A 56,893-nucleotide genomic window follows, 5' to 3' on the forward strand; every position below is an offset into this window, starting at 1 on the left:
GTTTCGCCAGCTTGGTCAAGGATGCAGATAGCGTGAGAACGATCTCCAAGATCGATTCCGATCGTATGAGTGGGAATGTGGTATTTCATAGGGTGAGAAGCATAGCAGAAAACGGTTCAATGTACCGTCTTCACCTTCTCATTCTATCTTGTTCTGCAGAGGCAATTTTGAGGAGGTTAGCTTAAGTGTTAAGGGAACTAACAGTAAGAGCAACCATGGAAATTCAAATCCTGAGCGCCCGTCTTCTGTGAATATTCGGAATTTTATAGGAGATAGAGCTTCAGATCTGCGAGAGAGGAAGATACCCAAATCTCCTAATTCAAGAAGTTGGTAATCAAAATCGATAATAAGAACGTCTGATTCGACTGTGTCCTCTGAGCCTTCGATATATTCGTGTCCTCCGTGACATGAAATATGGCAATGTCCGTCTTCCACAGCAATAACTGCCGAACTAGTTCCAATAAATGAGTGCACTAAAATGTTCCATCCAAAGACGTTGGTGAAAAATGGAATAAGCACTAGAGTAGCCGTGATTATAGTTAGAGTGCGGAGATGCTTCATATTTAGCAGAACGTCCGAGCGCTGGCGCCCGCTACCGGGAGCGCCGTGTCGCAACAGGGTTGAATGTTCGAGTTAAGAGGGTCATGTCAACTCACTGCGGGGTAGCGGGTTGTCCAGCCGCGTCTTGTTCGCCTTTGGTTTTTCCCTTCGGCTTTCGTTGGGTGAATTGGTGTGAAATGTCCTCAATCTTCCCTCGATTGCCGGTGGACCTGTCGTGGGGGATGATCATTCGGTAGTCGGCGAGACCGTCTCCATCCTCGTCGGTTACAATCACCTCGTTTCCGTTTTCGATCCACGATCGGCTCACTTCGATGACTCCATCCTTTGACATGATCGTTATCGGAGGGATTCCTGATCCATCACTCGAAAGCTGAGCGATACCGAAATAGTTCTCAGAAATCGAGATCTCAATTTGTGGAACATGACGATCTTTTGACTTCAGGATGTAGCCCTTCCCGTCCTCAAGCTCGATAATCTCTCGTCCTGCCACTGGATCCTTGCGACTCTCTTCCTGCTTGCTGCACGCACCCGCAAAGGATGCAATGAGAAGCACATGTATGAGGAGTTTCATTTTCTGAGGCGAACAGTTTATTCTTCAAACCCCTGAGCGATATCAGATCCTACCTCACCCCTTACTGATTGATCTCTGAAAAACTGCTTCATACTTTATTTTTAAAGGGAATTCAGCCTCTTTGTCGACCTTTAAATCGAGTGTTTTGTTAGTTTTAGATGGCTTAAAATTCAACAATCTCCACACATCTGATATCACCCTTCACGATATCGGATTATCACTCATTGTGCATTATCGTCCCTTGTTAAGCTCACGGAATGATCTTGCTTGAGGTTACCAATGTCATGTGAGCCTGGCACCATGTATCATGTGGCACCATGTATCATGGGGGAGCTTACATAAATGGATCACTTTCCCCTCGACTTATGTGCTTCCCCTTCAGGGAAGGTATATTTAATGAAGAGGCCTAGGGTTGCGGCTCATGCTTCGCCTTACCCTAGGCTGGTATGGGATTCGCCTTCAGCGAATGGGTTATTCCTAAGGGTCTTGCCTAGATAGGGAGGTTACAGCGAATGGGTAATTCCTAAGGGTCTTGCCTAGATAGGGAGGTTAAAAACCACTAAAGTCTAGGTAGAGTAATGAAAAACGACCATAAAAAGTCCAAAAGTCAGACAGACTATGCAGAGTGATGATCATTATGGCTACAATTGGATTTACGAAACTTAGGACGAAACTAACTGTTGATGATGTGGATGGCCGCCCACGGAAATATTCCATGCCGGAGAACCAAATGATGCCAATGATTACGCTTATTAGCATGATTAGAAATTAAGTAAGTTTCGGATTAGCGCTATTAGAAGCAGGATAATAAGCAAGAAGCATATGTTTGGGATGATCTTACGAAGAACGAACCCCAAACCACTGTCATGTTTCATTCTCAATGAGATCCGTTCGGAAGCCGCTCCCATTATAATCAAAGAAATGATGCCGATTAGTTCTTTCATGTGCGCTGATTATTTTAGCATAACAGTTTATTCTTCAAACCCCTGAGCGAATCCTAGTATTGATGTTGGCTACGGTGTGTTTGATGGAGCTATAGAATCTAGGTTTACTTGATGGTCAAGAGCCCTCGTAGATGCCGCGTACGACTTGCTGAAGCCAGTCGAGTGTTGGGATCTCGCCAATTTCTTCGATGGAATTGGTGGCGTGGCGGAATGCGAGCTTACGTAATAGTGTGCGTAGTTGCGCGTTTCCTTGAGATTCAGCGAACAGAGCATTCAGGTCAGTGCTAAAGCTGCGAGAGGAGGAATACTGTTCCAAGGCTTCATCGAGTATCTTGGAGAGTTGCTCAATGTCTTCCATGCTTATTGGGTTTTCTCGAGGATGACTTGAATCGAGCTCTCACTATCGGCTCCGAATTCCTGCTGAAACCCTTCGTGACCGTGGGCGCTGATATTGATGATAAAATCATTGGCATAGCTTACATGAGCATTCAATTGACCGGGCGCCATTACGGAGAAATCATAACTCGGGTGAATCTTATGAAAGCTGTATTTGGGAGTGATCGAGACTGTGTAGCCATCGAGAGGCTTGTTGTCGCTGTCCCTGATGTCGATATGGATGGTGCGCTGAGTGAGGCCGCGAAGTTCATGCTTGAGTTCCCAGAAATTGCTACTTTGAAACAGCAAGATGACACCCAGTATCAATACCATGGCTGAGGTGCTGATCTGTAATGACTTTAGGATTTTATTTAACATGCAGTAGAGCTGGGTTCGATTAATTGTTTAGTAACAACTAACGCCTAACAACTACGGTGTTTTGGTCAATATCAAATGACCACAGCAACTGACTACTTCAGATGATGCGCTAGGTGAGAGGGAGGATGCTGAAGGATAAGGAGAACTTAGTCGTTCTTGAGCACCTTGATGAAAGCATCTTGTGGGATGTTGACCTTGCCGATGGCTTTCATTTTGGCTTTACCCTTCTTCTGCTTTTCGAGGAGTTTGCGCTTGCGCGAGATGTCACCACCGTAACACTTGGCGGTTACATTTTTGCGCATCGCGGAGATGGACTCACGGGCGATGATCTTACCACCGATGGCGGCCTGGATCGCCACGACAAAGAGTTGCTGTGGGATTACGGTTTTGAGTCTCTCACAGAGCTTGCGGCCGTAGGATTCTGCTTTATCGCGGTGGACGATGGTGGAGAAGGCGTCGACTGGTTCGCCTGCGATCATGATGTCCATCTTGACCATCTTGGCGGCGCGGTAGCCATCGTGTTCGTAGTCCATGGAACCGTAGCCACGGGTCATGGATTTGAGTCGATCGTTGAAGTCGACGAGAATTTCTGAGAGTGGCAGTCGGCAAGTGAGCATGACGCGGAGGTCGTCGATGGTTTCGGTGTTCTCCATGTCGCCACGTTTTTCCATGATGAGCTTCATGAGGTCACCGATGTAGTCGCCGGGTGTCATGATGTAGACGCGGACCATGGGCTCACGGATTTCTTGAATCTGTTGAGCTTCGGGAAGCATGCATGGATTGTCGACGATGACTTCTTCGCCATCGGTCTGAGTGATCTCGTAGATGACCGATGGGTAGGTGGAGATGATGTCCATGTTGAACTCACGGCGGAGTCGTTCCTGGATGATCTCCATGTGGAGGAGTCCAAGGAAGCCACAGCGGAACCCAAACCCTAGGGCGGCTGAGGATTCTGACATGTAGGAGAATGCTGCGTCGTTGATTTGGAGCTTGGCGACTGCTACTTTAAGAGCTTCGTAGTCTGAGGTGTCTACTGGGTAGATGCCAGAGAAGACCATTGGCTGGATTTCTTTGAAGCCGGGGAGTGGCTCTGGGCATGGCTTGACTGAGGTGGTCATGGTGTCACCAATTTTCACGTCGTGTGCTGACTTCATGTTGGCAATCACGTAGCCTACGTCGCCAGCGTGAAGCTCGTCGCGCTTGGTCATGGCTGGAGTGAAGACGCCCACTTCTTTGATCTCGTAGGTATTTGGTGTGTGGAAGAATTTGATGCGTGTGCCGCGCTTCATGCTGCCGGAGATCACGCGCACGTAGGATACCACGCCGCGGAAGTTGTCGTAGATTGAATCGAAGACTGAGGCTCTGAGGAATTCATCTTCTGGTTGGACCGGTGGTGGCACGCGCTCGACGATTGCTTCGAGGATGTCTTCGATGCCAATGCCGGCCTTAGCAGATGCAGGGATCGCGTCTTCTGCTGGAATGCAGATGATGTCTTCGAGTTGCTTGTGAACCTTGGGAAGGTCTGCGGACGGGAGGTCAATTTTGTTGATCACTGGCACGATCTTCAGGTCTTGCTCGTTGGCAAGGTGGAGGTTGGCCATCGTTTGTGCTTCGACACCTTGGGCGGCGTCGACGATGAGGATCGCGCCCTCACACGCTGCGAGTGAGCGAGAAACTTCGTAGGAAAAGTCGACGTGACCTGGGGTGTCGAGGAGGTTGAGCTGGTAGCGCTTACCGTCCTTTGCGCTGTAGAACATGCTCACCGGGTGGGATTTGATGGTGATGCCGCGTTCGCGCTCAAGATCCATTGCGTCGAGCAATTGATCTTGTTGGTCGCGTTCTGCGACAGTCTTGGTGAACTCCAAGAGGCGGTCGGAGAGGGTTGTCTTGCCGTGGTCGATGTGGGCAATGATCGAAAAGTTTCTCGTGAGCTCGATGGACATAGCGCTGGGTAAAATCTCAGTGATTGAAATGGTTGCTCCTGCGGCGCGTGGCGACACAAGATGATTGCTGGACGCAAGAGAATCGAAGTTGGCATGATTTTACAGCAAAAAATTCTCTACGACTAAGATATTTCATACTGGTGTATCGAATGCCATCCTACTAACATCGATCATTGTGAACCCATTGATCAGAAATCTTCTATGCGGAGTGGTGGTTGCGGCGCTGGCGAGTTGCACGACAGCGGATAAGTTTTACCAACCGATGACACAGGCTCCGAAGCTTCCATGGCAGGGAGATTCCAGAAAGTGGGGTGGGTATTCGCAGCAAAAATTAGCCGACGGCCACTATCGGGTGAGTTACACTGGCTTCAACAAACCTGAGCGTGACACCTGTGCGTATTTTGCTCTGGTGCGTGCTGCCGAGATTGCGATGCTCGACAAACAAGAGAGCTTTGTGGTGAGCCACGAATCAGCCACGACTGAGCTGGAGGAAAGTAATTTCCCTCCGAGCTCGACGCCCGGTTACTGGGAGGACGTGCCGGTGGTAGAATACGTGAGTGGGCCGAATGGCCAGGTGGTGCCGATCACCACTTTCCGATCGGTCTTTGTGCCACCGCAGCATTTTCCTGCATACACGAAGGTGAACAAGATCCATCACGCCTCTTTGATGATGCGATATCGTGGAGGTGGAAGCAAAAAAATCACTCGCGAGGTCCTCAAGGAGGCGCAGAAGTTTAGCTCAGACATCGGTGCTGTGCACTTGGACGAAAAGGTGCAGAAGGCATTAGCTGCAGGGCAATAGATGGCTTGCTCCATCGTCTTCGATGATCGAGCGCAGGGGGGAGGTTGCGTGCGCCTGTTGATGGGGAGGCGGCGTCTAGTGCCAGCCGTTGCCACTCATGCACTTGGTTGATCGACGTCTCTCGACGATGCTGCCCCAGAATTCTAAGGTCAGTAATCTGCGCAATCAGCTTCGGAATATTGGATAATTTACCGCCGTGCAGTGTTGAGCTAAGTGTGGTTTTTTATGCCTAGATTTAGGGGCTGAGCTGTCCACGGTGTGCTGTGTGTGGCTTGTGGGCTTGTCTCGATATTTGCTTGCTGACACCCTATGAGATGTGATTTGGCGCTTAGTTTTTTGGATTCATCTCGTCACGCTTAGTCTAGTGATTGCGGAGGACGGGATCACTGCGAGGATTGCCGTGCTACAATTTGAGTTGGGAGCTTCTAGCTTTGTCACGCATCCGAAGCAGCAAGCGTTTGAGAGGGCGGAGCCGATGGTGCTGGGCCTTCGCTCTGGACAGGAAGTGATGACTTTATCTGAGCGCAGCGGACAGCGTGGTAGGTGGGTGACCTACAGAGGTTGCGGGGATTTGCCGTTGCTGCATCGAGTGGGGGAGCAATGGCTAGGGTGGCGCACCCTAGATATCCCGCATTCTGGAGATTTTGTGATTCTGGTCTTGAGGCAGGAATCTCAGTCGCGCGCCGTGGTTGTTCCAGTGCATCAAGGGGGCTCAAGGACCATGCTTGGAGTCAATCTGGCTCCTCAGCCAGTAAGGCTGGAGCATGCAGGTGAGTCAGTGACCCTGAGTGTGGGGGAGCTCAGGCCTTTGGGATTTCGGGTTCAACAGAGCACTCTCTATCTGGTGGCTAAGACCTACCAGCATGATGGCTGGAGCGCTCGCTGGGCGCGTGGCTTTTCTGTGAGCCGTAAAGCCAGCCTTTGTTGTGTGCTGTTTCAGAAGAATGGGCAGTTAGAATGCCGGGTGCTGAGCCTATGAAAATTCATGGTTTTGGATTCGATTAAGGGTTGTCTCACCTCGCTGCTAGGCGTATGCAAGAAGCATGCAGAAAATCGACGGGAAGTTAGTAGCAGAGAAGGTTCTATTAGAATGTGCGGACGATATTGCAGCCCTCAAGGCCAAAGGGATACAGCCTGGTCTTGCGGTGGTTCTTATCGGTGAAGATCCGGCCTCTAAAGTCTATGTGGGGTCCAAGGCGCGTAAGTGCGAAGAGCTCGGCATTTATTCTCGCAAGATTGAGCTTGCAGCCGAGTCTACCCAAGAAGAGGTGATGGCGGTAGTGGAGGAGCTCAACAACGACCCAGCCATTCATGGAATTTTAGTGCAATCACCGCCGCCAGCGCACATCGATGAAGAGGCTATCGTGCGCGCGATCAACCCCGCTAAAGATGTTGACGGATTTCACCCTGAGAATGTGGCTAAGCTCGCGCTCGAAGACCCTACAGGGTACGTGCCCTGCACACCAGCTGGGTGCATGCGTTTGTTGAAAGAAGCTGGCATTGAAACATCTGGTGCTGAAGCCGTGGTGATTGGTCGTTCGATGATCGTAGGGAAGCCAATGGCATTGCTCCTCATGGGCAAGGCTGGCAATGCGACAGTGACGGTGGCTCATTCCCGCACCAAAGATCTAGCCGAAGTCTGCCGTCGTGCGGACATTGTCATCGCAGCCATCGGGAAGCCAGAGTTTGTTACCGCTGACATGGTGAAGGATGGTGCCACAGTGATCGATGTGGGTATTAACCGTATCGAAGATGCATCGAAGAAGAGTGGCTTTCGATTGGTCGGCGATGTTGCCTACGATGAGGTGGCACCCAAGTGTCAGGCAATCACTCCAGTTCCAGGAGGTGTCGGACCTATGACAATTGCGATGCTCATGCAGAACACGGTACAGGCTGCGAAGTACGCAAACCAATAGGTTCTTCAGCGAAAGTATTGAGACTGTTCATGACCCTGAGTGCTGGTGCATTCAGGGTTTTTTGCTTTAGAAAAGACACTTGAACGATTTCTTTCTACACAGAAAGGCGTTTTTGGTTTAGGCTGATCGAAGTCTAATAATTAACTATCAATGAAATTTAAGTTTGTTAACCCTTTGATCGCGGTAGCTGCAGTGTCAGCTATCATTCCGCTGAGTTCCTGTAGTGATTTTGCAAACAATGGAGCATCAGCTTTGAACGGGGAGGGAGAAGGAGTGGAGGTTTTGTACGCCTTACCGGTTGGTAAGAGTTACAGTGAGATCGGTATTGTGACTGTGGAGCAAGGTCAGCAAAAGTTTAGCACGCGAGCATTGATCGAGTCACTACGTGATCAAGCTGAAGAAATGGGGGCGGATGCAATCATCATGCACTCAGCGGAACACAACCGCTGGGGAGTCGAGAACACACGCCATGCTGGACTCAAAGACGGTGTGGCTGAGGCCTTGGCAATTCAGTATCTTGATGAGGAAGCTCAAGCTTTGATCGAAGCAGCTGAGAATGGCGAATTCCTTGAGGATGATGTCTTAGTCACAGATGCACCCGAAGATGCTGAAGTGGACACGGGTGAAGAGGCTAGCACTGAAGAAACCATCGCAGAAAATAGCTCTGAAAAGGTGGCTCCATCAGAGTGAGTGGCGACTAGATATCATGGTGCCATGATGAGCTCATGGCATTTTTTGATCACTGGCTAGCTAGATAGCCATGCGCATTCATCGTTCAATTAGTCTTCAATGGACTCAATGATCGGCGTGCCGTAGAGGGTGAAGCCGGTGCATTCGTCGATGCGCACCTTCATGATCTTGCCAACGAGGCGATCAGGATTCCCTTCCATGATTACAATCTTGTTCTGCGGTGTGCGCGAGGTCAGCGTGTTCGGGTTGTTCTTTGATGGGCCGGTACAGAGGACTTCTTGGACAGAGCCAACGAGCGCGTTGTTCTTGCGCTGGGCAATCTCGTTGACCACTGCGAGGAGTCGCTGGTTGCGGTCTTCCTTGGTCTTTTCGCTGTGTTGCTCCAACATGTCCGCTGCTGGCGTGTTGCGACGCTGTGAGTAGCGGAAGACGAAGCAATTGTCGAACTCGAGCTCCTTCACGGTGTTGAGGGTGTCCATGAAGTCTTCCTCAGTCTCCCCAGGAAAGCCGACGATGATGTCGGTGGTGATTGCCATGTCTGGGCGAGCCGCCTTCATCTTCTTGATGATCTCGACAAACTTCTCGTTCTTGTACGGGCGGCGCATTGCCTTGAGGATGCGGTCACTACCGCTCTGCATCGGGAAGTGGATGTGTGAGCAAAGCTTGGGAAGGTAGGTGAAGGCTTCCACGAGGTCGTCACGGTAACCGATCGGGTGCGGCGAAGTGAAGCGGATGCGCTCGAGCCCATCAATCGCATGCACTGCTTCAAGCAACTGCACGAATGGGGACTTGCCGTCGACCTTTGGAAATTCGGTGCGACCGTAGAGGTTCACAATTTGACCGAGCAGGGTGACTTCCTTCACGCCGCGAGCGACGAGGTCCTTGCACTCCTCCACGATGTCGGCAATCGGGCGACCACGCTCGCGACCGCGGGTGTCGGGCACGATGCAGTAGGAACACTTCATGTTGCAGCCCTGCATGATCGATACGAAGGTGGCTGGCTCGATGCTCTCCACCGTGTGGTCCTTGATGGTATTCTGTGAGTCCTTCTCCTCGTCGATGTCGCAGATGTGGTCACCTTTGTAGGTGAGTTTGAGGTCGTCCATACGACGCTCCATGCGAGTCTGGAGGATGCTATCGACGTATTCAAAAACTTTGTGGTACTTCTGAGTGCCGACCACCACATCGAGGTGGGGGATATTATCAAAGAGTTCATTGCCGCGGGATTGGGCCATGCAGCCCATGAAGCCGTAGACGACGTGTGGGCGCTTCTGGCGGTGGCGCACCATGCTTCCCATCTTGCCGAGCGCCTTTTGCTCTGCCTGATCGCGCACGGAACAGGTATTCACAAGAATCGCATCTGCCTCGAATTCGTCCTTGGTTACGGTATAACCACCTTCAGTAAACATCTGAGCAACCTGCTCAGAATCACGTTCGTTCATCTGTCATCCGTAGGTCTTGATAAATACATTAGGCATGATCTTTGTCTCCTTTTGGTGTGAGTGCTTGCTGTGGGCGCGTACGGTAGCATCGATTCGCAATCCGCGCTAGCTGAGGGGGTATAACGCCAATTTCTTAGATTGCAAGTGGATTGAAACTTGTCAGTCCCGAATTCGCTTCCTAGCATTTCGTGGTCCTGTTCAGCTGCAGGCAATCAAGTGGACGCGCCCTGGTAGTTCAATGGATAGAACAAGGCTCTCCTAAAGCTTAGATTCGGGTTCGACTCCCGACCAGGGTACCAGCTGAAATGCCTTCGATGGGTTCTATCCATTGAACTATAGCGAACAAGGCTTTGGCTCCTGCGTCGCCCATGCGGGAAGCTTCGCTTTTCGCTCAGAGGGATGAAGCCGCCCGGCGGCACAGCATTCCTAAAGCTTAGATGGCGGTTCGACTCCCGACCAGGGTACCAGCTGAAATGCCTTCGACGGGTTCTATCCATTGAACTATAGCGAACAAGGCTTTGGCTCCTGCGTCGCCCATGCGGGAAGCTTCGCTTTTCGCTCAGAGGGATGAAGCCGCCCGGCGGCACAGCATTCCTAAAGCTTAGATTCGGGTTCGACTCCGCCCCAGGGTACCAGCTGAAATGCCTTCGATGGGTTCTATCCATTGAACTATAGAGAACAAGGCTTTGGCTCCTGCGTCGCCCATGCGGGAAGCTTCGCTTTTCGCTCAGAGGGGTGAAGCCGCCCGGCGGCACAGCATTCCTAAAGCTTAGATTCGGGGTCGACTCCCGACCAGGGTACCAGCTCAGTCGAGGGGCAATTGCGGGCGTTGTTGCAATTATCCTAAAAATATACTAGCAAGGTAAGAGGATTAAGATCAAACTAGCCTCATGAGCGAGTGCGTAAGTTCTTGCTCGTTGTTTGCAGGGTTCACAGTGGTGAAAGTTACTGAAATCCTTAAGAATATACATTTATCTGCTAGACCTATGAAGAAATTACTAAGCTTTTGTCTCGTCGCCTTGATGCCAGTATCATTGGTGTGTTCTGCCGAAGAACGCTCTAACAATAAGAAGATCCTTTTTATTGCCGGGCCACAATCTCACCAAGTGGGTGAACACGAACACCGAGCTGGTTGTTTACTGCTGATCAAGGCACTGAAGGAAAGTGGGCTGGATGTGGATACTGAGCTCTATGCGATGCAGAAGGGGGATCAGCACCTTTGGCCACAGGATGAGAATCTCTTTGAAGAAGTGGATACCGCAATTGTGTATGCGGATGCGGCTGGTAGAATGGATCAAAAGACCTTGGATCGTGTCCAGCAAGCTGTGGACCGCGGCATGGGGCTGATGTTCATCCACTATGGGGTGCACCCAAGTGTCGAAGTAGGAGAGAAGTACTTCATGCAATGGATCGGTGGCTACTTTAACAACGATGTTTCAGTGAACCCGCATTGGTTTGCCACATTGACACCCAACTCTGAGCATCCAGTGAAGAATGGTATCGATAAAGTGGAAGCGAATGATGAGTGGTACTACAACATGCTTTTCAATGCGGAGCATCAGGTGCTCGCATCCGCGCTCGTGGTTCCTGAGAGAATTACCAAGTACAACAACATATGGCACCAGCCAGGTGATGATCAATTTGGTAAGCAAGTCGCCATCATGTGGGCCAACAAACCAAAAGACGAAAACGCGAGCCGAGGCGTGGGCTTCACTGGTGGCCATTACCACAGCAACTGGGCCGTGGACAATTTCCGCAAGCTAGTGCTTAACGCAATCGTCTGGACGGCTAAGATTGACGTGCCAGAGAATGGTGTGGAGTCCAAGCCACTCACCGTGGAGGACATGAACAGAAATATTGATGGTTTTGCTCCTGATGCAGTCATCGATCAGATCGCAATGCCTAGTCTCACGCTCGACACCATCAAGGTGGACGCCCGCCCTGAAGACCCAGCGAACTACATGGCAAACAAGCGTAAGGCTCGTGAAGCTGCTCAGCGCAAGAAAGAAGCTGAGCGCAAGGCTAAGGAGCAGCAATAAGCGCCCTCGCTCTTGATGGAGCATTACAGCGGGTTCTTGGGGCATTTCCAAGAACCCGCTTTGCATGGAAGAATAGCAGCACAGCGCGATGTTCTAGAAATCGTCTCCCTTCAAGCGCTACATCATCACACCTTTTTTGGAGGGGTGGCTGACGGAGTCTATCAGCGACTGTGCAGCTGGTGACCACGTTTGTTTTTGGCATTCGATCAAGGCTTCTGCCATGTTGTGTTCACTTTTGAAGAGAAGTTTGAAGAGAGCCTTGATCTCAGAGCGGGTCTTCGGGTCGAAGCCTGCGCGGCGAAGCGCGATGGCATTGAGTCCGCCCAACTGGTTTTGGCCATGCACCATGGCATAGGGAGGGATGTCCTTGGAGATCGCTGCGTTGCCCTGCGACATCGCGTAATCTCCAATTTTGATAAATTGGTGGAAGCCGGCACCACCGCCGAGGAAGGCGTGGTTGCCCATGTGGATGTGCCCGGCAATCAAGACGGCATTGGCAAGGATGTTGTGATCGCCCATCTGTACGTCGTGAGCGAGGTGGCTGTTGATCATGAGCATGTTGTGGTTGCCCATCACGGTGGCGCCACCCGCGCTGGTGCTGCGGTTGATGGTGACGTGCTCGCGCAAGGTGTTGTGGTCGCCGATCCTTACAAAGGATTCTGTGGTGGGGTCAAAGGAAAGGTCTTGTGGGTCGCCACCAATGTGGGAACCATACCCGACGAAGTTATCAGAACCTAGGGTGCTTTGGTTGGTGATCCACACGTGAGGGTCGATCTTGCAGTTGTCGCCAATGGTGACATTGGCATCGATGATAGAAAAGGCTCCGATACTGACGTTTTCGCCGATGTTGGCGCTGGGATCAATGATTGCTGATGGGTGGATCATGATGGGTGAGCTTAGATTGCTGGGCTTGGGATTTACTAGTTATTGTTACCGTTAAAATTTTCCGTATTCACGGAATGAGTAATAAGGGCCTCGTTGTGGGTGGTGCGCTCCGATGATGAGATGGTCAATGAAGCGTACTTGAAGCAGCTGAGCTGCCTCATGGATCCGGTGCGTCATGTCCTCATCGGCCCGGCTTGGGCTTGGATCACCGCTGGGGTGGTTGTGCACCAAAATGAAGCCCCACGCTTGGTGGAGAAGGACGTGGTGGAGGATGTCGCGTGGGTGGCACACCGTTTCATTCACCGAGCCGCTAGAGAGCTCAATGGTGCGGCTGTGTTTGAGCCTTGAGTCTACCAAGAGGAGGTAGAGCTTTTCGATGTTCTGGTGCAGCACGAGCGGCTGCATGTGTTGGAAAATTTCTTCAGGTGTTGAGAGTGAAGCTTGGGAAATAGATTCTTTGGCTGCGCGCAAGCCGAGTTCGAAGGCTGCGGCAATTTGCGCTGCCTTGGCGGGGCCTACGCCGTGTTGGCGGGCTAATTCTTTGACATCGGCACGCCCGAGCGACTGTAAGGAACCCTGAGCTTGAAGTAGCTCAGAAGCCACCTCGATGGCGTTCTTGCCTGGAGTGCCGACACGTAAGAATATGGCGAGTAGCTCGGCATTGCTGAGCGAGCTCGGGCCCCACTTGGCGAGTTTTTCTCTGGGCCTCTCGTCTTCAGGCAGGTCATTGATGATATTCCCTGCCATGTGGCTTAGTTGGCTTGGTTGATGATGAGGCAGCAGGTTGCCATGGCGGCGATACCTTCCTTGCGGCCAACGAAGCCCATGGTCTCGTTGGTTGTGGCTTTGATGCCGATGTCAGCGGCCTCAAGCCCAAGGGCGTTGGCGATGTTCGCCTTCATCGCCTCGACATGGGGAAGTATCTTGGGTGCTTCGGCGACGAGTGCTGAGTCTACGTTTTGTAGGTCAGCGCCTTTTTCATCGGCGAGTTGACGGCAGCGGCGTAGGATGTCGAGTGAGCAAATCCCCTCGATGCTCTCGTCATTTGGTGGGAAGTAGTAGCCGATATCTGGTAGTCCCAGCGCACCGAGTACGGCATCGGCAATGGCATGACAGAGAACATCGGCGTCGGAGTGCCCGAGGAGCCCCACAGAATGGGGGATATCAACACCTCCAAGGATGCATTTGCGACCTTCGGCGAATTGGTGGACATCGTAGCCGATGCCAGTACGGATCTTCATAGAGATTGAATGAGTGAAATGGTGCTAGGTTGGGTAGGAGCGATGTATTACAGCGATACGGTCTCGCCGATTGCTGGCAGCAGGAGCTGCTTGCCAGCCTTTGTAAAGTGGTCGCGAGCTTCTGATTGATCAATTTCAATGTATGGGAAGGTATCGAAGTGGGTACCAAGGACTTTGGTAACACCTGACCATTCGGCACAGATGGCAGCATCTTCATAGCCCATGGTGAAATTATCGCCGATACAGAGCGCAGCCCAGTCGAGCTGGTGGAACTCGCCGAGCAACTTCATGTCGTAGGTGAGTGCGGTGTCGCCAGAAATGTAGAAATTGCCTTCTTCGCTTTCCACGACGAAGCCGCCAGGGTTGCCGCCGTAGGAGCCATCTGGGAGAACCGAGGAATGGACTGCATTGACAAATTTCACTTTGCCAAAGGGTAATTGCACACTGCCACCGTGGTTGAGCGGGTGGCCATTTTCGACACCTTTCTCGCCAAACCAGCAGACAATTTCATAATTTGAGATGAGTGTTGCCCCGGTGCGCTTGAGGATCGCTTCGGCATCAGCCACGTGGTCTTCATGACCGTGGGTGATGAGGACATAGTCAGCTTGAATCGTCTCAAGATCGAGAGCTGAGGCCTGTGGGTTTGGTGAAATAAAGGGGTCAAAAAGGATCGAAGTGCCTGCTACTTCAACTAAAAAACAAGAGTGTCCATAAAAGGTGACGTTCATACGCAGACTATGACTTGCTAGAGCATTTTTTGAAGGAAAATTTTGGGTGAAGTATCGCTATCATGTTTCTGACTTGAGGTGCCATCGCGTGGGTAACAAAAAAGCTGCTCGAGTGAGCAGCTTTTGTAAGGTATTTAGTGACTCGATAATCCGAGTGTTGCCGCTGATGGGCATCCTTATGCTAGAGGTCTACTGACCTGGGTGACCCGGAGGGAGTGCGCCTTGTGGAAGCTGGAAGGGGAGTCCCTGAGGCATTTGACGCTTGCGAATCTCGGTGAGTTCGATGTCGAAGATGAGAGCCGAGTTAGGCTCGATCTTTGAGCTTTGGCGTTGTGGGCCGTAGGCGAGCTTTGCTGGAATGAAGACTTTCCATTTTGCGCCGATAGGCATGGTTTTGAGTGCTTCACCAAAGCCGGGGATGACTTGGAGTGTGAGTGGTAGTGCTTGGCCTTCTGGTGACTTGTCGAATTCTGTGCCATCGAGTAGCGTGCCAGTGTAGTTCACGAGAAACTCGGACTGCGTGTCCATGCCATTTTGCATTTCGGCAGGAGCTTCATATTTTTTGTCGCCACCTTTTTCGATGATGGTGTACTGGAGGCCGGATTCGGTGGTGACCACACCATCTTTCTTGCCATTTTCGGTGAAGAACGCGTCACTCTTGGCAAGGTTCGCTTCGCCAAGCTTGGCGTCACGTGCATCGACGATGCCTTTGAGCTGCTGCATGGCAGCGTCGAGTTCTTCTGGTTTAAATTTGAGTTCTTCTCCAGCAAGTCCGGATAGGAAGCCATTGAGCATAGCATCTTTGTCGAAGTCGCTGCCTTTGAGGCCAGCACTGGCGAGAGAAAATGCATTTTGATATCCGATGGCGTAGGATACGCGTGCCTTCACGACTGCTGGGTCGATCGGGGCTGGAGCTTCTGCTGGTGCTTGTGGTGCAGGGTTTTGTGCATAGGCAAGGGCGCTGAGGCCGATGCTGATGGTGCTAATTAGTGTTTTTTTCATATAAGTATTTCAGTGATAGCGATAGCGTCTGAGCTTCTTGTCTTAGGAATGTTGAGCGTTTAGAATTTGTTAGATGCTGTATTTCTTGCTGGGTAATGGAATGATACAGTCGCAGTTCGGAAGTCTTTCAGCGAGTTGTTGCTGGAACCATTCGCTGGCTGGTAGATCGCCATGAACGAGGAAGACTTGCTTTGCTTGTACGCGGAGGATGTAGTCGAGAATGGCATCGCGAGTGGCATGGCCAGAGAAGTCGAAGATTTCGACTGGGCAGTTTAGTACGACTGGGTCTTTATCTTTTGAGAGTCGGATAATGTCTCCATGGCGTGTCTCGCGGATTGCTCCACCGGGGGAATCTGGATCGCAATAGCCCACGAAGAGGAGGCTATTTTTGGGGTTGGATACGAAGGTTTGGGCGAAGATGTTGGAGGTGGTGTTCTCGCTCATCATGCCACTAGAAAGGCAGAAAATCGCGCCTGGACGGTAGGTGATGGGAGCGCCCTTGTGCTTTTTAGAACCAGTATTGATGTCCATGTCTTCCAGGATCTTAAAGTCGGGAAGTTTGCGGCTAGTGGAGTCGGAGAGGTCATCGAAGATGTGTGTCATTTTTGTGCTCAATCCGCCCATGTAGACTGGGGTCTTTTCTGGCAGGCGTCCGTCCGACTTGAACTTATGAATCATGGTAAGTACTTCCTGGGTCTTACCCATTGCAAATACTGGGATCAGGGCTGATCCTCCACGCTCGATCGTATCGAGGATGGCTTGGAGTAGTTTGTCTTCCTCGGACTGGCGGTCGTAACCGGGGGCGCGCGGTGCGGCGCCACGAGTCGTTTCGATGATGAGTGCGTCTATGTTTTCTTCTGGGAAACGTGCGCCGGTGATGAGGGTTTGGTCTTCGAACTGAATGTCACCAGTATAGAAAACGCGCTTTCCTTCGGATTCAATCATGACCCCAGCTGAGCCGAGGATGTGCCCCGCGTCGTAGAAACTAAGCTGGGTGTCGCGATTGATTTTCCAAGGCTTTTCGTAGGGCTTTGGCTCCCAGCGTTTGGCGAGTCGGTCGAGCTCACGGTGTCCATAGAGTGGGTACTCGGTGATGCCTAATTCGAGGCGCTTGTGCTGCATCACGTTCACGGAGTTGTGGAGCAGGGCTTTGGCTAGGTGAGAGGTGGCTTCCGTGAGGTAGAGAGGGGCGTCCTCTTGGTCGCGCATGATCACGGGGATCGTGCCTGTGTGGTCGAGGTGCGCGTGGCTCAGGACGATGGCATCGACGCTATGCGGCGGCAGTTCGTGGTGTGCCGGCAGGGCATCTGGGCCCTCGTGCTTCGGGTGCATCCCGGAATCGAGCACGATCGAGCAATCGCTAGTCTCAAGGTGATAGCAATTGGCTCCGATTTCGTTTTTGCGTGCTAGGTTCTGGAATTGCATAATGCGTGTGATTGGTTAGCAGAATTTTACGGTGTGTTTTTTGGATAAGCGTAGCACATCGCCCACTGCTAGAGTGACAACGGCATTGGGGTCGGTGAGCTTTTCACCATTGAGTTGGATCGCTCCAGGAAGGATGGCTTGCTTCTTGAGTTCGCCATTCGATTTTTTCAGGTTGAAGCCGATCTGGAAGGCTGAGGATGCCATGCTGAGCACGGTGAGTTCAGTCGGGAAGTCGGCAAGTGTCACATCGGTAGCGCCGGCTCCTTGGTCGCCTTTGGAGCGGTCGAGCCACTTCTGCACAGCGTCGGCCGCGGAACTTTCGTCGTGATAGCGAGCGGTGATGCGGCGGGCTAGTTCGAGCTTGGCATCGCGCGGGTGCATGGATGCGTCGCGCTTGGTACCGAGGAGCATGAGGTAGTACTTGTCCATCAACGCGTCGGAGATGGACATGAGTTTATTGACCATCTCGGGAGCTGGCTCGGAGACGCCAACGTAGTTTTTCGAAGACTTGGACATTTTCTTCACGCCGTCGAGTCCTTCGAGGAGTGGCATGAGCATGACGATCTGCTGTGGCATGCCTTCCTCTTTCTGTAGGTCTCGACCTACGAGGATGTTGAAGAGTTGGTCTGTGCCGCCGATTTCGACATCGGACTTTACTACGACGGAGTCCCAGCCTTGCATGATTGGGTATTGGATTTCGTGGAGGCGCACTTCCTTGCCATCAGCGAGTCGGGACTTAAAATCCTCGCGCTGGAGCATCTGCTGCATGGTCACGCGGCCGTTGAGCTTGAGTACCTGATCGTAGGTCATCTTGTTGAACCAATCACCATTGTAGACGACTTCGGTTTTGTCTGGGTCTAGGATCTTGAACGCCTGGGTGGTGTAGGTTTCAGCATTGGAGAGGACTTCCTCGCGGGTGATTGGCGGGCGCGCAGCGGAGCGGCCAGTGGGGTCGCCCACGGTGGCGGTGAAGTCGCCAATGATGAGTACGGCTGTGTGGCCGAGTTCTTGGAATTGGCGTAATTTTTCAATTGCCACGGTGTGTCCGAGGTGGATGTCAGGAGCGGTCGGATCGACGCCGAGCTTGACCCGCAGCGGGCGTCCGAGTTCCAGCTTTTCAGCGAGTTCTTTTTCAGAGAGGACCTTGGCGGTGCCGCCTACAAGTTGTTCTAGTGCGTTTGACATTGTCAAAAAGTGATAAATTAGAAATGTGAAGTGTGGAGTGCCAGCATGCTGAAACTCTAGATTCCAGAGATTGAACCCTATTGGTTGAGGAAGTTCTTTAGTAGCTGGAGGCCTGCGTGTTGTGATTTTTCAGGGTGAAATTGGGTCGCCATGAGTTTGCCCCGTGTGACTGCACCGTGGAAGGTTTGGTTGCCGTAGGTCGTGGTACAGGCCACAGCTTCTGCTTCTTCGGCCCTGGGGAAGTAGGAGTGCACGTAGTAGAAATACGGCTCATCACTCATGCCCTGCCACATGGTGTGTTGGCTGTCGTGAGGAGTCACGCCGTTCCAGCCCATGTGGGGGACTTTGAGTCCGTCTTCTGCAGCGAACTTGACGTTCATACCTTTAAAGACTCCAAGTCCAGGAGTGTCGGGTGATTCTTCACTGCCCTCGAAGAGCAATTGGTAGCCGACACAAATGCCCATGAATGGGCGATCAGCCGCAATCCAATCGAGGAGCGGTTGGGTCATGCCCGAGGCTGCGAGTTTGCGCGAGCAATCGCCAAATTCGCCCTGACCCGGGAGGACTAGATGGGTGAGCCCCACGAGTTCTTCCGGTGCGGTGATTAGCTGGGCTTGAGCACCCACAGCCTTGAAGGCGTTGAGGACACTCTGCAAGTTGCCCGCGCCGTAGTCGATAATTCCTACGTTCATATCGAGATGTTTTAGGTCTTAGCGATGGTATTTACGTTAGAGGACTTCCTTGGTGCTGGGAATGCCAGTCACGCGAGGGTCGTTCTCCATGGCCATACGTAGTGCACGGGCTAAACCTTTGAAGAGAGATTCCGCAATGTGGTGACCATCGCGACCATAAAGCACTTCAGCGTGGATGTTTGCTCGGAGGTTTGAGGCGATCGCGCGGAAGAATTCCTCCACCAAGGTGAAGGGGAAGTTCTGCGCATCTGGAGTGCCTTCTGGAAATTTGAATTCGAGGTGCGGGCGGTTCGATAGATCTACCACGACGCGTGAGAGCGTCTCATCCATTGGGAGGTATGCATGGCCATAGCGTGTGATGCCTTTCTTATCTCCAAGAGCTTCTTTGAGACACTCACCGATCACGATTGCTGTGTCCTCAACAGTGTGGTGGTAGTCGACTTCAATGTCGCCATCCACGGTCACCTCAAGATCAATCAGGCCGTGGCGGGAAAATGCGGTGAGCATGTGATCGTAAAACGGAATTCCGGTCTCGATCTTTCCAGTACCTGAGCCATCAATATTGAGGCTGAGCTGAATTTTGGTTTCGGCAGTATCGCGCTGTTGTGATGCAGATCTCATAAAATGTATGTCACAGTGTGCGGAAGCTGACGTGAAGATCAAGAGCGAATGTGTCTGCGTTAGGATTCATCGAGTGGCAGTCAGAAAATGCTGTGCCAGCGCGGATGCCCGCGGATTGTTCGCCATGGTTCATCTTGCGATGATTGTGTTCTGACTCAGCATCTTGCAGCCACGGGGTGCTTGTGTCGGCTGGGTGTTTTGAAGCGGAATCTTATACCAGGTCGTATTCGTTGAAAAAGGAGGAGGATTTGGCCTTCGGGTCATCGGTGCCCCATTGGATGGGTTTGGCGACTTTTTGGAGTTGGGGGATGTGCTTGGAGCAATGGATGTAGGCTTCCTCGATATTGATGACGACCCAGCGTTCGATAACCCGTGATTGTTCCTCGGGGGTGAGTTTGAGGGTGCTTGAGATCTGGGGGGGGAGCTCCTCGGGGCTGCAGCTTTGTGCTTCGCCATTGATGTGGAGTCCTACCGTGCTATCGAAGAAATCGACGAAGACCATGCCGATATGAGGATTTTCTAGGATGTTGCCCAGACTGGCATAAACGCCATTGCCGCGGAATTCTGGGTAGGCGAGAGTGCGTGAGTCTACCATGTGGACAAAGCCAGGCGGTCCAAATCGGGGCGAGCAATCGCAGTTTCCTTGGGCATCTGATGTGGCGATGAAGACCATTTCTTGGCGCTGAATCATCTCGCTCATTCGCTCTGTGAGTTGGTCATGGAGGTGGTGCTTGTAGAAATTCTGGGCGCGTTCCGAGGTGCCCATTTGTTCTTGGAGTTGGCGTTCTCCAGATGGGTGTTCAGCGTTCATGTGTCTAAATATCGGAGGCGATCGCTCGTCCAGCGTGGTGGCCGCTCGTCCAGGCATTTTGAAAGTTAAAGCCACCAGTGATGCCGTCGATATTGAGGACTTCACCGGCAAAGTAGAGGCCTTGGTGCAGCTTGCTTTGCATGGTTTTGAGGGCGACTTCTTTGAGGACGACTCCGCCAGCGGTGACGAATTCATCTTTGTTGATGCTCTTGCCTAGAACTTGGAAGGTGCAGCGATTGAGTAGCGTGCAGAGCTCTTGGCTGTGGTGTTTGCTGAGTTGGGCCCATGTTTGGTTCTCTGGGATGCCAGCGCAGCTGAGGAAGCGTGTCCAGAGACGTTTGGATATCGCGGGGAAGGGGGAGCGTGTGCTTAGCTGGCGTTTGCCCCATTCATTACGCAGGCGCTTGACCTGAGCGGCTGCGTCGAGCCCTGGTAGCCAGTTGACTTGGATGTCAAATTGGTAATCGCGCTCGGCGAGTTCGCGTGCTCCCCAGGCAGAGACGCGGAGGATGCCTGGACCGCTGAGGCCCCAGTGGGTGATGAGCAAAGGGCCGGAGGCCTGCAGCTTGGATTGATGGATGCTGACCTCGCCATTGGGGACCGAGATGCCTTGAAGCTCGTCGAGCAGTGCATGCTTGATATTGAATGTGAAGAGAGAGGGGACAGCTGGCTCGAGCTGGTGACCGAGCTGTGCGGGAAGTTTGGCGCTGGATCCAAGGCGGATGCCCCCGCTAGCGATGAGGACTGATCGCGTGCGTAAGCTGCCTTGTTTTTGGGTGTGCACGAGAAAGCGCGCTCCATCATCTTGCTCGGCGTCAAGTGGCTCTACCGCATCGACGCCATTTGAACATTGGATTTCAATACGCAGGCGCTGGGCTTCTCGCATCAAGCAATCGATGATGGTCTGTGAGTTGTCAGTGATAGGGAACATGCGTCCATCCGACTCCGTCTTGAGTTCGACTCCGCGCTCGGTAAACCAATCGACGGTGTCTTGGGCGCCCCACCGAGAGAGTGGGCCAATGAGTGATTTTTCGCCCCGTGGGTAGTACTTGCTGAGCTCCCGTGCCTCAAAGCAATGATGGGTCACATTGCAGCGGCCTCCGCCTGAGATCTTTACCTTCCCAAGTAGCTTGGCTGACTTTTCGAGAATGAGGACGCGGTCGCAGCCGTGTTCCGCTGCTGAGATTGAACCAAAAAATCCTGCTGCACCGCCACCGATGGTGATGAGTTCGTAGCTTGGGCTGTTGGTTTCGCTGTTCATATAATGTTGGGTTGGTGGTGGCTCAGTGCGTGTTCAGTTACTGAACGCGGTAGCCATGTCCAGCCCAATGTGCTGCTGTGTGTGCCCTTTTACAGCGGGTAGGGGCCATCTTGGTCTTGTCCTAGCCAGCCGAGCTTGCGGAATGCGCTAAGGCAATCCTGAAGCACTTCGGACTCACTTTCGGAGGACTCAATTGTGGCGCGAGTGGTGAGGCCGTTCATCGATTCGATAGCGATGACGGTTTCTTGGCCTTCTAGGTTGATCCAATCCCCCCATGATTGTTTGTCGTGCTTCGCTTTGAGCTTTTGCTTTTTCAGAGCAGCGACGACTTCGAGGATGGTCATCGGAAATTCTCCTTCGGGTAGCGTTACTTGTGTTTCCATAAAGAGAATTAGATAAATGGGTTGTTGGAGACTTCATTGCCTATCGAAGAGCAATCACCGTGGCCCGGGCAGAGCACGGTCTCAGAGGGTAAGGTGTAGAGCTTCTCACGAATGCCGTCGACGAGCTGCTGGTGTGAACCGCCAGGTAGATCGGTGCGGCCTATCGATTCTTGCATCAAGGTGTCGCCTGAGAAGACTGCTTTGAGCTCTGGAATGAAAAATGTTATAGAATCTGGTGAGTGCCCTGGGACGTGGCTGATTTTGATTTGAAGACCGTCAATTTCAATTTCACTAACATCTTCTAGCAGCTTATCAGCTTCGAATGGCTTGATGTTCACAGGAATGCCCCAGTTCTCACGTGCTTCTTTCTGGCGGATCAATACTTCTTGGTAGTTAGAATGCATGTAAACCTTGCAGCCCAGCTTCTGAAGAGCCTCAACATCTTCGGTGTGATCGAAGTGCTGGTGGGTGAGTAGAAGGTGGGTCGGCTTGAGTCCGCGTTGGCTGATCACTTCATTGATGCGCGCTGGCGCGTCGATGACGATGCAGCTGTCGCCGCGTTCGATCACGTAGCCATTGGTGAAGACGTGGCCACCCGTGTAGCTGTGGATTTGCATATCTTTGTACATAGAGATTCAGGCGCTGACTGCAACCATTAATGACGTAGAGCGCAGGATCTGGGTGACTTGGCAAAAATCGTAGAGTGCTTGATGATGTGGCGCTTAATGAAGGAAGTTAGCAAAATGATATGAATGTGATAAATGTGTTTGACGCAGAATCTTCTTTTTTTTTATGGTAAAAGGTTGCCAATTTATTTCTGAGTGGGCAAGGTGACTTCATGCATTCTGATGTAGCACCACTCGTTGAGGCAGGGAAGATTTCACAGGAAATTGGAGAGCGTTTATCACAATTGGCACCTGGGCAGTACTGCCTTCATAAAAGTTGGGGTGCTGGTAAGGTGCTTAGCTGGGATATTCGTGGTGGTAAAATCGAGATCAATTTCGAGAAAAATGAGGCTCAAGTGATGGGGTTGCAATTGGCAATTTCCAAAACTGAGCCACTAGCAGAAGATCATTTCCGCGCTCAAAAGGTGGATGCAATCGACGAACTCCGCGAGCTCGCGACAAAAGATCCAGTAGAGCTCGTGCGACGCACACTCAGCAGTAGTGGCGGCAGCTTGAAAATTGATCAGTTAGAGCGCGAGCTCATTGGTTCTATCGTTCCCGAAGCCAATTATAAGAAGTGGTGGGATAATGCGAAGAAGCAACTGCGCGAGAGTCGTGCAGCGATCGTGCCGACCAAGCGCACCGAGCCTCTCGTTCTTCGCGATGAGAGCATCACACCTGCCGAGTCCTTAATTCAGGACTTTGACAACGCACGCGATTTTAAGGCCAAGGCCAAGGCGCTTGAGGCGATCAATAAGGACTTCAAGTATTTCAAGGACAACGCGGAAGCTCAACAGGCAATCAATGCTAGCATCGATGAATTTGTGCGTAAGGGGATGAAGCTCCACCTCGGACAAGCGCTCGATTTGTTAGTCGGACGTGATGAGCTTATCAGCGCCTCTGAAGTGATGGAGTTAGATGCATCAGCCCTTCGTCTATCAGATGTTATTGCGAATGAAGGCGAGCGTATCGGCCAGGAGCTGAGCTCCCTAGCAGCAGCACGCCAGCGTCTTGTTTTTGAAGCGTATCCGGCAGCCTTTGGAGATGCCTGGGTTGATGAACTTCTTGCTATTTTTGATGTGGTTGGACCACGTGGTTTGGCTGAGATTGCAAAGCTACTCATCGAGAATGAGAAGAGCACGGAGCTCTTTTCATTCCTACGTTCCCACATCCTTGGCAGAACCCTCGGTGCGGATGCATTGCTCTGGGTTTGCCGTGAGCGCAGTAAGTTAGCCTCAGAGGTGTTTGATGTTGAGGTGGGAAATGCCGTGCTCAGTTTGCTTGAGCGTGACATGATGGATGACGGCCCGCGCAAGAGCAGTCGCCTTCAGTCCTATGTGATGGAGGATCGTGAGCTCATCGTCGATCTTCTCGAAGAAGCTGAAGACAATGAAGTGCGTAACTTCGCACGCAAGCTTCACCAGAGCCAGATTTTCGCAGAACTCGATCGTAAGTCTTTGATGGCCCGTGTGATCAAGATCTCCCCAATGACCCAAGAATTGGTAAATGGCGACGCTGCAGAGAAGGAAGATGACGGAGTGATTTCCTCATGGGATAGTATTGCGCGTCGTAAGTCTGATCTTGAAGACCTCACTTCCAACCAGATTCCTCAGAACCGCGAAGATATCAAGATTGCTCGTTCATACGGAGACCTTCGCGAGAATGCTGAGTACCACATGGCGAAAGACCAGCAGAAGGTGTTGATGCGACGCAAGAGCGAGATGGAAGCATCACTCTCGAGCGTGCAAGGCACAGATTTTTCAAACGTAGACACCTCCATTGTGAACATTGGTACGCGCGTGAGCTTCAAGGGATCTGAGGGTGAAGAGATTGTCTACACTGTTCTGGGTGCATGGGATTCCGACACAGACAACAACGTGATCTCCTATCTCTCTGAGCTTGGCGAAAGCATGCTCGGATTGAAGATCGGTGATTCGGTAGACATCCAGCGTAAGTCAGCCACGGTCACCGCGATCGAGGCATACAACGCATAGAAGAAAATAATTTAGAGGGAAGGCATAGAGTGTCTAACTCGAACACATACTGCTGCTAGAGGCGGCGGTCAGCATCTGCTAGAGCCTCCAAGGCTCGGCAAAACTACAAACTTAAGAATACATTATATATGGAATTCACAGCAATTGAAGACATCCGCGGACGCGAAATTATCGACTCCCGCGGCAATCCTACTGTAGAAGTAGACGTAACCTTGGCAGACGGTTCGTTTGGTCGTGCAGCAGTACCAAGTGGAGCTTCCACTGGTGAGCACGAAGCATGCGAACTACGTGATGGCGATAAGTCCCGTTACCTCGGTAAGGGCGTTGCCAACGCAGTCGCAAACGTGAACGAGAAGATCGCTCCTGAGTTGATCGGTCTCGACGCAACAGACCAAGCACTCATTGACCGTGCGATGCTTGAGCTCGACGGTACAAAGAACAAGACAAACCTCGGTGCGAACGCAATTCTTGGTGTGTCACTTGCCGTAGCTCACGCAGCTGCAGCTTCTTGTGATCTACCACTTTTCAAGTACCTCGGTGGTCCTAACGCCAAGGTGCTTCCGGTGCCGATGATGAACATCGTTAACGGTGGTTCTCATTCCGACGCTCCTATTGCATTCCAGGAGTTCATGGTTCGCCCTGTGGGCGCTCCTAGCTTCAAGGAAGCTATCCGCATGGGTGCTGAAATCTTCCACGCGCTCAAGAAGGTGCTTCACGATCGCGGTCTCTCCACAGCTGTGGGTGATGAGGGTGGTTTTGCTCCAACATTTGATGGAACTTACGACGCTCTGGACACTGTTTCTAAGGCTGTTGAGAACGCAGGCTATAAGCTTGGTGAAGAAGTCACATTCGCTCTCGACTGTGCTGCATCTGAGTTTTTTGAAAATGGCGTGTATGACTACTCCAAGTTCGAAGGTGATGGCGGTCAGAAGCTTTCATCTGAAGAGCAAGCAGCATTCCTAGCTGAGCTTTGTGAGAAGTACCCAATCGACTCCATCGAAGATGGCTGTGACGAAAATGACTGGGATGGCTGGAAGGCTCTTACTGACAAAGTGGGAGACAAGGTTCAGCTTGTGGGTGATGATCTTTTTGTCACCAACGTAGAGTTCCTTCAGAAGGGGATCGACCTCGGCGTTGCAAATTCGATTCTCATCAAGGTGAATCAAATCGGCACACTCACTGAGACATTCGACGCGATCGAGCTCGGTAAAGTGAATGGATACAACTCCGTGATCTCACACCGCTCTGGCGAAACAGAAGATAACACCATTGCGGACATCGCAGTGGCTACCAATGCAGGTCAGATTAAGACTGGTTCAATGAGCCGCTCTGACAGAATTGCAAAGTACAACCAACTCCTTCGTATCGAAGAAAAGTTAGGTGTTAATGCAATCTATGCTGGTACTCTCTAATTTCTTCTGCTAGGAGAGTTTAGAACATTTGTATCCCTCATGGCCAAATGTTTGGTCATGAGGGATTTATGTTTTAGGTGTTAGACCTGAATATCTAACCCAATCCCCGAACGATTCATGGCGAAGAAAGACGCACAGTGCATTGACGCTAAACGACTGGCAGCAGACAGTCGCATGCGTTCGCGTACTCGATTTCTTCGCAATTGTAATGTCTTGGCGATTTACGCTGTGTCATTATTGATCGCTGGTGTGGTGTTGGCCAAGTGCCTTCCAGAGTACAACAAGTTGCTCGACCAAAAAGACCAGCTTTCGGGTATCCAGTCACATGAGCAATTGGTACAGGAGCAAGCAGATCAGCAATTGCGTGAGTACCGAGCACTGGAGCAGGACTCAAGCTTCTTAGAGATCTACGGACGCGATCGACTCGACTACTACAAAGAAGGCGAGCGTGTGTTCCGCTTCTCCCGCGAGGAAAGCCTCTAAGCGAGGATGAGGATGTTTGAGAATTGGACTATGGGCTTGCCGTCATGATACCCAGCTCATGATTGTAGGGTGTGACGGCTCAGCTTAGAGCACATGAAGCATGCCATTCACAGGTTCATTGCATTGGCATGTCGCGGAATGATTGGATGAATTTGCTGAAGTAATCGTGACCAGCTTCTAGGTCGGCGATCTTGATGAATTCATCTTTGGTATGGGCTTGATTGATTGAGCCCGGGCCTAAGCAGATTGAGGGGATGCCAGCATTGGCGAGATGGGCGGCATCGGAGAACCAAGGAGCTCCGACGAGTTGGGTCGCTGGATTAGCTTGAATGAGTTGCTGGATGAACGGGTCTTGTGTGCGCGTTTCCATTGGAGGGTTTTGGTGCGCTTGGGTGACTTCAAGCGGGAGTTGGCGCTCAGCGATGAACTGTTGAAGGATCTTTGCTGCGCCACCTGCTTCGTGAAGTGAGGGAGTCAGGCGGATGTCGATTTCAGCCTCGGCGTGGTCAGGCACGATATTGGGGCGAGTGCCACCTTGGATGGTACCGATGTTGATCGATGAGGGGCCTAACACTGGGTGATCGTAGCCGGCAAGTTCTTTGCGGAGGTCTGTGTGTAGGGTTTGCAGAGCAGCTGCTAGGGTCATGATGGCGTTTGAACCGCGTTCTGGTTGTGAGGCATGGGCAGCTTGGCCTTTGGCTGCCACGGTGGCCCAGAGGCAGCCTTTGGTGGTGTAGACGATATCCAATGAGGTGGGTTCGCCTGCGATGCCGAAGACATATTCGTGAGCATGCCATTCAGCAAAGTGTTTGGAGCCATGTTGTGCTGATTCTTCTGCCATGAAGGCAACGAAGTCGATAGCGACTGGGAGCTCAGCAAGTAGCTCTTTATGTTCGATCAGTGCGGTGAGCATCGCGGCCATAGGGCCTTTGGTGTCGGAGGCACCGCGTCCAATAATTGTGTCGCAGCGCAGGTCACCGCAGAAGGGATCGAAATCCATTCCCGTGACACCTACGGTGTCGAGATGTGGTCCTAGAAAGATTCGAGGGCGATCATCGGAACCTGGGCAGCGAGCGATGAGGTTCGGGCGCTCTGGCATCACTTCCTCTTGTTGGACTGTGAAGCCGTGAGTGTTGAGGAGGTCTTCGAGGAAATCAGCGATTGCTTGTTCTCCTACTTGATCGGTACCGGGGTCGTTGTCGGGGTTGACGCTGGGGATGCGGATCAATTGTTGGAGGAGCTCTACCGTGTTCATACAACGCAGTCATAAACAGAAATTCTACTTGAGGGAAGGATTAGTTAGAAGTGAGTAACCCTAACGTAATGTCTTCATTTGATCAGAAGAAAATTCACGCTTTTAAGGTTTACCTAACGATCCGCTATGGCAGTCTCGTAAGAATGAAATCTGGCAACATGATGGATGAGGCTAACAAGTCACAGAAGCAGGGGTTCCCCTACATGCGTGCTTCTTTCTTTGTGATCGTTGTATTCGCTGCGGTGGTGTCGTTTACCACGGTACCAGAGCGCTTGAAAGATTGTGTTAAGGAAATCATCCTGGCCAAGCGTGAGGCTGAGCGTATGGCTTCTGTAGAGCCTGAACTTGAGATTGAAGTGATCGAAGTGGTGGAAGAGGAGACGCGTGAGCCAGAAGTTGAAGAAGTGGTCGAAGCGGCTCCAGTTCATGCGGTGGAGGAAAACCCAGCCCCTGTAGCTGAAGCGCCAAACCCTGAACAATCTGAGGAGTATGAGCCGGGCTTTGAGCCCAAGGTCTTCACTCCGAAGCCTGAAGTTGACGAGACGCGTGGTGACATGGTGCGCTTGTCCAAGGGATTTCATTTCAAGTACGAACTAGAGACTGAAGCTGGTGGTTTGGCTTCAGAGATTCGTAATCATAAGGATAGTTACGTTGCGGAGTACAAGATGAAGATGCAGCTGCCCAAGGCGTCGACGACGCTCGATGATCTTGAGTCGGTGAACCCGGAGCTGGGGAGCATGTTGCCTGGGCTTGAGGCGAGCCTGGAAGGTGCCGAAATCTCGAAGTTTTTTGAACAGATCTATGAGAATAAATTAAAGCGTGTGGAGCGCGATGTGCTGAAGCTCAATGTTCTGATCACTAAGCATAACTTTTTTGACTGTGAGACGATCCTCAACCTAAAGCACCCTGAGAGTGGTCGTAAATTTCTTTTAGTGCAGGGGGATATGGATGTGGTGTCTGATGGGTCTGATGGCGACCGCCTAGCCTTGATGCCTCGCAAGATTGTCGAGTCCACACATTACCAGCCTTTCACAAGCTACGGTTGGAAAAAGCAAAGTAAGACACCCAATCCGATGGTCAAGGGCTGGGAGAAGCGCATCGGCAATGCCAAACGCGAATTGGCCGATCCAAAGACTACGGACTACCGCAAGCAATGGCTGAAGGATCGTATGAAGATGCTTCGGCGCGGGATCGACGACATGAAAGCACGCAGCTTCCTCATCGCTGAGTACGACCCTTTCATCGTGATGCCGGTCAATGTCATCACTGATCGCAGCGACCCCTACGCAGCACGGGTGGGAGATTATGCTGTGGTGATTGTGGGCGACACAATATACCCTGCGATTGTAGGTGATGGTGGGCCGACCTACAAAGTGGGGGAAGCCTCATTACGCATGGCCAAAGAGATTAATGAAAAGGCGAATCCGTACCGTCGTCCGGTTTCGGACCTCACTGTGAGCTACATCGTTTTCAGTCATTCAAGAGAGAAGGTGCCGGCTCCGCCAAACTATGCGAAATGGCGTGAGAAATGTGCACAACTTCTGGGAGAGATCGGCGGCCTTGGTGATGGCTACACCTTGCACGAATGGAAGGACCTCTTGAAGAAGGAAGAGCCGAAGCCGGTACCTGCTCCGACGGCACCCGCAGAGGCAAATCCTGAGACTCCCACTCCTGCTGAAGAGAACCCTGAGGCGCCAGCGGCTGAGTCCTCACCATCTTCAAGTATTCCCACTGAGCCCTCAGCTACTCCAAGCACGCCGCAGCCTAACGCGGCTGAGTAGAGTTGGATCTTCGAGTGGCCACGCACTCTGAGAATTGACTCTCAGCCATTTCGCGCTATGTCCTGAGCAGCGCCATGTCAGACATTTCTATCCATAGCCGCTTCGACGGACCTTCGCAGCACGGATCCTTTCGCCACCATTTGTGGCAGCGCCACCGTGGCTGGGTCATCGCGCGTTCATTGATGTGTGTGACTGCTGTCGGCGTGGGCGCTTTTTTGATCGAACCGGGCACCGAGGGTGGCGTGATTGGTAGCGTGCTGGTGGTGGCTGGTACGCTGGGCTTCATGCGACCGATGATCTGGCAAATGTGGCAGGAACGTATGCTACGAAAGCACCCGGCCTTTGACACCAGCATAGACTACACCTTCACCGCTCAGGGGATGCAAATGCGCGGAGAGGCTGGGGATGTCGATGTCTCATGGGCTGACCTCCATTCTGTGGTGCCCACAAAGAAGGGGCTACTCATCTACCAAGATGCAAAGCAATACATGTGGATTCCGGTGGCAGACATTACGCCTGAACAAATGGAGCAGGTTGCAGCGATGAAGAAGCGCTGAGCGAGCTTGCTGGTGTGCGTTGGTGCTTCGGCTATTTGTCCCCGTTGGCAGAGGTGGTTTCCTCTTCTTCAGGGATGGTGATACCCATCGACTTGGCGCGCTGAGCCCAGAGGTTCCGTGCGAGAACTTGCATGTCCTCGTTGCTATCGGCTTCATCTACGATCTCCATGCCTAATAAGGTTTCTACAACGTCTTCCATGGTGATCACGCCTTCCATTCCACCGAACTCATCGACTGCGAGCATGAGGTGCTGTTTTTCACGCGTCATGAGTTTGAGGACATTGTAGAGCGACTCTTTGTTGGTGGTCGCTTTGATTGGCCGAGCAAAGTCGAGGAGTGTCTTCCCTTCGTCTTCACCCTTAAGTTGGGCTGACATGAGGTCGCTTTTCAGGACGAAACCGGTGATGTGGTCTCGGTCTTTACCGAAGATGGGAATACGTGAGAACGGACGCTTCATGCACTCTGGGAGGAATTCGCCAAGTGGTGTGGTTTCACGCGCTGCGTAGACTACGGTACGCGGTGTCATGATGTCGCGCACCTGGGTGGACTTGAAGAGAAGAAGGTTCTTGAGGATGGTGCTTTCATCATTTTCTAGGCCACCAGATTGGCTAGCAACATCGGCCATTGCCGCTAGTTCGTCGCGGCTCACGGCGTCACCACCACTGTGTCCGCCAATCAAGCGGGTGATGAATTTGAGCGCAGGGAGTGGCCACGGTGGAAGGTAGGTGAGGACCCAGATCATGAAGCGCAGAGTGGAGGTGGTAGGTCCTGAGAGGGCGCGCCAGAATTTGGCACCCAAGGTCTTGGGGATGATCTCAGAGAGAACCAATACCAGCAAGGTCAGTACGGAGGCAAAGATCGCTTCTCCGGTGTCATTATAGAGGACCTTCCACTGCGCACCGGCTCCAGCGGCACCCATGGTGTGAGCGATGGTGTTGAGCGTGAGGATGGCGGAAAGCGGGGCGTCCACATTCTCTTTCATGTGGGCGAGATGTACGGCGTACTTTTTGCCTAAGTTGAGTTCGGATTGAATGAATCCTGGAGTCACTGAGAGCAATACCGCCTCAAGCACCGAGCAGAGAAAGGACACGCCAAGTGCCAGAACAACATAAAAAATGAGTAGTTCCATAGTGACTTAGATCAGTAAATCTCGACTGCGGCGGTGTGAGGAAAGCGGGAAAGGGGCTGTCTGAGATCGGTATGAGAGGCGGGGCTCTGGCTAGTGGCGGTGTCTATTGGCACGATGGTTTGAATAAGTTCTTCTAATCTAGCACGCCTATTAGCTCAGGCAAGTAGGAAGTTTGCCCCTATTTGAGGTCTTCCGAGCACCGAATCACTGGTATCACATAGCAATGGTGGGGCTAGATTGTTGGCTAGCATTATCTTTTGTGCATTGAGTTTGCGCTGCAGTGAGTCCGCTACTACATTTTGAATCTCAGACATCTCGCCATTGGTGGCTAAACTCATGAATAAGATAGAGAAATTAGAAAAGGTCCGGGTGATTGGCTTCGATGCTGATGACACGCTATGGGTCAATGAGACTTACTTTCGTGAGGCGGAAGAGAAGTTTGCCAGCTTGCTCTCAGACTATGAGGTGCACGAGCGTGTGGGCCGCGAGTTGTTTCGCGTGGAAATCGACAACCTCGGCCGCTACGGCTACGGGGTGAAAGGCTTTGTCTTGTCGATGATCGAGTGTGCATTGGATCTTTCTAACCACCAAGTACCACAGAAGGTGATCAGCGAGATCATGGACATGGGTAAGGAGATGCTAGAGCATCCGATCGAGCTGCTGCCGCATGTCGAGGAGGTGATGGCGAAGCTGCAGCAGCGCTACCGCCTCATCGTCGTGACTAAGGGCGACCTGCTCGATCAAGAGCGTAAGCTCCAGCGCTCAGGCATTGCCCATTATTTCCACCACGTGGAGATTCTGCACGACAAGCAGGAAGAGAATTACCGGAAGCTGCTACACCAACAAGATATTGCCCCTCAGGAGTTTCTGATGGTGGGGAATTCGCTCAAATCGGATGTCCTGCCCGTTGTCGGGATTGGAGCCCAAGCTGTGCACATTCCCTACCACACTACCTGGGCGCACGAAGAACCAGATCCGCATGCGCATGATAGCACGAGTTACCTGAGCTTGGCTTCGATTGCAGAGCTGCCGGGGCATGTGTTGAGGCCCAATTGATGGGGAGGGAATGAGAGCTGATAGCACGCGCTATTTCTGGCCACTCTGCGAGGGTGGCGAGGAAGCTTAGCTGCTAGTCTGGTGTCTTATTCTCCTGATGGAATTCGCAGACTGCTTCGGCGAATTGGACGCCGGATTCTTCTTTCAGGCTCCAGGCTTTTCGAACGCCCTCGGCTTCGAGGAGTTCAGCTTGTTCGGGGTAGTCGGTGACGGCATAGCGTGTGAGTCCAAGGTGGTTGCTCTGGCGGATGACGCAGAGGTTGGTTTCGATGTCGTGAATGGCGATGAGGATGACGCGTACGTGAGCGAGCGAGATACGAATCCAGAATTCCTCATTGGTGGCGTCGGCAAGGATGACGTTACGGTTGTTGGCGCAGTGCTCTTCGACGACTTCGGGGCTGGCATCGACTCCGATCACTGCTTTGCCGAAGCGGTGTTCGAGTGTTTCATAGGCGCTTTTCCCGATACTAGCCATTCCGACGATCATGATCTGAGCGTCACCCGTATTGATTTTGGCATCTTCTGGCAGTGGGTCCTCAGACTGGAACCGGTGGAGTTTCTCTTTGTATTTGGCGTAGTAGCTGCGTGAGCGTTTGCTCAGGGGGACGGCAATGATGAAAGTGAGGGTGAGCGCGAGTGCGATGATGATCAGCCAATCTGCGTGGAGCCAGCCTTTACGGTAGGCGATGGCACCGACGATGAGCCCAAATTCACTGTAGTTGGCCAGTGAGAGCGAGGTCATCAATGAGGTGCGAGCGCGTAACCTAAATTTGCTGAGAAAGAAGAAGTAGAGGAAGACTTTGATGCTGAGTAGCATGGTGAGAGCAAGAGCCACGCCGACACTGTGTAGGGTGATGGCACCAGTCATGCCAATGCTGAGGAAGAATCCAACAAGCAGGAGGTCTTTGAAGCTAGAAAGTTTTTTGTAAATGCTGTGTGCGTGAGGGTGGGAGGCAACGAGGGCTCCGGCGATCAGGGCGCCGAGGTCTCCTTTGAGGTCGAGAAATTTGAAAAGGGCTGCGAAGCCAAAGGCGAGGGTGAGGCCGAGCATGGTCATAAGCTCCCCCTTGCCGGTGCTGCTAATCAGGCGCATTAGGAAAGGGCGTAACGGTATCAGGAGTAGTAAGGCGAGTGACCAAGGTGATGGTGTTAGTCCGGAGCTAAATGCGAGGAAAATGATGGCGAAAATATCTTGGATGATGAGGATGCCAATCGAGACAACGCCATGGCGAGCGTGGAGCTCACCTTGTTCTTCAAGGTGTTTGACCGCGAATACTGTACTGGAGAAACTCAGGGCAAAGCCGATCATTAAGGCGGTGCTAGGAGCTAGATCAAAGAGCTGCATCTGGGTAAGACTGAAGATCAGTACCAAGACGGAAAAGAAGACGGTTGTACTCAGCATGTGGAGAGACGCGGTCCCCCAGATCGAAGGCTTCAATAAGGCTCGGATGTTGAGCTTAAGTCCGATCGTGAAGAGCAGGAGTGTGACTCCTAAATCGCCAATCATCGCCAACTGGCTGCTATTGCCATGGCCGAGTGCGTGGATTAAAAAGCCACCAGTGAGGTAGCCAATCATCGGAGGTAAACCAACCCGAACCGCAATGAGGCCAAAGATGAGTGCTGGGCCAATCCAGATGAAATCGTTCATGAGTGTGGGTGAGGAATTGGTGGCGCGGAGAGAAAGGAAAGATTCCTAGTCGCCAGTGAGGACGGTATTCTAACGGCATGACTCGGTTCTGTACAGAGCGGAGAGATGCGGGTATGCAGGGTGGGTCTATGGATCCCCTCGAAGAACAAGCTCAAGCCGTGGTGATTGGCTCGAGTGTGGCTGGCCTTTTGGCTGCAGCCGCTCTCGCTGATCGCTATGAGCAGGTATTTGTGGTAGAGCCGATGATTGCACAGCCGCTGCCTCAGGCGCATCACGTGCATGGTTTATTGAGTTCTGGCTGGGAGGCAATGCAGCAATTGCTTCCAGGCCTCAAGCACCGTCTGATCAATGAGCGCGTGTGTTGGGTCCACTATGGGAAGGAATTTAGATGGAAACATTTTGGGCGTGATAAAGTTGGCTTTGAGGATGAGATGGTAGGGCCTTTCTGTAGCCGCCAGATTCTCCAACATGCGATTCGAACGGAGGTGCTGAGTCTTCCCAATGTCGTGGTCATTAGTGGTCGAGTGGATGCTTTGCTTGGTTCTAGCAGAAAGCTTACAGGTGTGCAGCTAAGTGATGGGGCTGAGATTACTGGCGAATTGGTGGTGGATGCCTCAGGTCGGCAGGCGATTGGCGCTCTGTGCCTGAAGAATCAGGGATTTGCAGACATTCCTGAGACGCACTACCCCGTAAATTTGAAGTACAGTTCATTGCGTGTGCAAGCTGGTCCACAGATCCACCATGCGGCTTGGAAGTCCTTATTTGTGATTCCAGAAGCGCCGAAAACCGAATCCGGTGCCATTTTCCCACTGGAAGATGGCTCATTTCTGATCACTCTATCAGGTCGCGGAGATGACCGCATGCCGAAGACGGTTGAGGAATGGTACAGCTTTGCAGATCGTGTCGGTGATGCTGAATTTAGCGCCTGTGTGGCGGAGTGTCAGCCTCTTGATGAGATGAATCACTATCGCTTTACCGAGGCGCTATGGCGTCAGTATCACAAGGGCAAGGTGCCGAAAAACTTTTATGCAATCGGCGATGCCTTGTGTAGTTTGAACCCTCTATTTGGACAGGGAATGACGCTCTGTGCGCTTGGAGCCTTGGCTCTGCGTGACACGGTGCAGCGTAGTGGCGATGGCGCATCACGCGGCTATTTTGAGCTGGTTTCGCGTGCCGTTGGGCAGGCGTGGAATATGACCAAGCTTGAGGACATGCGCTATCCTCAATGGGAGGAGCAATGCAGCCCCTTAAGTAAAAAACTACAGAACTACACTCGCGATGTTTACGCAGTATCGAGTCAATGCCCCAGAACGAATTTTCGTCTCTACCAAGTGATTCATTTACAAAAGTCGGTGAGTGCTCTTTTTGCTCCATGGCTGATTCGCAAGGTGCTTCAATACAGAAACTTGCCCTCGAGTACAGCATGAGGTGCTAATCTGTTAAGTAGGTTTGAGTGTTGCATTGCCAAGTCACTGATTTGGTGTATGAAATTATGGCGTTAGGTTAGAACTAACTGCATTTATTATGAGCACAACATCATCAAAAAAAATCCTACCGGCTTTCATTCTTTGTTTTCTATTTGGCGTCTTTGGCGTGCATCGTTTTTATGTCGGTAAAGTGGGTACTGGGGTGATCCAGATTCTTACAGCTGGCGGTTTTGGTATTTGGACAGTGATTGACTTGATTCTGATCGTGATTGGCAAATTCACCGACAAGGAAGGTAATGCTATTACGGAATGGACATAGTCCTGAATGCCTCTCTCACAACAGCGATATTGTTGGTGTGATGTGAGCACAAAAAAGCCTAGAGTTAGATTCTAACTCTAGGCTTTTTGTTTGATAAGTATGCTCGATTATTGAGCGGAATTTTCGAGGATGCCGAAGAAGCTATCAGCTTCTAGAGCAGCACCGCCGACGAGTGCTCCATCGATGTCTTGCTGGCCAAGTAGTTCACCAGCATTGCCTGGCTTTACGGAGCCGCCGTACTGGATCTGCACTGCGTCCGCGGTTTCTTGGTTGTAGAGCTCAGCGATGACGGAGCGGACAAACTGCTGTGTGTCCTGTGCTTGTTCAGCTGTGGCGGTCACACCAGTACCGATTGCCCATACTGGCTCGTAGGCGATGACGATGTTTTCAAGTGAATCAATGTCCTTGAGGCCATCAGTGATCTGAGTGCGGAGAACGGACTCGAGCTTGCCGCCTTCGCGTTCTTCGAGAGTTTCACCAATACAGAAGATTGGCTTGAGGCCTTGGGCCAGGATGGCTTTGTTCTTGGCGTTGATGGTGGCATCAGACTCGCCGTAGATGGAACGGCGTTCGGAGTGGCCAGTGATGATGTACTGAGCGCCTACTTCCTTAAGCATGGCTGCGCTGACCTCGCCAGTGAAGGCACCGGATTCTTGCTCAGAACAGTTTTGTGCAGCAACTGCAATGCGGCTATTGCCTGCGAGCTGAGCGACTACTGATGGGATGGTGACGAATGGAGCCGCGATAACGATTTCTGCGGAACCTGCGAATGCTTCTACCTTGGGTACGAAGGCGTCGAGGAATGCTGTTGCGTCTGCTGGGCCTTTGTTGAGCTTCCAGTTTGCGGCTACGATAAGATTGCGTGACATAGTGTTTGGTTGTTAGTTAATAGTTGTTGGGGTAAATGATGATGCTGGTATCGATTCGATGATCGTGCGTGTGGACTACTGATCTGATAGTGCCGCCACACCTGGGAGAGTCTTCCCTTCGAGTAGTTCGAGTGAGGCTCCTCCTCCGGTTGAGAGGAAGTCAAAGTCGGATGGGTTGGCAAACTTGTTTGCTGCTGTTACGGAGTCACCGCCACCGACGATGGTGAGTGCGTCTGACTTGGCCACGGCAGCTGTCAGAGCTTTGGTGCCTATGGCGAAGTTGTCCATTTCGAACACTCCCATTGGGCCGTTCCAGAGAATGGTGCCTGCGCGAGCGACAACAGCTTCAAATTCAGGAATCGCAGCGTCTCCGATGTCGATGCCTTCCCAGCCGTCATCGATGCCACCGCCTTCAGCGTAGGGTTGGGTGACTTTAGTTTGAGCGCTTGGGCTAAATTCTTGAGTGATGCGTGTGTCGGTAGGAAGGTGGAATTTGATACCTTTTGTTTCGGCATCTTTGAGGATTTCTTTTGCAAGTTCTACAAAGTCTGGCTCAACGAGCGAGTCACCTACTTGATAGCCTTGAGCGAGACGGAAGGTGTATGCCATGGCACCGCCGATGATGAACTCATCTGCCTTGTCCATCATGGCTTTAATTACCTGAATCTTATCGGATACTTTCGCTCCGCCCATGATCGCAAGGAATGGTTTGGCCGGGCTCTCTAGCTTGCCCTCAAGGAACTCGAGTTCTTTTTCGATCAGGAAGCCCATCGCGGATTGCTCGACGAACTTTGAGACACCCTCGGTGGATGCATGTGCGCGGTGTGCTGTACCAAAGGCGTCATTTACGAAAATGCTAGCTTCACCTGCTAGTTGCTTTGAGAGCTCTGGGCTGTTTTTGGTTTCTCCTTCTTCGAAGCGTGTGTTCTCAAGGAGTACAACCTTTCCAGCGGAAAGTGCGGCACGCTTGGCTGTGGCGTCTTCGCCTACTGTGTCGCAGGCGAATGCGACTTCTTGGCCGAGTAGCTCAGCGAGGCGCTTGGCGACTGGTTCGAGGCTTTCTCTCTTCTTGGCTGGGCGTCCTTTGTGCGAGCAAAGCACGAGCTTGGCACCGCCTTCTAGGAGATACTGGATTGTTGGCAGGGCACCTACGATGCGCGTGTCGTCAGTGATGTTGTTGTCGTCGTCGTATGGCACATTGAAGTCTGCACGCATGAGGACTTCTTTGTCCTGCACATCGATGTCGCGAATGGTAAGTTTAGGCATAGTAGATGGAATTGTGTTAGGAATTGGTATGGTATAAGCGGGAGAGGGTGGCCGCTGCCGCGACCATGTTGGGAGAAAACAAAACAGGGGAGGCTTCTTGGAGCCTCCCCTGTGTGATAGTTAGAGCATCTTGTTTAAGATGAAAATTGTTGGGCTCTGGTAGGAGCAATTGCTAGAGGTGTGAACCTCAGAAAGGCTTAGAGGCCTTGTGCAAGCATTGCGAGACCTTCAGCAGCACGGTTGGAGTAACCCCATTCGTTGTCGTACCATGAAGCAACCTTCACCATGTTGCCTTCAACAATCATGGTGCAGCCAGCATCAAAGATTGAGCTGTGTGGGTTAGAAACGATGTCCTGAAGAACGAGTGGGTCTTCGGAGTATTCGAGAACACCCACCATGGCACCTTCAGCAGCTTCTTTGAATGCTGCGTTTACTTCTTCTACTGTTACTTCCTGCTTGAGTTCGGCGACGAAGTCAGTGAGTGAGCCAGTCGGTGTCGGAACGCGGTAGGAGTTACCAGTAAGCTTACCTTGAAGCTCAGGAATCACGAGACCGATTGCCTTGGCAGCGCCAGTGGATGATGGAATGATGTTTACGGCAGCTGCACGCGCACGACGGAGATCCTTGTGCGGAAGGTCAAGGATGCTCTGATCGTTTGTGTAGGAGTGAATGGTAGCCATCACACCGCGTACCACGCCCCACTTGTCGTTGAGCACCTTAACGAGTGGTGCAAGACAGTTGGTGGTGCATGATGCGTTAGAAACGATGTGGTGCTTGGATGCATCGTATTCGCCATCGTTGATGCCGATACACATGGTGAGGTCTGGACCAGCTGCTGGAGCTGAGATGAGAACCTTTTTAGCGCCAGCTGTGAGGTGCTTTTGTCCGCCTTCTTGTGAGGCAAAGAAACCTGTGGATTCAAGAACGACGTCTACGCCGAGCTCTTTCCATGGAAGTAGTTCTGGGTCACGCTGTGCAGTCGCCTTGATCTTATGACCATCGACAATGAGGTGCTCATCGTCGTAGGAGATCTCTTGACTGAGCTTGCCTTGTGATGAATCGTATTTGAGAAGGTGAGCGAGTGTCTTGTTGTCGGTGAGGTCGTTGATCGCAACGACCTTTTCGAGTTCACCCTTCTCGATGAGAGCGCGAAGTACGTTACGTCCGATGCGGCCGAAGCCGTTGATTGCGTAATTTGCCATAATAGTTTTGAAGTAGATGTCTGGTAGCAGCTCCATTTGCAGTACTGATTACCAGCCGCATTGAGTGCGGATCGGGACTATAGTAGGCATCAAAACTTCGTCAATACCGAGTTTGTGTAATCTTAGTAGCCAGTGCTTATTGGCGATATTTACATAATCTCATAAAGGTGAGACTACTCATTGTGATCATGAATTGAATTGATCTGGAACTGTCATTGCTGAATAAATTTCACTTTTGTTTCTGAAAATCCGTGCTTAGATTCCGCGCATGAGCTGTGCAGGACCAAAAATGAAGATGGACCCAACACTCCACGTGGATAAAAAGCCATCGTGGATCAAGGTGCGTTTGCCTAACAACCCTGTTTTTTGGGACACCAAGTCGATGGTGAACGATCTCAATTTGGTGACTGTGTGTGAGGAAGCTCAATGTCCTAATCGCTGGGAATGTTGGGGGCAAGGCACTGCCACTTTCATGATTGCTGGTGAGAAGTGCACGCGCGCTTGCGGCTTCTGTGCTGTGAAGACAGCACGTCCGGATGCCCTGGAAGCGGACGAACCACAGCGTGTTGCTGAAGCGACTCGCCGGATGAAGCTCAAACACGTAGTGATTACGGCGGTGGCTCGTGACGACCTTAAGGACGGTGGTGCAGAACACTTTAAGCACGTGATCAATGAGATACGAGCGGTGAACCCTGGCATCATTATTGAGGTGCTGGTCCCTGATTTCAATGATCGTGATTGGGCTCTTGAGATGGTGATGGAAGCCCGTCCACACATTTTCAATCACAACCTTGAGACGGTTGAGCGTCTCACTCCCTTGGTGCGTTCCCGTGCTAAGTATTGGCGTTCACTTGCTGTGCTTAAGAAAGCTGGTGATATGGTCGGCGGTAAAGTTGCTGTAAAGTCCGGCATCATGCTTGGGCTTGGAGAAACTCAGGAGGAAGTGGAAAAAGCAATGGACGACCTCCTCGATCATAATGTCACCGTATTGACGCTCGGGCAGTACCTCAGACCAACACCTCGTCACCTTCCCGTTGTGGAGTACATCAAGCCAGAAAAGTTTGATGAGCTTAAAGAAATTGCATTGCAGAAGGGTTTTCGTCATGTGGCTTCAGGCCCATTGGTGCGTTCGTCCTATCACGCCGCGGACTTCCGTCCGGAACTAGATGTGGTTGACGATATTGAGGCCGCTCTACGTGGTACTACTGAGCTCGAAGTGAAGCCAAGCGACCTTCCGATTCCTCAAGCGCGTGCTGATGTCTTTCAAGAGACGCTGGGTAACGACGCGTAATCTTGAGTTGAGGCGGTGTTAGAATTTGAGCTGCTCAGGGAATGGGCAGCTATGGCAGTCGCTGTTGTCTTCTAGACAGAAGTCTTGGTAGATTTGTAGCAGGGCTTGATGGTGCCATGCTTTGCGGAGAAATTGTTCCTGAACTGGATTCTCCGCGAAGAGTCTGTAGGCAACTCGTTTGATATTCTGGCTTTTGCTAGGAGCTGCTAGTTGGTGATAGAGTGCTTGAGCGTCATCTTGTCCTTGGCTGATAGCGAATGGCAGTAAGTGATTGATTAAGAAGTCATGAGCACGTTGTTTTCCGATAAGCGCTAATTTTTTTTGATTCATTTTGGATTGCAAGGTGTGGTGGTGGTTCCAGAATGGATCTTCTAGGTGGTTGAGGTATTGAGCGAGTGCGCGCGGCGAGCTACTCAACGAAAGGATTTTTGGCCAGTGAGAGGCGATCGCGGCGAGGGCTGCGACTCGTCGGTGGGGGTGGTTTACTGGGCGGTTTCCTGAGTAGTTCCACTGCATTGCTCGGTCCTTACTCAGTTCATATTTGGTTCTTAGCTTCCACCAGCTGGACCACAAGGTATCTAGCCATGATTGAGTATCTTCTGGAGCTGCGCTGTGACTTTTGCTGGTGAGGAAACCGGCGACTCCGAAGAGTAGCGATGGGATGAATTCTTGTTGGGTACTTAGCTGATGGATTGGTAGGCGCTGGGCTAACAAAGTCATTGGGTCACGGTTGTTGCTATAGCCGAGGGTGCTGGCGAGTGCCACCCACAAGGCTTGGCTGAAGCTATGCGCCTGGACGGTGGCGGCGAAGCGTTTCGCCTTGAGTTGACAACGATGGTGGGCGGCTTGCTGGAGTAGCTCATGAACTTGCGACTCTGTGGCGCGTTTTAGAGGGTAATGGCACCTGCCAATACTGGAGCTAGCGCGTGCGAAGCGTGGGTGTTGCATCGCTGCTTCAAGCTTCGCAGGAGGAACGAGAATTCGCGGGATTGCTTGGTGGTTTTCACTGCGTGTGAAGTAGGTGGTGGCGAGGTCAGCGAACACGACGTGAAGGACGACCGAGTTATAGACTGGGTTGCTGTGATGCTGATGGTTTTCCCAGTCTTTGGTGTGGCTATCGAGTTCGATGGCACCACTTAGTCTATTGCCATCGAGTCGGATTGCCGCGTGGAGAAAATCGGGGCCAGAGGCATGATTCCAAAAGCCGAATTGGACGATTTCAACCTTTCGCCCTTCGGTGTCAGTGAAGTGTTTGCCGAACTGGCCATTGAACCAAAGCGATTGGAGGCTGAGCTCATCGGGGAGCTCTACTGGTGCTGGCTCCGAAAGATAGGGGGCGGAGCATGCCTTGAGGAGTTGTTGGTAGGATGGCATGTGGGAGGAGGGAGTGGCTGCCATCCAGCGCTAGGAATCTTCGCGAGGGGTGGCGGGAGGAGGTGGTGGGGGATCTAAGATATCTATCATAGATTTTAGAGGAATACCACTAGTGTGTTTCTCTCGGCCAATCAGGGCATCGCGCAGTACAATGAGTGCAGCCTTTTTGTTCTTTTGCTTTCGGAAGAGGTTGGCATTGTGGAGAGCGATGCGTACCTTGTCGGAGTTGAAGCTATATTTTTTGTCGGCAAATTGGTAGTAGCTCAGCGCCTCGTTGTTGAGTCCGAGGTACTGGCTCCAGAGCCCGAGCGTTTCGTAATATCGGGCGTCATTGCTCTTGATCGCGGCAGTGGTTAGCTTTTGTTTGATTTTTTCGTCATCACCTTGCCATGCTCTGAATGCTAGATTGATTGCTCGAAATGCTTTGTCTTCATCCTTCACTACTCCTGAGGCATCGATGCGCAAGAATGGGCGATAGAGTGGGTCGCCGACACTCATGTTTTGCCATGAAAGAATCGGTAGCGCCATTGCACATGCTTCAGCGAAACAATGCCCATCGAGCAGGGCTTGTTGGAGGATGTCGAAGTGGTGCGTCGTGGCCAAATATGGCTCAAAGACATTGCCCACGGTGGCAGCAGCACCACGTGCCAAGAGAGGGCCAACCCAGTGGGTGTTCGGATCTCTGAATTTGGCTGCGGAGAATGAATGCAAATGAATGGCTACAGCCCCGCGTTTGAATTGGAATTCGGGATCCTTGAAGGGGCCATTCACATGGGTCGTGTACCAGCCATAGTAGAGGGCCACATCGCGCATCGGGTAGTGGTTCAGGTAAGTTTGGCGGTTGGCATCGGTGATGCTTGGAATGCCTCGTTCCCAATTTGCTTTTTCGATGTGATCCAGCCAGTTGTCACCTTGCTTGTAAGCGCCAGACTTGAGTGACTTGTCGAGGTAGCAGAAGCCCCAGAGCCCTTGCTTTTCTGTCGCGATGGCGTCGTCTATCAGGCGCTTTGCAGTTTTGTAGTTAGGTCCATCTATACGTCCCACGAGGAAAAACGGAGTGCTCTCTGGGTGGTTTTTAAAGGAAGTGTTTGCCTTGTGATAGGGGTTGCGCGTTGGCCCATCGATGGGGAGTTCGTGGATTGCGGCACATGCGAGTTCGGAGTCGACTGCTGCATGGTTGACCATGCCAGGCTGGACTTTTGGGCGTTCCTCGCCGGCTGGGGCTGGTGGGTTTTTTTGGGAGATGCGATACGGCATCCCGAAGGTCGTGACGATTAAGCGTATTTTGTTGCGTGTGGGCGCACGCATTTTCCCCCCTACAGCTCGGAGGGTCCAAAGGCGATTGTCTCTCAGGTGATGGCGTAAAGGATCGCGGATGTCGGCATCGTAAGTGTCACGAGAGATAGTTTCTTTGTTAGGAACGTCTAACTCTAAAATATTTTCTGAGGGGATGGCTCGTTGTACTGCATAGTACTTGGCCAATTTGATAGATTCTGGGACGTTTTTATTAGCGAGAATAAGCACTTCGTGAGGCTGGGGGATTTCAGCCTTCGTGTTTAGAATCGAGAGAGCCCAGACAAAGAGGATGGCGGCCTTGGTGAGCGAGGTGAAGGGTTTAGCTGATGGTGAGACCGTCATATGCAAAGGTGATATTAGGAGGAAGCTTCGCTTGTTCGAGCTTATAATCTGTCTCGTGAGAGATATGTGTGAGCCAGGTTTGCTTTGGGTTTAGAGCTAGAGCAATTTCAACTGACTCAGGAATAGAGAGGTGTGTGTTGTGCGGGGTGGGGCGCAGAGCGTCTATGATTAAGTGGTCGAGTCCGTGGAGTAGGTCTAGGTTCGAGTTTGGAATGACTTTGGCATCAGGGATGTAAGCAATTTTTGAGCCAGCCTCTTCATCGAATCGATATCCAAGGGTCTCCACTGAACCATGTTCCACGGGGATGGGAGTGATCGTGGTCTTGCCGAGGGCAAAGGGTTTGGTGATTGGGCGAGGGTCCGGCTTGATGTAGCCTTTGTAGATATTTTTAGGAGAAAATGCCCAGGCAAACATATGTGCTAATTGATCCAAACAAGCTTGACTGGAATACATGGGAAGCGGTTCGTCACGTCTCCAGCAAAAGGCGCGTAGCTCATCAAAGCCAGTGATGTGATCTAGGTGGCTATGGGTGTAGAGTACCGCATCGACTTGCTTCAAATTGTGTTTGAGTGCTTGTTGGCGTAGGTCGGGGCCCGAGTCTACGAGGATCGAATGGCTCTCAGTCTGAAGGTACACTGATGACCGCATGCGTTGGTCTTTTGGATCATGTGAGATGCAGCTTGGGCAGTCACAGCCGATTACGGGAATTCCGACAGAGGTAGAGGTTCCTAAGAATGTGAGAGTGGTTTTCACTAGGCAAATGATAGATATGAAATCCACCACTTGAAAAGGTTGATTTCGTATGGATGTGAAGTTGCATTTTATCGATCTAGCACATCATACTCCTGCAACATCAATTTGTATTATGCTCACTCATCTATCTATCAAGAATCTGGCATTAGTGGACCAACTTACTTGGCAGCTTGGTGCCGGATTAATTGGCGTGACTGGGGAGACGGGCGCAGGGAAATCCGTGATTGTCGGGGCCTTAAAGTTGGTGCTGGGAGAGCGCGCGTCTAAGGGATTGATCCGTACTGGAGAGAGTTCATGCACGGTGGAGGCGGTGTTTGAGCTGAGGGATGAGGTAGCGATCAATCGCTCACTGGAGGATGTTGGTATTGATCCTTGCGATGGCAAGCAATTGATTATTAGGCGGGTGATGGGGCAGACCTCAAACAAACAGTTCGTGAATAACTGTCCTGCGACGCTCTCGGTTTTGAAACATTTAGGTGAGCAGTTGGTCGACCTCCACGGTCCGCACGACCACCAGTCCTTGTTGTCTGTAGAGCGTCAACTCTCGATGTTAGATGCTTACGCTGGAGCGCATCATGAGCGGAATCATTATATCGGAGCCTATCAGCAATGGCGTGAGAAGAAGCTGGAGTTAGAAAGCTTGCAACAGAGTGAGCAAGCGAATGAACAAGAAATGGATTTGTTGCGTTTTCAGGTCGAGGAAATTGCTGCTGCCGATCTGCGTCCCGACGAGGAGAACGACATTGAGGAAAGGTACCGACGTGCCAGTAATAGTGCACGTTTGGTCGAGAATGCTGCTCAGATTGCAGGTGTTCTAGGGGCAGAGGTGAATGAGCGCTTAGGCGAAGTGCAGCGACTTGCGCGTGAGTTGGAGAGCCTGGATCCAAGTTCTGTTGAGCTACTTGGTGGACTTGACTCCGCGATTGTCGAGCTACAGGAGCTGGAGCGAGGTATGGCTGACTATAGTGCGAGCATGGAAATCGATCCGGCTGAGGCTGCTGCGCTGGAGGATCGAATCAACACTTTTGAGACATTGAAGCGTAAGTATGGAGCTAGCCTCGAGGCTGTGCTGGAGCATCATGCCCAAGCGAGCGAACGATTGGATCGTATCGAGAATCGCGGCGACAGAATTGAAGCATTGCGCAGCGAGGTTGCTGCTGCTGAGGTGAAGTTGGTGCAATGTGGAAATAAACTTGGGGCGAAGCGAAAGAAATTTGCGCCAAAGCTTGCGAAAGAGATTTCTAAGCACCTGGTGGAGCTAGGGTTCAAGCAGGCGTCTTTTGAGTTGGATGTGGTTCCACATTCTCAGCCGCAGAGTGCTGGCCTTGAGGGGGTGGATTTTCAATTTGGGCCCAACCCAGGTGAGCCACTCAAGCCGCTGCGAGAGGTGGCTTCCAGCGGGGAAATTTCACGTGTGATGTTGGCTGTGAAAAGTGCTCTAGCAGATCAAGATGCCACCCCACTCATGGTCTTCGATGAGATCGATGCCAACGTTGGTGGTGAAATCGCGCGCGCAGTCGGTGAGAAAATGGCGATGCTTGGCGATAGACACCAAGTAATTTCAATCACGCACTTCCCGCAGGTCGCGGCAGTAGCCTCAGAGCACTTTGTGGTGGAGAAGACTGTGGAGGAGGGGCGCACGCGCTCGCAATTGCGACTTGTCGATGGAGAAATGCGCATCGAAGAATTGGTGCGCATGCTCGGTGGTGGAGATGGTGGCCTGGCGCGTGCTATGGCTCAGAGCCTCTTATCTTAGGCTCTGAGCGAGAGTGCTCACTGAAATACTTCGAGAGGCTGTGGCTCTGGATAGGTGAATTTTTTGTTCTCGTAGTTGCGCAGTGTGACGTGGTTGTCAGTGTGTTCGACGATGTAGTTGGGGTTGAGTGGGATTTTTCCACCACCTCCTGGGCCATCGATTACGTACTGCGGGATCGCGTAGCCAGTCGTGTGGCCGCGAAGGCCTTCAATAATATCAAGCCCTTTTTGGACGCTGGTTCGCAGGTGTGAAGAACCTTTGATGAGGTCACACTGGTAGAGGTAGTAGGGTTTGACGCGGCACATCAGGAGCTTGTGCACGAGTGCGCGCTGGGTTTCCACGTCGTCGTTGACTCCCTTGAGTAGTACTGATTGGTTGCCCATCGGGATGCCAGCTTCTGCGAGCCTAATGAGTCCTTCTTGTACTTCGCTGGTGAGTTCTTTTGGGTGATTGGTGTGTACCGATATGAAGAGCGGATGATGCTTTTTAAGCATGTTGCATAGCTCTGGGGTGATGCGTTGTGGTAGGAAAATCGGGATGCGTGAGCCAATGCGTACGAATTGGATGTGCGGGATCTGGCGTAGTCGCGTGAGGATGCGGTCGAGCTTGGCGTCGGTGAACAAGAGGGGATCACCGCCTGAGAGTAGGACATCGCGCACGCTAGGGGTTCTCTCTAGGTATTCGAAGGCTGCTTCGTACTGTGTTTCTAGCTGCTGTTCACCCACGCCAGAGACAACGCGAGAGCGTGTGCAGTAGCGGCAGTATGAGGCGCAGCGGTCCGTCACGAGGAAGAGCACGCGATCTGGGTAGCGGTGTACTAGACCGGGAACGGGCATGTGGCTATCTTCACCACATGGGTCGGTGAGTTCCATGGGGTCATCAAGTGTTTCTTCGACACGTGGGATGATTTGGCGGCGAATCGGGCAGTTGGGATCGGTTCGGTCTACCAAATTCATAAAGTGCGGTGTGATCGACATCGCGAGCTTGTTGCCTGATAGAAGGATGCCGGAGCGTTCTTCGCGGCTGAGTTCGATGTGTTTTTCGAGCTCAACCAAGGAATTGATACGGTTACGAAGCTGCCATTTGTGGTCATTCCATTTTTCTGGGGTGACGTTTGGCCAATAGCCTGGGGCGTGAGATTGGATCTGAATGGAGCTGTCGTACTGTGCTGAATTCATAAAGTTTCGGGATAATACGTAGATTCGTCAGGATGTCAAAACTGTGAATTTACGAGGTGGTGATAAAATGTGCTGGAAAATTAGTAAAGTTAGGTAATCTATTGCCGCCATGTTTAATGACGCCTATCGAGATCTGACCCGCCCGAATGTTCTTCGCATCATTGAATGCCTGAAGAAGTCTCAGGGGATGACCGTGACCGCTCTTTCGAAGGAATTGGAAATGAGTTATATGGGTGTGAAACAGCAATGTGAGAAATTAGAAACGGCTGGATATTTATCGACTTGGCGGGTGCCGCGTAAGGCGGCTGGCCGGCCGGAGAAGTTGTACCTTTTGACGCAGAAGTGTGATGCTTTATTCCCACAAGCGGGTGTTGAATTGTCAATTAATGTGATGGAGGGGGTGAAGCGTTTTTTTGGTGAGTCTGCGCCTGAGAAGATCCTATTCCACCACTTTGAGCAGCAACGCGCAAGCTGGGCTGGCCAAGTGGGGCGAGGGAAGTCTCTGGTGGAGAAAGCCACGCGATTGGTCGAGCTTCGTGAGAAGGCTGGGGTGTTTTGCCGCTGCCATTACTCACGCGAAGATGGGTTTCGTATCGAAGAGTTTCACCATCCGATGCAGGAACTCTTTGTCATTTACCCCTCTGCGATCCGCCAAGAAATTCGCATGATGGAGCAATTGTTGGGGACGAAGGTGGAGCGCACTCTTGTGCAGCAAGAGAAGGGTGGAGAACTCGTTGTTTATCGCATTGGGGTTCTAGGGTAGAGACTGAGGGGGTAGCCAGAAACTTTAGGCGAAGAGATTCTGAGGTAGATTGCTTGGCGGGCTACAGCTTTCACCTTCACAAAGGTAGGCAGTGGGGCTGTCATTTTGTGATTTCAGTCCAGATTCAAATGATGCTACTGGGCCTTGATTCCCCATCACAGTGAGGTGCGGGCGGTAGCCATTGTGGATGGCTGCTGAAAAATGTTCGATGCCATTGGATCCATTTGTCACGACGAGGCGTTGCTTTTTGCTATGATAGAAGTCGAGCGCAGCGAGCATTCCAGTGAGTGAGCTTGGGGTCTGGCTGAGGCTCTCAGCGTGTGCCTTGAAGGTCATGTTTGCGACTTCTGCAAAATCATTGCGTCCGGTGATTTCAGCGAGCTTGAGAAACTCCATCACTGCAATCGAGCTGGCGGTGGGCATCGCACCATCATAGTCGCCTTTGAGGCGTACAATGACGTCGTCTGAGACAGCACTTTCAAAGAAGCCTCCATGATCGGGATCGTAGAATTCTTTTATGCTAGATTCTGCTAGGTGTACAGCGAGCTCGAGCAGCTTGGGATCGAGTGTGAGTTCATAGCGGCGGCGTGTGGCCTGGAGGAAGAGTAAGTAGGACTCAGCCTGAGCGGAGTGATCGATGCCAGAGTGGTGCCAGCGGTGGGCGAGTTTCTTGCCATCCCAGAGCGTCTCGACGATGAATTGGTGGGCACGCTCTGCAGCTTTAGCATATTCTTGTTTGCCTAGGACCACGGCGGCACGCTCCATGGCACCGATCATCATGCCATTCCAGGAGGCCAGGACCTTTTCATCGCTCGCAGGGCGCACACGTTGACCACGCGCTTGCTTCATCTTGGTGATGGATGATTCGACGTGCGCTGTGCGCTCCGGCGATGCATTTAGCCATTGCTCATCTTTGACAACGGAGAGCACATTTTGGTTCTCCAGTGCTTCTGGGTCACTGTGGTCGTAGAAGTTGCCTTTGTCAGTGAGGCCAAAGTAGCTGCTAGCAGTAGCGAATTCTTCTGCGCTGAGCAGCTCACGTAGTTCTTGTGTGGTCCAACAGAAGAACTTGCCTTCCTTGCCTTCGCTTTGCGCATCTTCAGCACAGTGGAAGGCTCCTTGACTTGTCTGCATCTGTGCGATGGTAAAGTCGCAAATCTCCTGAGCTATCTGAGCGTGACAGGCTTTGCGAGTGACCTGATAGAGGTCAAGATAGACGTCGAGCAGCTGCGCTTGATCATAGAGCATGATCTCGAAATGAGGGACGAGCCACTTGCCGTCGACTGCGTAGCGGTGGAAGGCGCCGCTGAGCTGGTCGCGGATGCCGCCATTTGCCATTTTCTCGGCGGTCATCTCTACAAAGTTTAAGAGGCGTTCATCCTCTGAGCATTGCCAGGCACGGAGCAAGAAGCTCAGGTGCGAAGGCATTGGGAACTTTGGTCCTGCGCCCCAGCCGCCTTCTAGCGTGTCAGCATTTTCCATGAGCATGATCGCCGCGCGGTCAAGCGTGATGGACTCAGGGATTTCACTGCCCGCTGAATTACCAGCACTCTGTTCCAAGATGTGCTGCTTGAGCGCTGCTGCGGAATCTACCACCTTACCATGTTTCTCAGTCCAAGCTTCGTGAAGTTGCTCGAGCACGCTGTCGAAACCCACGCGGCCACCGCGGTTCTCTGGTGGGAAGTAGGTTCCGCCGTAAAAAGGCTCTAGCTTAGGTGTTAGAAACACATTCAGCGGCCAGCCACCATTCTCACCAGTCATCATTTGGTAGGCTGTCATGTAGACTTTATCGATGTCAGGGCGCTCCTCGCGGTCGAGCTTGATGGCCACAAAATGCTCATTGAGAATCTCGGCAATCGCATCGCTCTCAAAGCTTTCGCGTTCCATGACATGGCACCAATGGCAGGTGGAATAGCCGATGCTCAGTAGGATCGGCTTGTTTTCGCGGTGCGCCTTGTCGAAAGCTTCATTGCCCCATGGGAACCAATTCACTGGGTTCTTGGCGTGTTGTCGAAGGTACGGTGAGGCTTCTTTGGCGAGGCGATTTTCTTTCACGGTCGGGTGCGTTGTGGGTGCTGATAATGAGTCGGGTGTCGCCGCTAGAGTGCCGGAACTATGTATCAATGTGCTCCTGACCAACAAGCGGCTAGGCAATGATACAATCATAGGAGCCGAAAATATCAGAATCTAACAATTGCTAACTTATGAGCAGCATGTGAGTACGGCGGATTGGGGGATTGCCAATTAGAATTGGGAGCTGATGAGGTAGACGAGCTTCTTCCATCTTGGGATGGTGTAGCGTGTATCGAATACTTTGAAGCCATCGAGGTCGGCGCGGCTGAGGATCGCGGAGTAGATCTTGCGCATTCCTTCAGCTGGGCGTAGGGCGGCAGCGTCTTCCTCGGGAAGCACTTGGATTGCCTTTTGGTAGTATTGCTGGGCACGCTGGGCAATTTCTTGGCACATGGCAGAGAAGGCAGCATTGTACTCACGATTTTGCAGGGCTTCCTCAGTGTAGCCATGCTTCTGCATTAGCTCGATAGGGAGGTAGATCCGTCCTTGGTCGTCGAGGTCTTCACCAATGTCGCGCAGGATATTGGTGAATTGGAGTGCGTGGCCGAGGGCGATCGCATAGTCGTCTGATTTTGGATGTTTGCAGCCGAAGATTGAGAGCGAAATGAGTCCAACACAGCATGCGACTTGGTAGGTGTATTGTTCGAGTTCTTCCCAATTTTGGAAGCGTCGGCTCGGGTGGAGGTCTGATTCGCAGCCGGCGATGAGCTCGAGAAACAAGTTGTTGTCGATACGGTAGCGATCGCGCAGATTGAGTGTGTCTTGTTGCAGCGGGAGCTCTGGCTTAGCGTCGCCTTTGAAGCAAGCGATCCAGCTGTCGAGGCCGGCGCGGCGTTCTTCTAGTGGGATACTTGCTTCATCCGCGAGATCGTCGATCACCCTGCAGAATGCATAGAAGGTGACCATATCATTGCGCCTTTCTTTGGGCATGAACAAGAATGCGAATGCGAGGTTAGATTTCGCGTTCTGAGTAATCGATAGTGCTTCCGACATGAGATCTTTAGGATTTCTGAGTCGTGAATTATTTGATCAATCCCCAGTGGCCGGAACCAAATGGCCACAGAACGAAGGCTGCTGGGCCGACGAGGTTGAATTCTTTCACGGTGCCCCACATGCGGGAGTCGGAGGAGTTGTAGGAATTGTCGCCTTGAGCCCAAAATTCGGACTTGCCGGTGGATGGGCGGTCGGCCAGGAGTACTGAGCGGCCGGGTGCGAGGCGTGCAGTGGCTTGGTAGCCGCCGTAGCCATTCAGCCCTGATTCCACAGCGAGCACTCCAGGGTGCTGCATTTTTGCCCCGTCGATGAAGACTTGAGCTTGGTCGGCTACCTGCATCACTTTGATGCCGCTATTGGTGCGGTAGGAGAGGTCGCGTTTCTCGCCACCTTGGAGTTCGACGCGTTGGCCAGGAGTGGCAATGAGACGCTTGATGTAGTGAGACCCTGGGTTTTCACCTTCTTGGATTTGCTTGATTTTGCGGGTGTCGAAGACGAATACCTCACCTGCGTTCGGTTGGCGGAAATGGTAGGAGAATTTGTCTACGAGCACGAGGTCGCCTGTCTCGATATAACCTTCAGCGACCTTGAAGTCTTTGGGTAACTGGATTTGAGCAAGTTGGTGGACGAGTTCGCTTGGGTTGCGGCTCAGGCGTTGTCCGACGAGTTGTTCCAATCCGTCGCGGTTGATGGTCTCAAGAAAGGCAGTGACCGAGCCAGAGACACTCTGGGTGTCACCACTTGCGAAGCTAACAACGGTACGGGTGAAAAAGTGGAATGTTTGTTTTTGCCTGATATCGACGATGCGATCGCCGGCTTTCTGGTTGATCACGGAGTCATAGCTTCGTCCGTGGGTAAATTGTTGGACCGCCCTGACGGGGAAGCTTGGCCATTGGTCTTTATCTTCGACGTGGCCAATGATGCCGTTGAGGGTGGGGCGCATTGAACCTGTCGGAATGCGGAAGGGCTGGAGGTAGTAGGCGCGCAGGCCAAGGGCGATGGCGATGGCAACGAAAAGGACTTCGACATTTTCAGCGAGAGCACTGGGGCTATGGTAGTGGCGCAGTGATTTTTCGCAGGTGTCTTGGAGCATTTTGCTGGCTTCAATGGCGGCTTCGCGATCACCGGCTTTCCAAGCTTTCTTGAGGTCGGCGCGACGTGATTCAATTTCATGCACGCGGTCCTCATCGATGAGATCACGCTTGTAGTGAATGAATTTTTTAGCACTTTTGTAGAGAAGCTGTGCTTCCTTTTTCCATTTTGGAGTGAACATCATGCAGGGGAGAGATTGGCAGTCTTACCGCGGATGAAAAGCAAAAATATGGATTTGTTCTGAGTCGTCGAGTCTGTGGAATGGATCGACATGGCGGCCTTGGAGGCGAAGACCTAGGGAAATGCACAATGCTGCAAGCAATTTGCTTAATTGCTTGTGGGTTCCTGAGTGAAGAAGTCACCTCCTAGTGCGAGGTGGAGTTCAATTCTGTTTTGGAGACGGCGGTTTTGTAGCGCAATGAGTTGGGCGCGCGAGTTGTTGGCGCGGCGCTGAGACTCAAGGATTTCGAGAATTCCTGTACTATCGAGTCCTTCGGAATAGTCTTGCTCAGCGGATTGTACGGCGAGGGTGGCCTGGCGCACTTCGACGAGTAGGTATTTTTCTTGTTCAACTAGCGAGCGGTCGTCTGCTAGAGCATTTTCCACTTCTTTGAATGCGGCGATGGCGCGGTCAGAGAAATTGTAGATGGCTACTTTGTTGCGTTCGAGCTCCGCCTGAGCGTTGGCTTTGAGCCTGCCACCATTGTAAACGGTCTGAGTGAGAGAAGCGGCGATGTTAGAGGCTATGAAATTGGGGTTGAAGACATTGCTGAGGTCACCTTCGTTGTTGCGCAGGTTGCCAGTGAGGCGGATGGCTGGGAGTAGGTTCTTTTGTGCGGCATCGGCAGTCTTGGCTGATTGATAGATAGCTAGCTGTGCAGCTGCAAGGTCGGGGCGTCTCACTAGCAATTGAGCGGGGACGCTTGCTGGGGGGGATTTAGTGAGTTTTGGCAGATTGGGCACGGCGGTGATGCTGGCGGACGGGTAGCGTCCTAACAATTCTTCGAGATTTCGTGCGGCTTCCTTCCGTGATTGGGTGCGGCTGAAGAGCGAGCGTTGAGCGGAGGCTACGTTGTTGCGGCTGAGCTGGACGTCGATGGCGCGGGTGCCTGGGACTCCTGCTTTGTAGTTTCGCTCTACGATGGCGACGTTTTTGTTGAAGCTTTTGAGGATGTCTTCAGCGAGAGCGAGCTGCATGTCCGCGGCGATGAGGTTGCACCATGCGCGTGCGGTGTTGGCTGCGAGTGAGAGTCGGGCGCCACGGTATTCTTCGATGCTTGCTTGGTATGAGAAATCGGCGGCGCGCGTGAGGTCGGAGAGTCGTCCCCATAGATCGACTTCCCAGGAGGCGGATAAGCCTAGGTTGTAATTGCTAGAGTAGATTCCGGGGTTGTCACCATTTCCCAGGTAGGCGCGTGAGCCTCCAGCATTGAGACCAAACTCGGGGAGTTGATTGGAGCGGGCGTTGACTGTGCTAGCGTAGCTTGCGCGGAGTCTTGCTGCTGAGGCTTGGAGGCTAGGGTTCTGCGTGAGTGCTTCGCGCACCAAGCGGTTCATCTGGGGGGAATCAAATTCCTCGAGCCAACCGGTGGATATTTTATTGTGTTGTCCCTGACTTGCTTCTCCCCAGCTGCTAGGAGCTTTGATGGAGTGTTCGGTTTCGCTTTTGGTTTTGACGAGCTGTGAGCAGCTGGTGCTGGCCGTGCTGAGGACGGCGCCAAGTAGGGCGATGGATGGGACAAAACGCGGCATAGATGCTCTATGGTACGATCGTCTTGTTGAGGATCCTTTCAACAATGAGGTCCGTACTGATATCTTCGGCTTCTGCTTCGTAGCTAGGTAGGATGCGGTGGCGCAGCACATCAGTGGCGAGATCTTTCACATCTTGAGGGGTGACGAATGCACGTCCTTGGCTGAAGGCGTGAGCCTTGGAGGCGAGCGCGAGGTTGATGGTGGCACGCGGTGAAGCGCCGCTGCGGATGAGTGGCACGAGCTCTGGGTCGACATTGCCCGGGTTACGGGTGTTGTGTACCAATTCCACGATGTATTCACGGATTGAGGGGTCGATGTAAATGTCATTCACCAAGGCGCGCGAGGCGATGACTTTATCGATGTCGACGACCTGTTTGGTTCCCGCGATTTCGGCCGAGGTTGCCATGCGTTCAAGGATGGTGAGTTCCTCTTGTTTGTTGGGGTAGTCGATGTTGACTTTGACGAGGAATCGATCGAGCTGGGCTTCTGGGAGGGTGTAGGTTCCCTCTTGGTCAATCGGGTTTTGTGTCGCTAGCACAAGGAATGGATCTGGGAGTGGGTAGCTTTTGCTACCGATGGTGACTTGGCGTTCTTGCATCGCTTCCAGCAATGCAGATTGCACCTTAGCTGGGGCTCGATTGATTTCGTCGGCGAGCACGAGGTTGGAGAAAATTGGGCCAAGTTTGGCGGAGAAATCGCCGCTCTCTTGGTTGTATACCATGGTGCCTAGGAGGTCGGCAGGTAGAAGGTCGGGGGTGAATTGCAGGCGAGCAAAGTCTGAGTTTAGGCAGCCCGCTAGCGATTTGATTGCGAGTGTTTTGGCGAGTCCAGGGACTCCTTCTAGGAGGATGTGGCCATTGGTGAGCAGGCCAATGATGAGGCGTTCCACGAGGGAACTTTGGCCTACTAGGACGCGTCCCATTTCTTGTTTGATGCCATCTACCCATTGGTAGGATTTAGTGATTTTTGCTGCGAGTGCTTCGTGATCCATCGTTGCTGTGTTGGTGAAGTAATGAGCAGTTCGAGGTACGCTGCTCAGAGATGTTTTATCTACCTATAGCGATACAAAATGGGGAAATTATTTGGCAACATGTAATTCGGCCAATTTTTCCATGACCGGCTCGGGCACGTATTGGCTTACGATATCACGCCAGCCGTCGGGGCCAATGAGTCCTTTGATCATGCTGGATGATAGCTCTGAGATGTTGCGTGGTGGCATGAGGAAGGTCGTAGAAATCTCGCTGGCCATGTCGCCATTGATCTGGCGCATGACACGTTCGTATTCATAGTCAGAGGAGGATCGGATGCCGCGGAGGATGTAATGGGCATCGACCATGCGCGCAAAGTCGACGAGGAATTTGTTGTCGAACTTGGTGATAATGAGGTTGTTTTTTTGTGGGAGTGCGGCACGCAACATTTCGATGCGAGTGGTGACATCAAAGGTGTATTTTTTGGAGGGATTGGAACCGATCGCGACGTAGAGGGTATCGAAGAGTTCGAGTCCTCGTTCGATCATCCAGAGGTGGCCGTTGGTTGGTGGGTCGAATGACCCAGCGTAGACTGCGGTGCGCATGGCTTGCTTTTGCGTTATTTCCAGTGAGTTGTCAGTAGAAAAGTGGAGTGGTCAGTGGCTGGGGTGTCGTGAGCTAGGTGGTGAGGCTTAGGCGAAGTGGTCCCACCCGCCGGAGGGGAGTTGCTGGGTGTTTGCGTCGATGGCGTGGAGGGTGCCAATGTGAGTGAGTGGGGCGAGATCTTTGGGCCAGCGTTTCATGAGATCGTCTGCGTCTGCTGCGGCGATGGAAAAAAGTAGCTCGTAGTCTTCTCCGTCGTTGAGAGCTTCCTCTACTGAGCACTGCGCTCGGCAGGGGAGGGATGCTCTATCGAGGGTGTAGCCAAGCTGGCTGAGTTTGCACAAACGCGGTAGGTCTTTGGCGAGACCGTCAGAGAGGTCCATCATCGCATTGGGTTTGTGTTGCTGCACGAGGTGCTGTGCTTCAGCAAGCCTCGGGATGAAGTCGAGATGGTGCCCGGAAAGCGAGCCTCCAAGCTCTCCGGTGACAAAGAGCTGATCACCCTCCTGAGCGGTGCTGCGCAAGACAAATTGGTCGGTGCGGACGCGGCCAGTCCCGGCGATACTGATGGCGTTCATCGAGCCAGGTGCTAGGGAGGATGTTTCTCCACCTACAATTGTGGTGTGGAAGTGTGACGCACAGGCTTCGAGCCCTTGATAGAGTGATTCGAGCCAGAGCATGTTGGTGTCTTTGCGCAGCATGACTGTGACGAGGAGGTGCTCTGGAGTGCCCCCCATGGCGGCGATGTCGCTGATCACGCGGGCAGCGGCCTTCCACCCCACACGCTTGGGGTCTTCTTGGGGAAGGAAATGCACCGATTCTATGACGCAGTCAGTCTTGAGAAGGCTGTGGTGTTGCGCATTGCGGCGAACGACAGCGCAGTCGTCGCCAGGGCCGACAATGACCTGATCTGAGCTGCTAAGTCTGCTGCAGATGGTTTCAATGATTGCGTCTTCGTTACTTTGCGAAAGCTTCATATCTTGTCGCCCATGGTGAGCATGAAGAAGACATTGATTGAATTGAATAGCGCGTGACAGAGGATGCAGGCCCAGATGCTGCCACTTTTTTCGTAGAGTACGGCGAGAAGGATGCCGAAGATCGAGAGTGGGATCACGGCCCAGATTTGTCCGTGGATGGCACCGAAGAGCACACCTGTGAGAATGGCTGCAATGGCTGGCTCGGTGAAGCGTTTGAGCACCGGGTAGAGGTAGCCTCGGAAGATGATTTCTTCTGCTAGAGGGGCAATGACGCAGGCACCGAGGATCAAGACCAGGCGTTTGTTGGTATTCTGCGCATTCAGTAGTTCATTGACCACGTCTTGGTTTTGTTTTTCGCCGAGGCGTTCTGAGAGCCAGTCTTCCATTCCGGACATGCCTAAGGCGATAAGGATGACAAAGAAGGCGATGTAGGTGCCAATGGACCACGCAACGGTATGTGTTGGGTTTTCGGGGCGGATGCCGAGGGCGTCTTCGAGGACTCCGCGTTGTTGGTAGAGAGCCACCACGATACCGGCCATCATGAGTAGGATGGAGAAGTTGATGATGACGGCGAAGGTGGTGATTTGCGTTTCTGAGTTATCCTGAAACGGAGTCATCAAGGTGAGCGTGAAGGGGAGAATCACCAATAGGCAGCCGAGAACATCGATAGGCTGGACAAAATACGTGGGGACTTTGCCCGCATTGTGCCATTGCAACGAAGGT

Annotated in this window: 54 protein-coding genes and 1 tRNA gene (1 of these 55 cut by a window edge); 18 read left to right on the plus strand and 37 right to left on the minus strand. The window is 52.2% G+C overall.

Features of this window, described 5'->3' with window-relative positions; genetic code table 11:
* Positions 1–185: hypothetical protein (locus F454_RS16560; protein WP_205618979.1), on the plus strand; the 185-nt coding region annotated here is incomplete at its 5' end.
* 467 nt (positions 186–652) lie between these two features.
* Here the strand turns inward: F454_RS16560 and F454_RS0102680 are convergent.
* The 4 genes from F454_RS0102680 to lepA all read right to left on the minus strand — a co-directional run bounded on the left by F454_RS0102680 (position 653) and on the right by lepA (position 4,772).
* Entirely contained in the window at positions 653–1,132 is a 480-nt protein-coding gene (locus F454_RS0102680) for a hypothetical protein (protein WP_018969076.1), read from the minus strand.
* Positions 1,133–2,191: 1,059 nt separating this feature from the next.
* Entirely contained in the window at positions 2,192–2,434 is a 243-nt protein-coding gene (locus F454_RS0102690; RefSeq protein ID WP_018969078.1) for a hypothetical protein, read from the minus strand.
* A gap of 2 nt (positions 2,435–2,436) precedes the next feature.
* Entirely contained in the window at positions 2,437–2,829 is a 393-nt protein-coding gene (locus tag F454_RS0102695; RefSeq protein ID WP_018969079.1) for a hypothetical protein, read from the minus strand.
* A gap of 146 nt (positions 2,830–2,975) precedes the next feature.
* Positions 2,976–4,772, minus strand: coding sequence for a translation elongation factor 4 (gene lepA, locus F454_RS0102700; RefSeq protein ID WP_018969080.1), 1,797 nt, complete (start codon positions 4,770–4,772; stop codon positions 2,976–2,978).
* A 175-nt stretch (positions 4,773–4,947) separates the two neighbouring features.
* Here lepA and F454_RS0102705 point away from each other — a divergent pair, with 175 nt between their 5' ends.
* The 4 genes from F454_RS0102705 to F454_RS0102720 all read left to right on the plus strand — a co-directional run bounded on the left by F454_RS0102705 (position 4,948) and on the right by F454_RS0102720 (position 8,180).
* On the plus strand, positions 4,948–5,574 hold the full coding sequence (locus tag F454_RS0102705; RefSeq protein WP_156817104.1) for a CC0125/CC1285 family lipoprotein: 627 nt from the start codon (positions 4,948–4,950) through the stop codon (positions 5,572–5,574).
* 316 nt (positions 5,575–5,890) lie between these two features.
* A complete protein-coding gene (locus F454_RS0102710; protein ID WP_018969082.1) occupies positions 5,891–6,553 on the plus strand; it encodes a hypothetical protein in 663 nt (220 codons plus the stop codon).
* A 64-nt stretch (positions 6,554–6,617) separates the two neighbouring features.
* On the plus strand, positions 6,618–7,490 hold the full coding sequence (folD, locus tag F454_RS0102715) for a bifunctional methylenetetrahydrofolate dehydrogenase/methenyltetrahydrofolate cyclohydrolase FolD (protein WP_018969083.1): 873 nt from the start codon (positions 6,618–6,620) through the stop codon (positions 7,488–7,490).
* 150 nt (positions 7,491–7,640) lie between these two features.
* Positions 7,641–8,180 (plus strand): hypothetical protein, encoded by a 540-nt coding sequence (locus tag F454_RS0102720; RefSeq protein ID WP_018969084.1) that lies wholly within the window; start codon positions 7,641–7,643, stop codon positions 8,178–8,180.
* Positions 8,181–8,269: 89 nt separating this feature from the next.
* Here the strand turns inward: F454_RS0102720 and miaB are convergent, their stop codons facing one another.
* A complete protein-coding gene (miaB, locus tag F454_RS0102725) occupies positions 8,270–9,622 on the minus strand; it encodes a tRNA (N6-isopentenyl adenosine(37)-C2)-methylthiotransferase MiaB (RefSeq protein WP_018969085.1) in 1,353 nt (450 codons plus the stop codon).
* Positions 9,623–9,846: 224 nt separating this feature from the next.
* Between miaB and F454_RS0102730 the strand changes: the two genes are divergently transcribed.
* A tRNA-Arg gene (locus tag F454_RS0102730) sits at positions 9,847–9,921 on the plus strand.
* Between the two features lie 687 nt (positions 9,922–10,608).
* Positions 10,609–11,661, plus strand: a complete 1,053-nt coding sequence (locus tag F454_RS13930) for a ThuA domain-containing protein (RefSeq protein ID WP_018969086.1) — start codon at positions 10,609–10,611, stop codon at positions 11,659–11,661.
* A gap of 117 nt (positions 11,662–11,778) precedes the next feature.
* Here F454_RS13930 and lpxA read toward each other — a convergent pair whose 3' ends face one another.
* From lpxA to F454_RS0102805, 14 genes are all read right to left on the minus strand, one after another.
* Positions 11,779–12,546, minus strand: a complete 768-nt coding sequence (lpxA, locus tag F454_RS0102740) for an acyl-ACP--UDP-N-acetylglucosamine O-acyltransferase (protein ID WP_018969087.1) — start codon at positions 12,544–12,546, stop codon at positions 11,779–11,781.
* A gap of 51 nt (positions 12,547–12,597) precedes the next feature.
* Positions 12,598–13,293 carry a RadC family protein gene (gene radC / locus F454_RS0102745; RefSeq protein WP_018969088.1) on the minus strand — a complete coding sequence of 232 codons (696 nt, stop codon included), beginning with the start codon at positions 13,291–13,293 and terminating at the stop codon, positions 12,598–12,600.
* A gap of 5 nt (positions 13,294–13,298) precedes the next feature.
* The gene (gene ispF, locus F454_RS0102750) at positions 13,299–13,787 is read right to left on the minus strand and encodes a 2-C-methyl-D-erythritol 2,4-cyclodiphosphate synthase (RefSeq protein ID WP_018969089.1); all 489 of its coding nucleotides are present in this window, start codon (positions 13,785–13,787) and stop codon (positions 13,299–13,301) included.
* A 47-nt stretch (positions 13,788–13,834) separates the two neighbouring features.
* The gene (locus tag F454_RS0102755) at positions 13,835–14,515 is read right to left on the minus strand and encodes a metal-dependent hydrolase (protein ID WP_018969090.1); all 681 of its coding nucleotides are present in this window, start codon (positions 14,513–14,515) and stop codon (positions 13,835–13,837) included.
* Between the two features lie 189 nt (positions 14,516–14,704).
* Positions 14,705–15,517 carry an FKBP-type peptidyl-prolyl cis-trans isomerase N-terminal domain-containing protein gene (locus F454_RS13935; protein WP_018969091.1) on the minus strand — a complete coding sequence of 271 codons (813 nt, stop codon included), beginning with the start codon at positions 15,515–15,517 and terminating at the stop codon, positions 14,705–14,707.
* A 69-nt stretch (positions 15,518–15,586) separates the two neighbouring features.
* The gene (locus F454_RS0102765) at positions 15,587–16,942 is read right to left on the minus strand and encodes an MBL fold metallo-hydrolase (protein WP_018969092.1); all 1,356 of its coding nucleotides are present in this window, start codon (positions 16,940–16,942) and stop codon (positions 15,587–15,589) included.
* A 15-nt stretch (positions 16,943–16,957) separates the two neighbouring features.
* Positions 16,958–18,127 (minus strand): tyrosine--tRNA ligase, encoded by a 1,170-nt coding sequence (gene tyrS / locus F454_RS0102770; RefSeq protein ID WP_018969093.1) that lies wholly within the window; start codon positions 18,125–18,127, stop codon positions 16,958–16,960.
* 77 nt (positions 18,128–18,204) lie between these two features.
* A complete protein-coding gene (gene hisH / locus F454_RS0102775; protein ID WP_018969094.1) occupies positions 18,205–18,819 on the minus strand; it encodes an imidazole glycerol phosphate synthase subunit HisH in 615 nt (204 codons plus the stop codon).
* A gap of 36 nt (positions 18,820–18,855) precedes the next feature.
* Positions 18,856–19,440, minus strand: coding sequence for an imidazoleglycerol-phosphate dehydratase HisB (hisB, locus tag F454_RS0102780; protein WP_018969095.1), 585 nt, complete (start codon positions 19,438–19,440; stop codon positions 18,856–18,858).
* 10 nt (positions 19,441–19,450) lie between these two features.
* Positions 19,451–19,573, minus strand: coding sequence for a hypothetical protein (locus F454_RS16690; protein WP_018969096.1), 123 nt, complete (start codon positions 19,571–19,573; stop codon positions 19,451–19,453).
* 78 nt (positions 19,574–19,651) lie between these two features.
* Positions 19,652–20,251, minus strand: coding sequence for a pyridoxamine 5'-phosphate oxidase family protein (locus tag F454_RS0102790; protein ID WP_018969097.1), 600 nt, complete (start codon positions 20,249–20,251; stop codon positions 19,652–19,654).
* Between the two features lie 4 nt (positions 20,252–20,255).
* Entirely contained in the window at positions 20,256–21,512 is a 1,257-nt protein-coding gene (locus tag F454_RS0102795; RefSeq protein ID WP_018969098.1) for a BaiN/RdsA family NAD(P)/FAD-dependent oxidoreductase, read from the minus strand.
* Between the two features lie 89 nt (positions 21,513–21,601).
* The gene (locus F454_RS0102800; RefSeq protein ID WP_018969099.1) at positions 21,602–21,895 is read right to left on the minus strand and encodes a hypothetical protein; all 294 of its coding nucleotides are present in this window, start codon (positions 21,893–21,895) and stop codon (positions 21,602–21,604) included.
* An 8-nt stretch (positions 21,896–21,903) separates the two neighbouring features.
* A complete protein-coding gene (locus F454_RS0102805; protein WP_026292660.1) occupies positions 21,904–22,512 on the minus strand; it encodes an MBL fold metallo-hydrolase in 609 nt (202 codons plus the stop codon).
* A gap of 221 nt (positions 22,513–22,733) precedes the next feature.
* On the opposite strand from F454_RS0102805, the gene F454_RS0102810 reads away from it, so the two are divergent.
* The 3 genes from F454_RS0102810 (at position 22,734) to F454_RS0102820 (ending at position 26,449) form a co-directional block, all read left to right on the plus strand.
* Entirely contained in the window at positions 22,734–24,554 is a 1,821-nt protein-coding gene (locus F454_RS0102810) for a GreA/GreB family elongation factor (RefSeq protein ID WP_018969101.1), read from the plus strand.
* A gap of 128 nt (positions 24,555–24,682) precedes the next feature.
* Positions 24,683–25,966, plus strand: coding sequence for a phosphopyruvate hydratase (gene eno, locus F454_RS0102815; RefSeq protein ID WP_018969102.1), 1,284 nt, complete (start codon positions 24,683–24,685; stop codon positions 25,964–25,966).
* Positions 25,967–26,083: 117 nt separating this feature from the next.
* A complete protein-coding gene (locus F454_RS0102820; RefSeq protein ID WP_018969103.1) occupies positions 26,084–26,449 on the plus strand; it encodes a septum formation initiator family protein in 366 nt (121 codons plus the stop codon).
* A 115-nt stretch (positions 26,450–26,564) separates the two neighbouring features.
* Here F454_RS0102820 and F454_RS0102825 read toward each other — a convergent pair whose 3' ends face one another.
* Positions 26,565–27,704, minus strand: coding sequence for a M20 family metallopeptidase (locus tag F454_RS0102825; RefSeq protein ID WP_018969104.1), 1,140 nt, complete (start codon positions 27,702–27,704; stop codon positions 26,565–26,567).
* Positions 27,705–27,772: 68 nt separating this feature from the next.
* Between F454_RS0102825 and F454_RS0102830 the strand changes: the two genes are divergently transcribed.
* Positions 27,773–29,485: a glycoside hydrolase family 75 protein gene (locus tag F454_RS0102830; protein WP_018969105.1), complete on the plus strand. Its 1,713-nt coding sequence runs from the start codon at positions 27,773–27,775 to the stop codon at positions 29,483–29,485.
* 74 nt (positions 29,486–29,559) lie between these two features.
* Positions 29,560–30,042: a YcxB family protein gene (locus F454_RS0102835; protein ID WP_018969106.1), complete on the plus strand. Its 483-nt coding sequence runs from the start codon at positions 29,560–29,562 to the stop codon at positions 30,040–30,042.
* 31 nt (positions 30,043–30,073) lie between these two features.
* On the opposite strand, the gene F454_RS0102840 is transcribed toward F454_RS0102835, so the two are convergent.
* Complete coding sequence (locus tag F454_RS0102840) at positions 30,074–31,171, minus strand: CNNM domain-containing protein (protein ID WP_018969107.1); 1,098 nt, start codon at positions 31,169–31,171, stop codon at positions 30,074–30,076.
* A 336-nt stretch (positions 31,172–31,507) separates the two neighbouring features.
* Between F454_RS0102840 and F454_RS0102845 the strand changes: the two genes are divergently transcribed.
* Positions 31,508–32,227: an HAD family hydrolase gene (locus F454_RS0102845; RefSeq protein ID WP_018969109.1), complete on the plus strand. Its 720-nt coding sequence runs from the start codon at positions 31,508–31,510 to the stop codon at positions 32,225–32,227.
* A 73-nt stretch (positions 32,228–32,300) separates the two neighbouring features.
* Here the strand turns inward: F454_RS0102845 and F454_RS0102850 are convergent, their stop codons facing one another.
* A complete protein-coding gene (locus tag F454_RS0102850) occupies positions 32,301–33,875 on the minus strand; it encodes a cation:proton antiporter family protein (protein WP_018969110.1) in 1,575 nt (524 codons plus the stop codon).
* A 128-nt stretch (positions 33,876–34,003) separates the two neighbouring features.
* On the opposite strand from F454_RS0102850, the gene F454_RS0102855 reads away from it, so the two are divergent.
* Both F454_RS0102855 and F454_RS0102860 read left to right on the plus strand, forming a co-directional pair.
* Complete coding sequence (locus F454_RS0102855; RefSeq protein ID WP_018969111.1) at positions 34,004–35,302, plus strand: FAD-dependent oxidoreductase; 1,299 nt, start codon at positions 34,004–34,006, stop codon at positions 35,300–35,302.
* A 97-nt stretch (positions 35,303–35,399) separates the two neighbouring features.
* Positions 35,400–35,621: a TM2 domain-containing protein gene (locus F454_RS0102860; RefSeq protein ID WP_018969112.1), complete on the plus strand. Its 222-nt coding sequence runs from the start codon at positions 35,400–35,402 to the stop codon at positions 35,619–35,621.
* Positions 35,622–35,728: 107 nt separating this feature from the next.
* On the opposite strand, the gene tpiA is transcribed toward F454_RS0102860, so the two are convergent.
* The 3 genes from tpiA to gap all read right to left on the minus strand — a co-directional run bounded on the left by tpiA (position 35,729) and on the right by gap (position 38,961).
* Positions 35,729–36,490: a triose-phosphate isomerase gene (gene tpiA / locus F454_RS16480; protein ID WP_018969113.1), complete on the minus strand. Its 762-nt coding sequence runs from the start codon at positions 36,488–36,490 to the stop codon at positions 35,729–35,731.
* Between the two features lie 75 nt (positions 36,491–36,565).
* Positions 36,566–37,756 carry a phosphoglycerate kinase gene (locus F454_RS16485; protein WP_018969114.1) on the minus strand — a complete coding sequence of 397 codons (1,191 nt, stop codon included), beginning with the start codon at positions 37,754–37,756 and terminating at the stop codon, positions 36,566–36,568.
* A gap of 197 nt (positions 37,757–37,953) precedes the next feature.
* Positions 37,954–38,961, minus strand: coding sequence for a type I glyceraldehyde-3-phosphate dehydrogenase (gene gap / locus F454_RS0102875; RefSeq protein ID WP_425481059.1), 1,008 nt, complete (start codon positions 38,959–38,961; stop codon positions 37,954–37,956).
* Positions 38,962–39,226: 265 nt separating this feature from the next.
* Here gap and lipA point away from each other — a divergent pair, with 265 nt between their 5' ends.
* Positions 39,227–40,249 (plus strand): lipoyl synthase, encoded by a 1,023-nt coding sequence (gene lipA / locus F454_RS0102880; RefSeq protein ID WP_018969116.1) that lies wholly within the window; start codon positions 39,227–39,229, stop codon positions 40,247–40,249.
* A gap of 18 nt (positions 40,250–40,267) precedes the next feature.
* Here lipA and F454_RS0102885 read toward each other — a convergent pair whose 3' ends face one another.
* Genes F454_RS0102885 through F454_RS0102895 form a run of 3 tightly spaced genes read right to left on the minus strand, consistent with a single transcriptional unit; the run spans position 40,268 to position 43,910 of the window.
* On the minus strand, positions 40,268–41,647 hold the full coding sequence (locus tag F454_RS0102885; protein ID WP_018969117.1) for a DUF2851 family protein: 1,380 nt from the start codon (positions 41,645–41,647) through the stop codon (positions 40,268–40,270).
* Between the two features lie 6 nt (positions 41,648–41,653).
* Entirely contained in the window at positions 41,654–43,261 is a 1,608-nt protein-coding gene (locus tag F454_RS13945) for a TIGR03790 family protein (RefSeq protein ID WP_018969118.1), read from the minus strand.
* A complete protein-coding gene (locus F454_RS0102895; protein ID WP_018969119.1) occupies positions 43,239–43,910 on the minus strand; it encodes an MBL fold metallo-hydrolase in 672 nt (223 codons plus the stop codon). The genes F454_RS13945 and F454_RS0102895 overlap by 23 nt, the downstream gene beginning before the upstream one ends.
* Before the next feature lie 217 nt (positions 43,911–44,127).
* On the opposite strand from F454_RS0102895, the gene recN reads away from it, so the two are divergent.
* Positions 44,128–45,771: a DNA repair protein RecN gene (recN, locus tag F454_RS0102900; protein ID WP_018969120.1), complete on the plus strand. Its 1,644-nt coding sequence runs from the start codon at positions 44,128–44,130 to the stop codon at positions 45,769–45,771.
* Between the two features lie 17 nt (positions 45,772–45,788).
* Here recN and F454_RS0102905 read toward each other — a convergent pair whose 3' ends face one another.
* The gene (locus F454_RS0102905; protein WP_018969121.1) at positions 45,789–46,949 is read right to left on the minus strand and encodes a KamA family radical SAM protein; all 1,161 of its coding nucleotides are present in this window, start codon (positions 46,947–46,949) and stop codon (positions 45,789–45,791) included.
* 109 nt (positions 46,950–47,058) lie between these two features.
* Between F454_RS0102905 and F454_RS0102910 the strand changes: the two genes are divergently transcribed.
* Positions 47,059–47,712: a helix-turn-helix transcriptional regulator gene (locus tag F454_RS0102910; RefSeq protein WP_083912866.1), complete on the plus strand. Its 654-nt coding sequence runs from the start codon at positions 47,059–47,061 to the stop codon at positions 47,710–47,712.
* 24 nt (positions 47,713–47,736) lie between these two features.
* On the opposite strand, the gene F454_RS0102915 is transcribed toward F454_RS0102910, so the two are convergent.
* The 8 genes from F454_RS0102915 to F454_RS0102950 all read right to left on the minus strand — a co-directional run.
* A complete protein-coding gene (locus F454_RS0102915; protein ID WP_018969123.1) occupies positions 47,737–49,767 on the minus strand; it encodes a thioredoxin domain-containing protein in 2,031 nt (676 codons plus the stop codon).
* Between the two features lie 189 nt (positions 49,768–49,956).
* Complete coding sequence (locus tag F454_RS0102920; RefSeq protein ID WP_018969124.1) at positions 49,957–50,778, minus strand: phytoene/squalene synthase family protein; 822 nt, start codon at positions 50,776–50,778, stop codon at positions 49,957–49,959.
* Between the two features lie 28 nt (positions 50,779–50,806).
* The gene (gene lepB, locus F454_RS0102925; protein WP_083912868.1) at positions 50,807–52,054 is read right to left on the minus strand and encodes a signal peptidase I; all 1,248 of its coding nucleotides are present in this window, start codon (positions 52,052–52,054) and stop codon (positions 50,807–50,809) included.
* 143 nt (positions 52,055–52,197) lie between these two features.
* Positions 52,198–53,622: an efflux transporter outer membrane subunit gene (locus tag F454_RS0102930; protein WP_018969126.1), complete on the minus strand. Its 1,425-nt coding sequence runs from the start codon at positions 53,620–53,622 to the stop codon at positions 52,198–52,200.
* Positions 53,623–53,629: 7 nt separating this feature from the next.
* Positions 53,630–54,613: an AAA family ATPase gene (locus tag F454_RS0102935; protein WP_018969127.1), complete on the minus strand. Its 984-nt coding sequence runs from the start codon at positions 54,611–54,613 to the stop codon at positions 53,630–53,632.
* 87 nt (positions 54,614–54,700) lie between these two features.
* Positions 54,701–55,195, minus strand: coding sequence for a pantetheine-phosphate adenylyltransferase (gene coaD / locus F454_RS0102940; RefSeq protein WP_018969128.1), 495 nt, complete (start codon positions 55,193–55,195; stop codon positions 54,701–54,703).
* 87 nt (positions 55,196–55,282) lie between these two features.
* A complete protein-coding gene (gene thiL / locus F454_RS13950) occupies positions 55,283–56,170 on the minus strand; it encodes a thiamine-phosphate kinase (RefSeq protein WP_018969129.1) in 888 nt (295 codons plus the stop codon).
* Positions 56,167–56,893: the 3' portion of a CPBP family intramembrane glutamic endopeptidase gene (locus tag F454_RS0102950; protein WP_018969130.1), read on the minus strand. It continues 122 nt past the right edge of the window; only the last 727 of its 849 coding nucleotides appear in the window; its start codon lies off the right edge, out of view; it ends in the stop codon at positions 56,167–56,169. The genes thiL and F454_RS0102950 overlap by 4 nt, the downstream gene beginning before the upstream one ends.

Origin of the sequence: Rubritalea marina DSM 17716 (assembly GCF_000378105.1) — a bacterium.
In the GTDB taxonomy this organism is placed as follows: domain Bacteria; phylum Verrucomicrobiota; class Verrucomicrobiia; order Verrucomicrobiales; family Akkermansiaceae; genus Rubritalea; species Rubritalea marina.

Bases quoted from the DNA above. Each gene is read 5' to 3' on its own strand.
- F454_RS0102820 (WP_018969103.1), top strand. From the start codon at position 26,084: ATGGCGAAGAAAGACGCACAGTGCATTGACGCTAAACGACTGGCAGCA.
- F454_RS0102695 (WP_018969079.1), bottom strand. From the start codon at position 2,829: ATGTTAAATAAAATCCTAAAGTCATTACAGATCAGCACCTCAGCCATG.
- F454_RS0102845 (WP_018969109.1), top strand. From the start codon at position 31,508: ATGAATAAGATAGAGAAATTAGAAAAGGTCCGGGTGATTGGCTTCGAT.
- lepB (WP_083912868.1), bottom strand. From the start codon at position 52,054: ATGATGTTCACTCCAAAATGGAAAAAGGAAGCACAGCTTCTCTACAAA.
- F454_RS0102860 (WP_018969112.1), top strand. From the start codon at position 35,400: ATGAGCACAACATCATCAAAAAAAATCCTACCGGCTTTCATTCTTTGT.
- F454_RS0102840 (WP_018969107.1), bottom strand. From the start codon at position 31,171: ATGGAACTACTCATTTTTTATGTTGTTCTGGCACTTGGCGTGTCCTTT.
- miaB (WP_018969085.1), bottom strand. From the start codon at position 9,622: ATGAACGAACGTGATTCTGAGCAGGTTGCTCAGATGTTTACTGAAGGT.
- F454_RS0102825 (WP_018969104.1), bottom strand. From the start codon at position 27,704: ATGAACACGGTAGAGCTCCTCCAACAATTGATCCGCATCCCCAGCGTC.
- ispF (WP_018969089.1), bottom strand. From the start codon at position 13,787: ATGAAGATCCGTACTGGCATCGGCTACGATGTCCACCAATTCGCCGAA.
- hisH (WP_018969094.1), bottom strand. From the start codon at position 18,819: ATGAACGTAGGAATTATCGACTACGGCGCGGGCAACTTGCAGAGTGTC.
- recN (WP_018969120.1), top strand. From the start codon at position 44,128: ATGCTCACTCATCTATCTATCAAGAATCTGGCATTAGTGGACCAACTT.
- F454_RS0102830 (WP_018969105.1), top strand. From the start codon at position 27,773: ATGTCTTCATTTGATCAGAAGAAAATTCACGCTTTTAAGGTTTACCTA.
- F454_RS13935 (WP_018969091.1), bottom strand. From the start codon at position 15,517: ATGAAAAAAACACTAATTAGCACCATCAGCATCGGCCTCAGCGCCCTT.
- folD (WP_018969083.1), top strand. From the start codon at position 6,618: ATGCAGAAAATCGACGGGAAGTTAGTAGCAGAGAAGGTTCTATTAGAA.
- F454_RS0102790 (WP_018969097.1), bottom strand. From the start codon at position 20,251: ATGAACGCTGAACACCCATCTGGAGAACGCCAACTCCAAGAACAAATG.
- F454_RS0102720 (WP_018969084.1), top strand. From the start codon at position 7,641: ATGAAATTTAAGTTTGTTAACCCTTTGATCGCGGTAGCTGCAGTGTCA.
- F454_RS0102905 (WP_018969121.1), bottom strand. From the start codon at position 46,949: ATGAATTCAGCACAGTACGACAGCTCCATTCAGATCCAATCTCACGCC.
- F454_RS0102690 (WP_018969078.1), bottom strand. From the start codon at position 2,434: ATGGAAGACATTGAGCAACTCTCCAAGATACTCGATGAAGCCTTGGAA.
- tyrS (WP_018969093.1), bottom strand. From the start codon at position 18,127: ATGTCAAACGCACTAGAACAACTTGTAGGCGGCACCGCCAAGGTCCTC.
- F454_RS0102765 (WP_018969092.1), bottom strand. From the start codon at position 16,942: ATGCAATTCCAGAACCTAGCACGCAAAAACGAAATCGGAGCCAATTGC.
- F454_RS0102920 (WP_018969124.1), bottom strand. From the start codon at position 50,778: ATGTCGGAAGCACTATCGATTACTCAGAACGCGAAATCTAACCTCGCA.
- thiL (WP_018969129.1), bottom strand. From the start codon at position 56,170: ATGAAGCTTTCGCAAAGTAACGAAGACGCAATCATTGAAACCATCTGC.
- F454_RS0102795 (WP_018969098.1), bottom strand. From the start codon at position 21,512: ATGAACAGCGAAACCAACAGCCCAAGCTACGAACTCATCACCATCGGT.
- F454_RS0102895 (WP_018969119.1), bottom strand. From the start codon at position 43,910: ATGCGGTCATCAGTGTACCTTCAGACTGAGAGCCATTCGATCCTCGTA.
- radC (WP_018969088.1), bottom strand. From the start codon at position 13,293: ATGGCAGGGAATATCATCAATGACCTGCCTGAAGACGAGAGGCCCAGA.
- eno (WP_018969102.1), top strand. From the start codon at position 24,683: ATGGAATTCACAGCAATTGAAGACATCCGCGGACGCGAAATTATCGAC.
- F454_RS0102805 (WP_026292660.1), bottom strand. From the start codon at position 22,512: ATGCAAATCCACAGCTACACGGGTGGCCACGTCTTCACCAATGGCTAC.
- F454_RS13930 (WP_018969086.1), top strand. From the start codon at position 10,609: ATGAAGAAATTACTAAGCTTTTGTCTCGTCGCCTTGATGCCAGTATCA.
- tpiA (WP_018969113.1), bottom strand. From the start codon at position 36,490: ATGTCACGCAATCTTATCGTAGCCGCAAACTGGAAGCTCAACAAAGGC.
- F454_RS0102810 (WP_018969101.1), top strand. From the start codon at position 22,734: ATGCATTCTGATGTAGCACCACTCGTTGAGGCAGGGAAGATTTCACAG.
- F454_RS0102930 (WP_018969126.1), bottom strand. From the start codon at position 53,622: ATGCCGCGTTTTGTCCCATCCATCGCCCTACTTGGCGCCGTCCTCAGC.
- F454_RS0102755 (WP_018969090.1), bottom strand. From the start codon at position 14,515: ATGAACGTCACCTTTTATGGACACTCTTGTTTTTTAGTTGAAGTAGCA.
- F454_RS0102885 (WP_018969117.1), bottom strand. From the start codon at position 41,647: ATGGCAGCCACTCCCTCCTCCCACATGCCATCCTACCAACAACTCCTC.
- F454_RS0102855 (WP_018969111.1), top strand. From the start codon at position 34,004: ATGGATCCCCTCGAAGAACAAGCTCAAGCCGTGGTGATTGGCTCGAGT.
- F454_RS0102850 (WP_018969110.1), bottom strand. From the start codon at position 33,875: ATGAACGATTTCATCTGGATTGGCCCAGCACTCATCTTTGGCCTCATT.
- lepA (WP_018969080.1), bottom strand. From the start codon at position 4,772: ATGTCCATCGAGCTCACGAGAAACTTTTCGATCATTGCCCACATCGAC.
- lipA (WP_018969116.1), top strand. From the start codon at position 39,227: ATGAGCTGTGCAGGACCAAAAATGAAGATGGACCCAACACTCCACGTG.
- coaD (WP_018969128.1), bottom strand. From the start codon at position 55,195: ATGCGCACCGCAGTCTACGCTGGGTCATTCGACCCACCAACCAACGGC.
- F454_RS13945 (WP_018969118.1), bottom strand. From the start codon at position 43,261: ATGACGGTCTCACCATCAGCTAAACCCTTCACCTCGCTCACCAAGGCC.
- F454_RS0102680 (WP_018969076.1), bottom strand. From the start codon at position 1,132: ATGAAACTCCTCATACATGTGCTTCTCATTGCATCCTTTGCGGGTGCG.
- F454_RS0102910 (WP_083912866.1), top strand. From the start codon at position 47,059: ATGTTTAATGACGCCTATCGAGATCTGACCCGCCCGAATGTTCTTCGC.
- F454_RS0102935 (WP_018969127.1), bottom strand. From the start codon at position 54,613: ATGGATCACGAAGCACTCGCAGCAAAAATCACTAAATCCTACCAATGG.
- F454_RS0102800 (WP_018969099.1), bottom strand. From the start codon at position 21,895: ATGGAAACACAAGTAACGCTACCCGAAGGAGAATTTCCGATGACCATC.
- F454_RS16485 (WP_018969114.1), bottom strand. From the start codon at position 37,756: ATGCCTAAACTTACCATTCGCGACATCGATGTGCAGGACAAAGAAGTC.
- F454_RS0102835 (WP_018969106.1), top strand. From the start codon at position 29,560: ATGTCAGACATTTCTATCCATAGCCGCTTCGACGGACCTTCGCAGCAC.
- lpxA (WP_018969087.1), bottom strand. From the start codon at position 12,546: ATGATCCACCCATCAGCAATCATTGATCCCAGCGCCAACATCGGCGAA.
- hisB (WP_018969095.1), bottom strand. From the start codon at position 19,440: ATGAGATCTGCATCACAACAGCGCGATACTGCCGAAACCAAAATTCAG.
- F454_RS16690 (WP_018969096.1), bottom strand. From the start codon at position 19,573: ATGAACCATGGCGAACAATCCGCGGGCATCCGCGCTGGCACAGCATTT.